This window comes from Roseibium sp. MMSF_3544 (genome assembly GCF_030732845.1).
In the GTDB taxonomy this organism is placed as follows: domain Bacteria; phylum Pseudomonadota; class Alphaproteobacteria; order Rhizobiales; family Stappiaceae; genus Roseibium.
Genome location: NZ_JASHKA010000030.1, coordinates 1 through 56,317, shown reverse-complemented (window position 1 = coordinate 56,317; position 56,317 = coordinate 1). Strand labels below are relative to the sequence as shown.

The 56,317-nt window shown below is 58.1% G+C and carries 54 protein-coding genes and 1 riboswitch; of the genes, 26 read left to right on the top strand and 28 right to left on the bottom strand.

Going from position 1 to position 56,317, the window contains the following annotated elements:
• Positions 1–177: 177 nt before the first annotated feature.
• Together RBB47_RS27615 and RBB47_RS27610 are read right to left on the bottom strand one after the other, a co-directional pair.
• The gene (locus RBB47_RS27615; protein ID WP_305989145.1) at positions 178–585 is read right to left on the bottom strand and encodes a hypothetical protein; all 408 of its coding nucleotides are present in this window, start codon (positions 583–585) and stop codon (positions 178–180) included.
• Positions 586–752: 167 nt separating this feature from the next.
• The gene (locus RBB47_RS27610; RefSeq protein WP_305989144.1) at positions 753–1,253 is read right to left on the bottom strand and encodes a GNAT family N-acetyltransferase; all 501 of its coding nucleotides are present in this window, start codon (positions 1,251–1,253) and stop codon (positions 753–755) included.
• A gap of 474 nt (positions 1,254–1,727) precedes the next feature.
• Between RBB47_RS27610 and RBB47_RS27605 the strand changes: the two genes are divergently transcribed.
• Together RBB47_RS27605 and RBB47_RS27600 are read left to right on the top strand one after the other, a co-directional pair.
• Positions 1,728–2,084, top strand: a complete 357-nt coding sequence (locus RBB47_RS27605; protein ID WP_305989143.1) for a cupin domain-containing protein — start codon at positions 1,728–1,730, stop codon at positions 2,082–2,084.
• 183 nt (positions 2,085–2,267) lie between these two features.
• Positions 2,268–4,064: an HTTM domain-containing protein gene (locus RBB47_RS27600; RefSeq protein ID WP_305989142.1), complete on the top strand. Its 1,797-nt coding sequence runs from the start codon at positions 2,268–2,270 to the stop codon at positions 4,062–4,064.
• Positions 4,065–4,097: 33 nt separating this feature from the next.
• Here RBB47_RS27600 and RBB47_RS27595 read toward each other — a convergent pair whose 3' ends face one another.
• A complete protein-coding gene (locus tag RBB47_RS27595) occupies positions 4,098–4,802 on the bottom strand; it encodes a glutathione binding-like protein (protein ID WP_305989141.1) in 705 nt (234 codons plus the stop codon).
• A 164-nt stretch (positions 4,803–4,966) separates the two neighbouring features.
• On the opposite strand from RBB47_RS27595, the gene RBB47_RS27590 reads away from it, so the two are divergent.
• From RBB47_RS27590 to RBB47_RS27570, 5 genes are all read left to right on the top strand, one after another.
• Complete coding sequence (locus RBB47_RS27590; protein WP_305989140.1) at positions 4,967–5,179, top strand: SlyX family protein; 213 nt, start codon at positions 4,967–4,969, stop codon at positions 5,177–5,179.
• A 98-nt stretch (positions 5,180–5,277) separates the two neighbouring features.
• Positions 5,278–6,291, top strand: a complete 1,014-nt coding sequence (locus tag RBB47_RS27585) for an efflux RND transporter periplasmic adaptor subunit (RefSeq protein WP_305989139.1) — start codon at positions 5,278–5,280, stop codon at positions 6,289–6,291.
• Entirely contained in the window at positions 6,288–7,526 is a 1,239-nt protein-coding gene (locus tag RBB47_RS27580) for an ABC transporter permease (RefSeq protein ID WP_305989138.1), read from the top strand. Before RBB47_RS27585 ends, RBB47_RS27580 begins: the two co-directional genes overlap by 4 nt.
• A complete protein-coding gene (locus RBB47_RS27575) occupies positions 7,523–8,242 on the top strand; it encodes an ABC transporter ATP-binding protein (protein ID WP_305989137.1) in 720 nt (239 codons plus the stop codon). The genes RBB47_RS27580 and RBB47_RS27575 overlap by 4 nt, the downstream gene beginning before the upstream one ends.
• Positions 8,243–8,302: 60 nt before the next feature.
• A riboswitch (SAM-I-IV-variant riboswitch) is annotated at positions 8,303–8,426 on the top strand.
• Between the two features lie 41 nt (positions 8,427–8,467).
• Complete coding sequence (locus RBB47_RS27570) at positions 8,468–8,758, top strand: hypothetical protein (protein WP_305989136.1); 291 nt, start codon at positions 8,468–8,470, stop codon at positions 8,756–8,758.
• A gap of 12 nt (positions 8,759–8,770) precedes the next feature.
• Here RBB47_RS27570 and RBB47_RS27565 read toward each other — a convergent pair whose 3' ends face one another.
• From RBB47_RS27565 to RBB47_RS27555, 3 genes are all read right to left on the bottom strand, one after another.
• On the bottom strand, positions 8,771–9,109 hold the full coding sequence (locus tag RBB47_RS27565) for an acyl-CoA thioesterase (RefSeq protein WP_305989151.1): 339 nt from the start codon (positions 9,107–9,109) through the stop codon (positions 8,771–8,773).
• A 234-nt stretch (positions 9,110–9,343) separates the two neighbouring features.
• Positions 9,344–9,565 (bottom strand): hypothetical protein, encoded by a 222-nt coding sequence (locus tag RBB47_RS27560; RefSeq protein ID WP_305989135.1) that lies wholly within the window; start codon positions 9,563–9,565, stop codon positions 9,344–9,346.
• Positions 9,556–10,059, bottom strand: coding sequence for a group III truncated hemoglobin (locus tag RBB47_RS27555; protein WP_305989134.1), 504 nt, complete (start codon positions 10,057–10,059; stop codon positions 9,556–9,558). The genes RBB47_RS27560 and RBB47_RS27555 overlap by 10 nt, the downstream gene beginning before the upstream one ends.
• Positions 10,060–10,156: 97 nt before the next feature.
• Here RBB47_RS27555 and RBB47_RS27550 point away from each other — a divergent pair, with 97 nt between their 5' ends.
• Positions 10,157–10,597, top strand: coding sequence for an Rrf2 family transcriptional regulator (locus RBB47_RS27550; RefSeq protein WP_305989133.1), 441 nt, complete (start codon positions 10,157–10,159; stop codon positions 10,595–10,597).
• Between the two features lie 235 nt (positions 10,598–10,832).
• Here RBB47_RS27550 and RBB47_RS27545 read toward each other — a convergent pair whose 3' ends face one another.
• From RBB47_RS27545 to RBB47_RS27530, 4 genes are all read right to left on the bottom strand, one after another.
• Positions 10,833–11,522, bottom strand: coding sequence for a Crp/Fnr family transcriptional regulator (locus tag RBB47_RS27545; protein ID WP_305989132.1), 690 nt, complete (start codon positions 11,520–11,522; stop codon positions 10,833–10,835).
• 219 nt (positions 11,523–11,741) lie between these two features.
• Positions 11,742–12,539: a ChbG/HpnK family deacetylase gene (locus tag RBB47_RS27540; protein WP_305989131.1), complete on the bottom strand. Its 798-nt coding sequence runs from the start codon at positions 12,537–12,539 to the stop codon at positions 11,742–11,744.
• A 106-nt stretch (positions 12,540–12,645) separates the two neighbouring features.
• Positions 12,646–14,136 (bottom strand): glycosyltransferase family 39 protein, encoded by a 1,491-nt coding sequence (locus RBB47_RS27535; protein ID WP_305989130.1) that lies wholly within the window; start codon positions 14,134–14,136, stop codon positions 12,646–12,648.
• Positions 14,137–14,155: 19 nt separating this feature from the next.
• Positions 14,156–15,253 (bottom strand): glycosyltransferase family 2 protein, encoded by a 1,098-nt coding sequence (locus tag RBB47_RS27530; protein ID WP_305989150.1) that lies wholly within the window; start codon positions 15,251–15,253, stop codon positions 14,156–14,158.
• Positions 15,254–15,692: 439 nt separating this feature from the next.
• On the opposite strand from RBB47_RS27530, the gene hisS reads away from it, so the two are divergent.
• From hisS to RBB47_RS27510, 4 genes are all read left to right on the top strand, one after another.
• Positions 15,693–17,159: a histidine--tRNA ligase gene (gene hisS / locus RBB47_RS27525; RefSeq protein WP_305989129.1), complete on the top strand. Its 1,467-nt coding sequence runs from the start codon at positions 15,693–15,695 to the stop codon at positions 17,157–17,159.
• 3 nt (positions 17,160–17,162) lie between these two features.
• Positions 17,163–18,317 (top strand): ATP phosphoribosyltransferase regulatory subunit, encoded by a 1,155-nt coding sequence (locus RBB47_RS27520; protein WP_305989128.1) that lies wholly within the window; start codon positions 17,163–17,165, stop codon positions 18,315–18,317.
• 8 nt (positions 18,318–18,325) lie between these two features.
• On the top strand, positions 18,326–19,294 hold the full coding sequence (gene hisG, locus RBB47_RS27515; RefSeq protein ID WP_305989127.1) for an ATP phosphoribosyltransferase: 969 nt from the start codon (positions 18,326–18,328) through the stop codon (positions 19,292–19,294).
• A gap of 115 nt (positions 19,295–19,409) precedes the next feature.
• Positions 19,410–20,384 carry an NADPH:quinone reductase gene (locus tag RBB47_RS27510; protein ID WP_305989126.1) on the top strand — a complete coding sequence of 325 codons (975 nt, stop codon included), beginning with the start codon at positions 19,410–19,412 and terminating at the stop codon, positions 20,382–20,384.
• Between the two features lie 156 nt (positions 20,385–20,540).
• Here RBB47_RS27510 and RBB47_RS27505 read toward each other — a convergent pair whose 3' ends face one another.
• Positions 20,541–21,065 (bottom strand): flavodoxin domain-containing protein, encoded by a 525-nt coding sequence (locus RBB47_RS27505; protein ID WP_305989125.1) that lies wholly within the window; start codon positions 21,063–21,065, stop codon positions 20,541–20,543.
• Positions 21,066–21,352: 287 nt separating this feature from the next.
• On the opposite strand from RBB47_RS27505, the gene RBB47_RS27500 reads away from it, so the two are divergent.
• Positions 21,353–23,383: a hypothetical protein gene (locus tag RBB47_RS27500; protein WP_305989124.1), complete on the top strand. Its 2,031-nt coding sequence runs from the start codon at positions 21,353–21,355 to the stop codon at positions 23,381–23,383.
• Positions 23,384–23,448: 65 nt separating this feature from the next.
• Here the strand turns inward: RBB47_RS27500 and RBB47_RS27495 are convergent, their stop codons facing one another.
• The 3 genes from RBB47_RS27495 to RBB47_RS27485 form a co-directional block, all read right to left on the bottom strand.
• Positions 23,449–23,814 carry a VOC family protein gene (locus RBB47_RS27495; protein WP_305989123.1) on the bottom strand — a complete coding sequence of 122 codons (366 nt, stop codon included), beginning with the start codon at positions 23,812–23,814 and terminating at the stop codon, positions 23,449–23,451.
• A 147-nt stretch (positions 23,815–23,961) separates the two neighbouring features.
• A complete protein-coding gene (locus RBB47_RS27490; protein WP_305989122.1) occupies positions 23,962–24,642 on the bottom strand; it encodes a DNA-3-methyladenine glycosylase I in 681 nt (226 codons plus the stop codon).
• A 113-nt stretch (positions 24,643–24,755) separates the two neighbouring features.
• The gene (locus RBB47_RS27485) at positions 24,756–25,508 is read right to left on the bottom strand and encodes a protein phosphatase CheZ (RefSeq protein WP_305989121.1); all 753 of its coding nucleotides are present in this window, start codon (positions 25,506–25,508) and stop codon (positions 24,756–24,758) included.
• 390 nt (positions 25,509–25,898) lie between these two features.
• Between RBB47_RS27485 and RBB47_RS27480 the strand changes: the two genes are divergently transcribed.
• The 3 genes from RBB47_RS27480 to clcA all read left to right on the top strand — a co-directional run bounded on the left by RBB47_RS27480 (position 25,899) and on the right by clcA (position 29,027).
• Positions 25,899–26,519 (top strand): DUF2927 domain-containing protein, encoded by a 621-nt coding sequence (locus RBB47_RS27480; protein WP_305989120.1) that lies wholly within the window; start codon positions 25,899–25,901, stop codon positions 26,517–26,519.
• 302 nt (positions 26,520–26,821) lie between these two features.
• A complete protein-coding gene (locus RBB47_RS27475; RefSeq protein ID WP_305989149.1) occupies positions 26,822–27,508 on the top strand; it encodes a L,D-transpeptidase in 687 nt (228 codons plus the stop codon).
• A 163-nt stretch (positions 27,509–27,671) separates the two neighbouring features.
• Complete coding sequence (gene clcA / locus RBB47_RS27470; RefSeq protein WP_305989119.1) at positions 27,672–29,027, top strand: H(+)/Cl(-) exchange transporter ClcA; 1,356 nt, start codon at positions 27,672–27,674, stop codon at positions 29,025–29,027.
• 111 nt (positions 29,028–29,138) lie between these two features.
• Here the strand turns inward: clcA and RBB47_RS27465 are convergent, their stop codons facing one another.
• Complete coding sequence (locus tag RBB47_RS27465) at positions 29,139–29,498, bottom strand: DUF4870 domain-containing protein (RefSeq protein WP_305989118.1); 360 nt, start codon at positions 29,496–29,498, stop codon at positions 29,139–29,141.
• Between the two features lie 335 nt (positions 29,499–29,833).
• Here RBB47_RS27465 and RBB47_RS27460 point away from each other — a divergent pair, with 335 nt between their 5' ends.
• Entirely contained in the window at positions 29,834–30,778 is a 945-nt protein-coding gene (locus tag RBB47_RS27460) for a LysR family transcriptional regulator (protein ID WP_305989117.1), read from the top strand.
• A gap of 139 nt (positions 30,779–30,917) precedes the next feature.
• The gene (locus RBB47_RS27455; RefSeq protein WP_305989116.1) at positions 30,918–31,313 is read left to right on the top strand and encodes a cytochrome c family protein; all 396 of its coding nucleotides are present in this window, start codon (positions 30,918–30,920) and stop codon (positions 31,311–31,313) included.
• Positions 31,314–31,419: 106 nt separating this feature from the next.
• Here RBB47_RS27455 and RBB47_RS27450 read toward each other — a convergent pair whose 3' ends face one another.
• Positions 31,420–32,664, bottom strand: a complete 1,245-nt coding sequence (locus RBB47_RS27450; protein WP_371932867.1) for a DUF3422 family protein — start codon at positions 32,662–32,664, stop codon at positions 31,420–31,422.
• Between the two features lie 257 nt (positions 32,665–32,921).
• Between RBB47_RS27450 and RBB47_RS27445 the strand changes: the two genes are divergently transcribed.
• Both RBB47_RS27445 and RBB47_RS27440 read left to right on the top strand, forming a co-directional pair.
• Positions 32,922–33,698, top strand: a complete 777-nt coding sequence (locus tag RBB47_RS27445) for a FadR/GntR family transcriptional regulator (RefSeq protein WP_305989114.1) — start codon at positions 32,922–32,924, stop codon at positions 33,696–33,698.
• A gap of 19 nt (positions 33,699–33,717) precedes the next feature.
• Positions 33,718–34,854, top strand: a complete 1,137-nt coding sequence (locus tag RBB47_RS27440; protein ID WP_305989113.1) for an alpha-hydroxy acid oxidase — start codon at positions 33,718–33,720, stop codon at positions 34,852–34,854.
• Between the two features lie 24 nt (positions 34,855–34,878).
• Here the strand turns inward: RBB47_RS27440 and RBB47_RS27435 are convergent, their stop codons facing one another.
• A complete protein-coding gene (locus RBB47_RS27435) occupies positions 34,879–35,577 on the bottom strand; it encodes a type 1 glutamine amidotransferase (RefSeq protein ID WP_305989112.1) in 699 nt (232 codons plus the stop codon).
• A 176-nt stretch (positions 35,578–35,753) separates the two neighbouring features.
• Here RBB47_RS27435 and RBB47_RS27430 point away from each other — a divergent pair, with 176 nt between their 5' ends.
• Positions 35,754–36,671 carry a DMT family transporter gene (locus tag RBB47_RS27430; protein ID WP_305989111.1) on the top strand — a complete coding sequence of 306 codons (918 nt, stop codon included), beginning with the start codon at positions 35,754–35,756 and terminating at the stop codon, positions 36,669–36,671.
• Between the two features lie 11 nt (positions 36,672–36,682).
• On the opposite strand, the gene RBB47_RS27425 is transcribed toward RBB47_RS27430, so the two are convergent.
• Together RBB47_RS27425 and RBB47_RS27420 are read right to left on the bottom strand one after the other, a co-directional pair.
• Complete coding sequence (locus tag RBB47_RS27425; protein WP_305989110.1) at positions 36,683–37,573, bottom strand: LysR substrate-binding domain-containing protein; 891 nt, start codon at positions 37,571–37,573, stop codon at positions 36,683–36,685.
• 169 nt (positions 37,574–37,742) lie between these two features.
• Positions 37,743–38,618: a LysR substrate-binding domain-containing protein gene (locus RBB47_RS27420; RefSeq protein WP_305989109.1), complete on the bottom strand. Its 876-nt coding sequence runs from the start codon at positions 38,616–38,618 to the stop codon at positions 37,743–37,745.
• A gap of 265 nt (positions 38,619–38,883) precedes the next feature.
• Between RBB47_RS27420 and RBB47_RS27415 the strand changes: the two genes are divergently transcribed.
• Positions 38,884–39,204 (top strand): DUF1127 domain-containing protein, encoded by a 321-nt coding sequence (locus tag RBB47_RS27415; RefSeq protein ID WP_305989108.1) that lies wholly within the window; start codon positions 38,884–38,886, stop codon positions 39,202–39,204.
• 79 nt (positions 39,205–39,283) lie between these two features.
• Here the strand turns inward: RBB47_RS27415 and RBB47_RS27410 are convergent, their stop codons facing one another.
• The 4 genes from RBB47_RS27410 to RBB47_RS27395 form a co-directional block, all read right to left on the bottom strand.
• A complete protein-coding gene (locus RBB47_RS27410; RefSeq protein WP_305989107.1) occupies positions 39,284–40,036 on the bottom strand; it encodes a hypothetical protein in 753 nt (250 codons plus the stop codon).
• Between the two features lie 101 nt (positions 40,037–40,137).
• Positions 40,138–41,511 carry a glutamate--cysteine ligase gene (locus tag RBB47_RS27405; RefSeq protein ID WP_305989106.1) on the bottom strand — a complete coding sequence of 458 codons (1,374 nt, stop codon included), beginning with the start codon at positions 41,509–41,511 and terminating at the stop codon, positions 40,138–40,140.
• Between the two features lie 158 nt (positions 41,512–41,669).
• Positions 41,670–43,430, bottom strand: coding sequence for an adenylate/guanylate cyclase domain-containing protein (locus RBB47_RS27400; RefSeq protein WP_305989105.1), 1,761 nt, complete (start codon positions 43,428–43,430; stop codon positions 41,670–41,672).
• Between the two features lie 4 nt (positions 43,431–43,434).
• On the bottom strand, positions 43,435–44,193 hold the full coding sequence (locus RBB47_RS27395) for a 16S rRNA (uracil(1498)-N(3))-methyltransferase (RefSeq protein ID WP_305989148.1): 759 nt from the start codon (positions 44,191–44,193) through the stop codon (positions 43,435–43,437).
• 206 nt (positions 44,194–44,399) lie between these two features.
• Here RBB47_RS27395 and RBB47_RS27390 point away from each other — a divergent pair, with 206 nt between their 5' ends.
• The 3 genes from RBB47_RS27390 (at position 44,400) to RBB47_RS27380 (ending at position 48,516) form a co-directional block, all read left to right on the top strand.
• Positions 44,400–46,103, top strand: a complete 1,704-nt coding sequence (locus RBB47_RS27390; protein ID WP_305989104.1) for a SulP family inorganic anion transporter — start codon at positions 44,400–44,402, stop codon at positions 46,101–46,103.
• Positions 46,104–46,153: 50 nt separating this feature from the next.
• Positions 46,154–47,722: an exodeoxyribonuclease VII large subunit gene (xseA, locus tag RBB47_RS27385; protein ID WP_305989103.1), complete on the top strand. Its 1,569-nt coding sequence runs from the start codon at positions 46,154–46,156 to the stop codon at positions 47,720–47,722.
• A 179-nt stretch (positions 47,723–47,901) separates the two neighbouring features.
• The gene (locus tag RBB47_RS27380; RefSeq protein WP_305989102.1) at positions 47,902–48,516 is read left to right on the top strand and encodes a DUF805 domain-containing protein; all 615 of its coding nucleotides are present in this window, start codon (positions 47,902–47,904) and stop codon (positions 48,514–48,516) included.
• Between the two features lie 76 nt (positions 48,517–48,592).
• Here RBB47_RS27380 and RBB47_RS27375 read toward each other — a convergent pair whose 3' ends face one another.
• The 5 genes from RBB47_RS27375 to RBB47_RS27355 form a co-directional block, all read right to left on the bottom strand.
• Positions 48,593–49,963 (bottom strand): TRAP transporter large permease, encoded by a 1,371-nt coding sequence (locus RBB47_RS27375; protein WP_305989101.1) that lies wholly within the window; start codon positions 49,961–49,963, stop codon positions 48,593–48,595.
• Positions 49,960–50,604 (bottom strand): TRAP transporter small permease subunit, encoded by a 645-nt coding sequence (locus tag RBB47_RS27370; RefSeq protein ID WP_305989100.1) that lies wholly within the window; start codon positions 50,602–50,604, stop codon positions 49,960–49,962. Before RBB47_RS27370 ends, RBB47_RS27375 begins: the two co-directional genes overlap by 4 nt.
• 80 nt (positions 50,605–50,684) lie before the next feature.
• Positions 50,685–51,701 carry a C4-dicarboxylate TRAP transporter substrate-binding protein gene (locus RBB47_RS27365; RefSeq protein WP_305989099.1) on the bottom strand — a complete coding sequence of 339 codons (1,017 nt, stop codon included), beginning with the start codon at positions 51,699–51,701 and terminating at the stop codon, positions 50,685–50,687.
• A 246-nt stretch (positions 51,702–51,947) separates the two neighbouring features.
• The gene (locus tag RBB47_RS27360; protein ID WP_305989098.1) at positions 51,948–53,345 is read right to left on the bottom strand and encodes a sigma-54 dependent transcriptional regulator; all 1,398 of its coding nucleotides are present in this window, start codon (positions 53,343–53,345) and stop codon (positions 51,948–51,950) included.
• On the bottom strand, positions 53,342–55,129 hold the full coding sequence (locus RBB47_RS27355; protein WP_305989097.1) for an ATP-binding protein: 1,788 nt from the start codon (positions 55,127–55,129) through the stop codon (positions 53,342–53,344). The genes RBB47_RS27360 and RBB47_RS27355 overlap by 4 nt, the downstream gene beginning before the upstream one ends.
• Before the next feature lie 200 nt (positions 55,130–55,329).
• Here RBB47_RS27355 and RBB47_RS27350 point away from each other — a divergent pair, with 200 nt between their 5' ends.
• Positions 55,330–56,163 (top strand): universal stress protein, encoded by an 834-nt coding sequence (locus RBB47_RS27350; protein WP_305989096.1) that lies wholly within the window; start codon positions 55,330–55,332, stop codon positions 56,161–56,163.
• The last annotated feature ends 154 nt before the right edge of the window (positions 56,164–56,317 follow it).

The window sequence follows — 56,317 nt, the reverse complement described above, 5'->3', positions numbered from 1 at the left end:
GCGAAAAAAAAATTTTGGGGCCACGTCGTTTTCGCGCTCACGACACGAGTGCGGCGGCCTGGTAACCGTCGTGCGTCACCGACACTTGGCGTCTGCTGCAGAGGCAGCAGAGCTAATCCACACGCCCTGCTTTCAAGAAACTGGTTGATCGGATATCGGCGCGACCCACGAAATCGCTCAAGCCCAGTCGAAACGCGCGCCTCCGAGATAGAGAACCGCCATGCTGACAGCCGTCGCCAGGACCCCTGTGCTTGCAGCTTCAAGCCATTCTCCATTTGAGGGAATAGCCTTTTTGAGCGCGCCCCCGCGAACCGAAACGGGACTTTCAATCAATGGTTCATTTGACCAGCCATCTTCCTGGAGACTGGTTGAAACAATAGCGGCAGCCGGCTCATCAAGACGCAGCCGTTGCTGAACAAACGAGACGTCACGCTTGGTCAGATTTTCGTAGTAGAATTTGCCAGCATACACGGGCTTGAACGTCCCCTCATGAACGCTGTATCCGGAAAAAAGAAAAACCAGGACCACAATCAATGCGGAAACCTTTTTTCCAATGCCGCCCAACCCTACCGTCCAGATGTACATGCTGTTACCCTGCCTAAAACCTCGTTGAGACACAGTTCAGAAGGGCCGCGGCGCCGATACCCTTTCGCGGAAGGTCGCTATGCGAGGAGCGTTATTCAAGGTTGCGCCTGGTTGTTTCGGTTGTCTGATTGCCAACACTGCTTGCAAGACCAAGCTGAAGATTTTTTCTACGCGGCAATCCGCAGCGTCATGAAGTAGTCATTGTGCGAGTGGCCATCGATGCGCACACTATCGATGAACCTGGCTGCCTGCTGAAAACCGAAGCGCTGATAGAACCGGATCGCCCTGGTGTTTTCGGTATCGACAAACAGTTCCAGCTGCTCAACGCCCGCTGCCCGCGCTTCCTCGATGACCCCCGACATCAGGACACTGGCAGCGCCGCGTCCCTGAAAGCGCGCCGTGACGAAAAAGGGGCCGAGTTCAGCGCGATGACGCAGGCGCTCGAGCTGCGAGCGGCGGAACCCGCAAAACCCGGCAAGGATCTCATCTGTGAAAACGCCGCGCGTTGAATCGGCAGCGAGAATGTCGGCCGCGCGCTCAAGGCTGGTCGTCGCAGCCTCCTTCGCCGTCACCATAAACCCCACCGGAAAATCGCGAACGCCTTCAAGGCGCAGGCTTTGCCACTGTTCCGCATGCTCCCGCGTCAAGGCGGCATAGCGAAAGTCCATTTTCCCCACCCTTGTCAAGCGTCAGCGCGCACGTGTTAGACGAGCCGCATGGTTCCCGTGCGCTTTCTTCATCGGCTCTAGGGTGACAATAGAGCAAAAGAATGGTGTCCGGTGACCCGCAGTGCTGCACTGTCAGCGACATCCTGCAAGGCCTCAACGATCTGTTGTTTGGGCTTCTAAGAAATCCAAGTTCATTCGCTTTGGGGACAAGGTGGCACTCGGGCCGCTCTTTATTACGTTCGGTGCCATGTTTAAAACGGCGCCGGCACGAACCGATTTCACAAACGAGTGTGCGATCAGCTGTTCACGCGACAACTTGTCGTCGGATCGACTGCAACAGTTGATCAGGCTGAGCACCTCCCCTAGCGTGCACGCTGGCGAAAACGGTGACTGACGACGCGGTGAATAGACCGTCACCGTTTAAGCGACGACCAATAGTTCTTTTTGGCAGATACGGGCAACAGGACGGACCCAATGAAATCCATCAGCCTTAGCGACAAACTTGCGCAATTTTCCAGCCATTGGGACCCGCACGTCGTGTCCGACTACAACGACAATGACGTCATGGTGGTGAAGTTCAAAGGCGAGTTTCCGTTTCACAAACACGATGATACGGACGATTTTTTCCTCGTGCTCGAGGGTGAAATGTTCATGGACATCGAAAATGAACCATCCCAGATCGTGAAGGCCGGAGAACTCTTCGTTGTTCCGAAAGGCGTCGTCCATCGGCCACGCTCGGAAGAAGAGGTCAAGGTTCTGCTGATCGAGCCGAAAGGTGAGCCGAACACAGGCGACTCAGGCGTTACTCCCGCTCCGAAACCCCGGATCTGACACCTTTTCCTGGATCATTGCCTCGAAATCCTCGGCGCTGGCGTTACCGGATTGAGCTTCGGCGCGCTGTTCGCTGCTCGCTGAACTCACTGGTGTCATCGAGGGTCGCCTATTTTTTAACCCTCAGCTGGCATTCTTTACCCACCTCAATGCTGGATCGGGTCAAGAGGCGCTTAGGCAGCGGTGACTTTTTTTGCGACAAGACTGACGCCCTTCAGGACGATCTTCGGTGTCGACCTGCGGACACTTGCGCTGTTCAGGATCCTGCTGGCGATCTGGGTACTGATTGATCTTGCAATGCGTGCCCGTGATCTGGTGGCGCACTACACCGATTTCGGTGTCATGCCCCGATCCGTTCAGCTCGAACATCTCTACACGACCACCTGGTCGCTTCACCTGGCGAACGGATCCGCCTGGTTTCAGGCAACCCTGTTTGTCGTGGCAGGGCTGGCAGCTTTGGGACTTCTCGTCGGCTGGCGCACGCGTCTGATGACGATCCTTTCGTGGGCGTTGCTTCTTTCGCTTCAAAATAGGAACACGTTCATTCTGTCCGGCGAGGACAACCTTGCCCTGCTCTTGTTGTTCTGGGCCATGTTTCTACCGCTTGGCGCCCGCTATTCGCTTGACGCCGCGCTTTCCCGGCACCCGCATCAAACCGGTAACGACTATTTCTCGGTGGCAACACTTGCCCTGCTGCTTCAGGGGATGTCCATGTATTTCTTCAGCGCCTTGCTGAAGACACATCCGATATGGGTCGCCGATGGCACCGCGGTCTATTTCGCGCTTCAACTGGATTACCTGGTCACGCCTTTTGCGCTTTGGTTCCGACAGTTTCACGGACTGATGACCGGGCTGACCTACTACGTCTACGTGTTGGAGCTGGTCGGGCCGATCCTCATCTTTTCGCCGATCTTCCATCGAACACTGCGGACGGTCTTCATGCTGGCCTTCATGACCATGCACATGGCCTTTGCCGTCTTTCTGGAAATCGGCTTTTTCCCGTTCATCTCGATCATCATGAACCTGACTTTCATGCCGGGCTGGATGTGGGACAAGCTTGCGTCCTGGTTGCCCTTTCGCTCCCGCGAGCCCGTTCAGCTCTGGTTCGATCAGGGCTGCGATTTTTGCGAAAAGACGTGCCGGATACTGACGACATTTTTGTTCATGAGAAAAATCCCGGTCGCGCCGGCGCAAACTGTTCCGGATATCGGAGCTGAACTGGAAGCCCGCAACTCGTGGGTCCTGACGATCGGCGAGGAACGTTTTTTCAAGTTCCAAGCGCTGGCGAGGCTGATCACCGTATCACCGGTTTTCTACCCGCTGGGATGGATGCTGAACCGTTCCCTGTTTCTGAAACCGGGTTACGTGTTTTATGACTGGGTCGGGCGCAATAGATCGTTCTTCTCGCGTTTCACGGCGACCTGTCTGCCTTGGCGCGAGACGCAGCCCCGCTTCGGAACGTTTACCCAGATCGGCGCGGCACTCTGCCTCGTCTTCATCACGATCCAGAATGTTTCCACGCTTTCCTGGAGCGGCGTGTCGCTTCCAGGCCAGTTTGTCGGTGTGCGCCAGGCGTTGGGTCTTTATCAGAACTGGACCATGTTCGCGCCATATCCGGAAATGAACAGCCCTTGGCCGGTTATCGAGGGTGAGCTGACCGATGGCACGATCGCCGATGTTTACAAGGGCAGAGCCGGGCTTGCCGACTTCGAAAAACCGGATGTCGTATCGCAAACCTTCGCCAACTATCGCTGGCGAAAGTTCCTGTCCAACCTGGAGGATCAGTCCTACGAAAATGTTCCCCAGGTGCTGTCGTTGAACTACGCTCGCTTCCTGTGCCGAAACTGGACCGGCGAGCACCCTGATGAGGCCTCACTCGCGAACTTCGTCATCTTCTTTCAAGTCGAGAACACACCTCCTCCGGGGTCTCCGAAAGAGGTTCAGACGCGCCAGGTCTGGAGCCATAGCTGTTTCGGCTGACCGGGACAAAGCGTTACGGGCGGTGCAGCCCGATCAATCCCTTGCCGGAATGTTGACTGCCTTCTGGCTGGCGGGACGCGCTGCACAGGTTTCTACCCAGCGCACCACGTTCTCAAAGTCGTGGTATCCGACCACATCGGCAGCCTCGTAGAACCCATTGATGTTGCGTGCCCAGGGCCACGACGTGATATCGGCGATGGAATATTCGTCGCCCATGATGAACTCCCTGCCCTCAAGCTGCGCGTTCAGCACCTTCAGCAAGCGTTTGACTTCATCCCGGTACCGCTCGAAGGGGCGGCGGTCCTCATACTCCTTGCCAGCGAACTTGTGGAAGAAACCGAGCTGGCCCGTCATCGGACCGAAGCCGCCCATCTGCCACATCACCCATTGGATGGCCTGATATTTCTCGCCCGGGTCTTCAGGCAAGAATTTTCCCGTTTTTTCCGCGAGATAAATCAGGATTGCCCCCGATTCCCAAAGGGCGAGCGGCTTGCCGCCCGGCCCGTCTGGATCGATGATAGCCGGGATCTTGTTGTTCGGGTTGAGAGACAAAAACTCCGGTGAGGTCTGGTCGCTGGTCGCAAAGTCCACCTTGTGGGGCTCATAGGCCAGTCCGGTTTCCTCCAGCATTGCCGAAACCTTGATTCCATTCGGCGTCGGCAGCGAATAAAGCTGAAGCCTGTCCGGGTACTGGGCGGGCCATTTTTTGGTAATCGGAAAGTCGGACAAGGCGGTCATGGAGTGCTCTCTTTTGGGTTGCCCGGCAGCAGCCGCCGGGTTCGAAAGCACATATAACACCGGCCTGCGCTTTTTAAACCCATCGTCTTGCTACGATGATTGGATTTGTTCTTTGGATCTTTTACGCCTATATCAACGCCGCCGACACGAGGGGACAGCCGATCATGACACAAGATCAAGAAGCGCGGATTGAGCAGCTGGAAATCGACCTGGCGCACGCCAACCGGACGATCGAAGACCTCAACGGTATGGTTGTCGAGCAGGGGAAACAGATCGACCGGCTAAACCGTCTGCTTTCCAAGATGACCGATCAGGTCGAAGAACTCGCAGACCACGTTTTACCCGCTCACCAGATCGACAAACCGCCGCACTACTAAGCCTCGGAACGCGGCTTCAATTCCGATGTTTTGATCCACCGCAAGGATTGCGCCCCGGGAGAGCTTATAGCTGGTAACGTCAACGTAAGGTTTGAGCCATGCGCCTGTTGCGTTTTCCAGTTCTGCTGATCGGTCTGCTCGCGGTTATCGCCGGACTTTACTGGTGGTCGACACGCCCGCCCGAAGTGCAGGTCGTCCAGCCCTACAAGGGTCGGGCGGCAGAGGTCGTCTATGCCACGGCCGTCGTCGAACCGGTCCGGTGGGCAAAGGTTACAACGATCATCCGCGAGCGGATCATAACGCTGTGCGGCTGCGAGGGAATGGTTGTCACCCAGGGCGATCAACTCGCTGAACTGGATAGCGGCGATGCGCGGGCAACGCTCGCGGAGCTCGAGGCCCGGCGCGAGTTGGCGAAGTCGGATCGTGAACGTGCCCTGCAACTCCTGGAACGGCGCGTCGTCAGTCAGCAGGTCTATGACAAGGCACAAAACGAGCTGATCCGTATCGATGCGATGATCGCGGCGCAAAAAGAGCGCTTGAGAGATTACCTGATTACTGCGCCGATGGACGGTGTCGTCCTGCGCCAGGACGGGTCAGTCGGCGAAGTTGCAGAACCTGGCGAGATTCTTTTCTGGATCGGTCAGCCATTGCCGCTTCAACTCGTTGCCGAAGTCAACGAGGAAGATATTCCAAAAGTCATGAAGGGGCACAAAGCCCTTATCCGTTCAGATGCATTTCCGGGCGCGGACCTTGCGGCGACTGTCTCGCGCATCACGCCGAAAGGTGATCCCGTCCTGAAGAACTATCGCGTCTATCTCGATCTTCCGGAAGACACGCCCCTGCGCATCGGCATGACGACGGAGATCAATATCGTCACAAACGAAAAAGATGACGCGCTCCTGTTGCCACTGGCCGCATTCGACGGACCGTCCGTGCAGGCGGTTGATGAAAAGGGCCGTATTGCCCTTGTGAAGGTGGATACGGGCATCCGCGGAACCAGGGCCGTTGAGATCCTCGATGGCATCGGGGAAGACCACCTGATCGTTTTCCCCTTCCAGGCTGAGCTGTCGGAGGGGGACCAAGTCGCGCCGCTGACCGGAGATCTCCGGTGATGCTTCTTTTGAGGATCGCAACGACACATGTGCGCAACCGTATGCGGCAAACGGTGGTGTCGACCTTGGGCGTCGCCCTCGGTGTCGGATTTTCCGTTGCGATGGCAAGCCTCATGGAGGGCTCTCAGCGCGATTTCATGACAACGCTAATCGAGGCGATTCCACATGTCGAAATCGTTGACGAAAAACGGGTACCGGCCGAACAACCGGCAACGGCAGTCTATGATGCGGTCGCCTTTCACGGCCTGAGACCGCTTGAAGACCTGCGCGGCATACGCAATCCGACCGAAGCGATCGCTTCGTTGCGCGACTGGGTCCATGGCGACATTGCGCAGCGGCTGAGCGGTCAGGCAGTGCTGCGCTACAGCGGGCAGGATCTTGGCATCACCTTGTCCGGGATTGTTCCGAGACGGGAACTGGCGGTCTCCAAGATCGAGGAAGACATGCGACAGGGCTCGATCGAAGCCCTGGACACGACTGCGAACGGCCTCGTTATCGGAAGCAAGGCAGCGACGCGGCTCGGCGCGGACCTCGGCGATACCGTGACCCTTACCTCGGCAAACGGGATTGCGAAACGGTTCAAGATAGTCGGCCTTTTCCATACCGGCATCACCGCCAGCGACGAGGGTTTCGCCTATGCACCGCTCAAGGCTGTGCAGATCCTTTTTGAAAAACCCGATATCATCAACAGCATTTCCGTCCGTCTTTCTGACATCAACCAAGCGAGCGACGTCGCTGCGCGGGCTGAGCAGCAGCTTGGTTACAAGGCGGTCTCGTGGGAAGAAGCCAATGAAGGTCTGATGGAAGCCTTCGTGGTGCGCAACGCGATCATGTACACCGTTGTCGGCGCAATCCTGGTGGTTGCCGGGTTCGGCATCTTCAACATTGTCTCCACGATCGTTCATGAAAAAGCACGCGACATAGCCATCCTGAAATCGCTCGGATTTCCGGAAAGCGATATTCAGCAGGTTTTCGTGTTAGAGGGCCTTGTGATCGGTGTCCTGGGCGCAATTGCCGGCTGTCTTCTGGGTTTCGGTCTGTCGAGCTATCTGGCAACGGTCAAATTCGAGGTCACGACCGACGTCGAAATGACCCGGTTGCCCATCCATTTCTCTTATCTCCACTACGTCCTGGCCTGCCTGCTGGCCCTTTTTTCATCCGCCGTCGCAGGGTTCATTCCCGCGAGAAAGGCGGCGAAACTCAATCCGGTGGACATCATCAGGGGGGCAACGTGACCGGGGCGGCAGACCAGCCTGCGAACGGCAGCGGGTCTCTGCTCGAAGCCCGTAACCTGACCCGTATCCTGCCTGCGGTCGTACCTGTCACACTTGTCCGTGACGTCGATTTCAAGATCGGGGAAGCGGAGTTCGTCGCAATCACGGGGCCATCCGGTTCGGGAAAGTCCTCGTTGCTCTATTTGCTCGGTCTGCTCGACAGACCGACGGCCGGAGAAGTCCTGATCGAAGGCAACAAAACGGCCGATCTTTCCTCTGCCGACATGGCGCAGATCCGTCTTGAGAAAATCGGATTTGTGTTTCAGTTCCATTTTCTGCTGCCGGAATTCACGGCGCTGGAAAACATCATGATCCCAATGCAAAAACTCGGCAGGCTCAATGCCAGGGATCAGCTGGAGCACGCCACCAGGCTCCTGTCGGATTTGGGCCTTGAAGACTTTCTTCACCGGAGGCCGGCCCAGTTGTCAGGCGGGCAGCGCCAGAGGGTCGCCGTCGCGAGGGCTCTTGCCAACGCGCCGGATCTGATCCTCGCAGACGAACCGACGGGAAGCCTGGATTCCGCGGCGACCGAGCAGGTCTTCGAGAGCCTTCAAACCATTGTCGAGACACAAAAAACGACTGTCATCGCCGTGACCCACGACATGGACCTGGCCGCCCGCATGCCGCGCCGGATCCATCTCGTGGACGGCCGGATCGACTATGATCGAGCTCAATAAACGCTCTGAAACAACTTTTCGGGATCTGCTTGCCAAGCTTCCAGAGTCATGTCATAAGCGCGCCATCATCAAGAGAAGGGCTGGCGCCCTCGCCAACCTGCCAAACCGGGCAAGGTGGTTTCCGCAACAGGGATGCGGCTGGAGGGAACCTCAAAGAGGCTTTCCGGCAACAAAGCGGTTTGATTGCATGCGCCAGTCCTCCTCGGGCAACCGATGGAGGATTTTTTGTCTCAAGAGCCTTTTGCCGGACGCGCGGCAAACCTGATCGAGGACCACCTGGCAGCACATGCCGAAATCGCCGACCCGGCGGTCTGGCAGCGGGCTGCCGAAGACTGCGTGCTGACGCGGATCAAGACAATGCGCGTCTTTGGCGGCCTGCCACGTCACAAGGCTCCGCTTGCCGAAGAGGTGCGCGTCAAACGTCTTCAGGATCTGCTTCACCTTTGGGCAAACGGCTGCACCTGCGCGGTCGACGAAGATCTGTTTGCCGACCTGCTCAACAGGCACCGGACCTGAAAAACGATCGGATCACTTTGGAACGGGACGCGGGCGCCCGCCATCATCAACCGAGACAAAGGTGAAGTGAGCCTCGGTCACCATTTCACGATTGCCGTAGCGATGGCGCAGCGCCCAGGCTTCCAGCCTGATTTCCATCGACGAGGTGCCCACGCGCACGACGTCCGTGTAGACACACAGCACATCGCCAACGTGCACGGGCTGAATGAACTTCATCCTGTCGACGGCGATTGTGACCACGCGCCCTTCCGCCCGCTGACCCGCAGCGATCCCGCCGGCCAAGTCCATCTGTGACAGCACCCAGCCGCCGAAAATATCTCCGGCGGCGTTTGTGTCCGCAGGCATTGCCATGGTGCGCAGTGTCAATTCACCACGCGGCTGCTGCTGCTCGTCGGTCAATCTGAGCCCCTCCTTTTCTTTTCAGGAAAAGACTAACCGCACGCAGGCAGATCACAAGCTTTTCCTGTCAGATCAAGAGCATCAGGATCGCCATGATCCACAATGGCAACGGCGCCGCGATCCAGATCAGGAGGATCGGCAGGCTTCGGGGCAAGAATTTGGATGTCAGCAATTCGGTTTACTCCCTCAGCCAATCACAGGCATTTCAAAGACAGTCAGAACTGCAAGTGCCACCATGCCTGTGAAGAAGGCGAGTTTCGCGCTGCCGATCAGCGTGCGGCCGGCAGTATCCAGTTTCGGCATCGGAAGCTGCCGGGAATCCAGATACATGGACACCAGCATGAGCGTGAACACGGTGAACCAGACAACCACCAGGGCTTCGGCGACAAGAACGATTGCTACCAGCATGATCCGCTCCATTCAGACTGTTGAGACGACAATTCAGCAGGTGGTGCTGACCCGGCATGGCCGAAGGTCGCGAGCCACAGGCTCTGGGCGATCCGCTCGGCAACGGCGATGATCTCGTCTGCCAGGTCCGGCACAAACAGTTCACGTACAACGGGGCGAAACACAGACAACCACTCGCCGTAGTCCGAACTGACGACTTCTTTCAGCCTCAGATGTGCCGGAACGGGTTTTCCCTTGTAGGCTCCGTTTTTCAGTAGAACCGATTGCCAGAAGGCTTCCATCTTCGGCAGGTGCTCGTCCCATTTGCCGTCCAGCCGGGCATTGAAGATGTTGCCGAGCCTCGGGTGCTCGCGGATACAGCCGTAAAACGTGTGCACCATGGTCTGGATCGACTGCGCGTCCACCGTTTCGTAGCGGCGCAGGCGATCCCCGTCTTTTGGCTCCGAACGGACTTGAAGCCTGTATCTGTGAGACGTGGATCTTTGGCTTTCCACATTTGCCTCCATAACATTCATTTAAAATGCATCTTTTAAATGCCACATATCAATACTAAAATCAACATCTCAGATGAATGTTTTATGGGACCCTGTTATGCGCCTCAGTCAAGCCAGCGATTTTGCACTGAGAATTCTAATGGCAATCGGCCAGAAGGAGGCCCCGCAAACGGTGGATGGCCTGAGCAAGGAACTCGGCCTGGCCAAGTCGCATGTCATGAAAATCGTGGCGCAGCTGGCGCGAGCCGGTTTTCTGGAAACAACCCGTGGCCGCGGTGGCGGGATCCGGCTCGGACAGTCCCCGCACGATATCCGGCTCGGGGATGTCGTCAGGCTGATAGAACCGGATCTGGGCGTTGTCGCCTGCCTCAAGCCCGAACCAGCCGTGTGCGCCTTCTTGCCGCGTTGCGCGCTCAAAGGCGCAATGGCCCGCGCCGCAGAAGCGTTTCTGGACAGTCTGAATACCGACACCCTGGCATCCATCATCACAGGAACGCAGATGGCCCAATTGCCGGACGAGGTAAGGACCCATAGATGAAGCCGATTTGGTGCGAGTGGATCCCCGATCAAGTCGGGGAGAACCGTCAGCTTCGTCTCGAAGGATGCACGACAGAAACCGGAGCTAGCGGCCATCCTTCGAGACAGGCCTTTGGCCTTCCTCAGGATGAGGCAGTGGTATTGAGCGTTGTTCAGGTGGAATGTGCAGCTTCGATTGTCATCAGTTCAATGAATTGACGACACTGCATAAATCTCCGGGTTTTCGAGACGTCCACCTAAAGCGTTGCGGCCTGCTCCAGGAATTCAAGCTCTTCGAGGCAGTAATAGCCGGAAATCCGGCTGATCGTGCCCGAGCGTTTCCAGTCGTTGAGGACGCGGCTGACATTCTCGCGCGCCGCGCCGGCCATGTTGGCGATATCCGCCTGACTGAGCTTGTAGTGAATCAGGATCCGGCCATCGTCCAAAGGCTTGCCGAAAGTTTCCGACAATTGCAGCAGGGTCTGTGCAACCCTGCCCGGCAGAGGCAGGAAGGATCGGGCCGCCAGGACGTCGTTGGCATGGCGCAGGCGTTTGCCGACGATCGAGAGCATATGCCGGTAGACGGCGGGATGTTCATCGGAAAACCTTTGAAACGCTGCCTTGTCGATGAAGGCCAGTTGAGCCTCCTTCAAGGCGCTGACGGTCGCCGACCGCGGCCGTCCGTCAAGCAGCGCCAGTTCACCGACCAGATCGCCCGGTCCCAGCACCGCAAGAAGCTGCTCGTCCCCTTCCACCGAGAGAAGCGAGACCTTCAAGGACCCCTCCAAAACCGCGTAACAGCCGTTCCCGGGATCACCGTTTTCAAACAGAATTGTTCCGGCGGCGATTTTCATCGGCCGTGCGAGGCGGGACAGCCCGACGGTCAGATCCGGCTCAAGCCCTTCCAAAGAAAAGCTGTTTTTCAGGAAATCTTTTATTTCAGCCACACCTACCCCCTGCCAAAGGACTATCACGACAAAAATTTCAGGCCACACGCAATCCTGTGATGTCCGTCACGTGCGTTCAAGAAAAAAATGCCTATATCAATGGTCATGGAAGCGGGGCCGCCCCTCCCCACTTCTTGACCTCCACGAAAAACGGCTCTGTTCCCCGCAGGGCCGTTTTTTCGTTTCACTCATCAAAATTCCGCGAAGACAGTGCTTCGCTCAGTTCAAAAACACGTTTTTGCGGTCGAGCGTGTGAAAAAACCGGTTGCTCGAAAGAACCTCGTACTGACATTCCCGGACGGCAATCTTCTTGCGTGGCTCTTCGCGCATCAGCCGATCGTCCGACCGCCCTGGAATGGAGGCGACGAAACTCCGGTCACTCATACCGTCGAAATGGTTATACAGCAGCTTGTGCAACTCTTCGACATCGGCGGTCGGCGGAAGCGGTTCCCCCTTGGGCAACATCTTGAGGCCGTGCGCTTTTGCGAGCCGCGCCAGTCTGAGCGTCTTGAGCCCCGAACGAAGTGGTGAAATCACCAGGGGCGGTTGAGCGAAATCGGCACGCTCCACGGCTTTGAAGACGATTTTTGCCAGAGATGTACGGGTCAGAAGGTTTTCGCGCACCGCCACAAAATCAGGCTGGCGCTGCATCAGCACGCTGTAGCGTGCCAGTTGCGCCAAAGCTTCGTCGAACAGGACCTCGTCTGGCAACAGCCTGAAAAATGCGCGTCTCTCAAGCCCCTGGCGTGTGAACATGCGGTCGCCGTAGATTTCCTGCATGCGCGTGCTCACAGGCGAAACCCTGTCGCCGCTAAAGGCAAGCGTGATACCGAACAATACGTTTTTGCCGACTTTTTCCGCTGTTTCCTGAAGCGGTCTGAATTCACGCGGCCAGAGTTCCGTCGTGACGAGCGCGCCAACGGCGCTCAAGCGTCCGGCTTCGGCAAGTTCGCGCAAGGCCCGGTCAACGCCGAAGGCGAGGCCATAGTCGAGTGCTCCGAGAGTGATTCGCTTCATGAATTCAGACAGAAGGGCCGGATAATCTGGGTTCCACCCCTCTCCCTGCGTTATTCCGGATGGGTTTGCAAGCCTCTTTCAAACCTTATCCGACAAGTTGCGGTGGTCACCTGTAGCTAATCGGCTCGAAAACCGGACCCACCGGCCCCTGAACCCGGTAGACGGCGATTTCTTCGAGTGGAACACCCTTCACCCGGCGCTCCAGAACGCCAAGCTCCTCGACCGTCGAAAAGCTCTTTTGAAGATCACCCGACTTGTCGCGGCGTTTTTCAGTGATGTAAAGCCCCGGCGCTTCGAAGAGCTCAGTCGTCGGCTGAGGCGACATGATGTAGCGAATGCGCTCCGTAAGCTGGATCACCGGCAGGTCGCCTCTCATCAGGAAGTCGATCTGGCCGTTGAGACCGTAGCTCGTCGTGACGACATAGGCGGCACCTTCCGCTTTTGCCAGCTCATCCAGCTGTGCGCCAATCTCGTCCCAACCGCGCAACTGGAATGTCGGATCCTTTCGGGCGAACTGCCCTGTAAACGGTGTGACGGCGTGAAGTTGAACCAGGATCGCCACTCCGACGCCGATGCCTACGCCGGCCGCGGCGATCCTGCGCCAAAAATGCTGTTCGCGCGCCAAGTTCGCCACGTAAACTGCAGCCATCAGCGCCAGTGCCGGAAAGAGCGGCGCTGGCCAGTTCGCCTGAACGCGCGCATGCAGCGAATGGTAGGTGAGATAAATCAGAAACGGCAATGAGGTCAGCAGAACCAGGGATGCTGCGCTGTCCCTTGCCCGCAAGGCCTTAAAAAGGGTCGCCGCGCCGAAGAGCGCCAGAACAGCGATCAGCGGGTTCAATAGCCCGATCAGCGCGCCGAGAAACTCAAAGGTGTATTTCGCCGTGAAACCGCCGCCACCGGCCCGGCCGAACTGCTTGTAGAAGCTCGCCCACTCATGAAGGTGGTTCCAGTAAAGCACCGGGGAGAAACACAGCAGCGCGACCAGGCCGCCCGCCCAGAGCTGCCAGGCGCTCCACCAGCGGCGCGCCTCCGGCACCCACAAAAGCCACAGCACGATACCGGCTCCCAGGAACAGTACGGAGTATTTGGACAGGAGCCCGCAGCCGGCCATCAGGCCGACAACCAGCCACCAGTTGGCATTTCCGGAGCGCGATAATTCGGCAAGCGCCCAGAACGTGAGCCCCCAGAACACGACAGATGGGGCATCGGGTGTCGCCAGAATGCCGCCAATGCCAACCAACAGACTGGCATTCAGGAACAGGACGGCCCACCCAGCGGTGCGCTGATCGAACAAGATCGCGGCTGTGCGCCAAAGTGCAAGAGAACCCACCAGTCCAGAGAAGACAACGAGCGCACGCACGGCGAAAATCGTATCGCCGAAAACGGCCTGTCCTGCCGAGATCCACCAGCCGATCATGGGTGGATGGTCGTAATAGCTGAGCGCAGGAAAAAGCCCCCAGATGCGGTAATAGGCTTCATCCTCGACCAGATGCGCATTGGCGGCGGCGAACATCTTGAGCGCTGTCAGCAATCCGACGATCAGGACCAACCCGGCCGGTCGCAGGAGAAACGGCAGATCTTCAGCCTTTGCCAATGTCTTCAAATTCCGTCGTTTACGACTTCCGCCAGGTCAGTGCAGAGCTGGCCGCGTAGTTCCAGACTGCGCCCATGATCGCACCAGCCGTGCCGGCAAACCACCAGTAGGACGGGCCGGCATAGATCAGGTTGGCAACGCCGACATTTGCAAGCACACCGACCGAACAGACGGCGTAGAAGGTCAGAAGGCCGATGAGGGCCTTGAAGCCGCGCAAGCGCCGGTCCCGGTAGGTGAGCTGGTTGTTCAGGAAGAAGTTGGAGGTCATGGCAACAAAGGATGCCGCTGTCTGCGCCAGGTTGAACTCCATGCCGCCAAGCAGAAAAATGCGCAGGGCGACGAGGTGAACCACGAGCCCGCTCAGCCCGACAAGCCCAAACATCAGAAAGCGAACGGAGACGATGTCGCCAAAATACTTGGCAAGCAAGAGGCCGAAATAGTCGAGTGTGACCAGCGTATCCAGCTTGCTCTCGCCGTGCTGGCGCTCACGGAACGTGAAGGGCAGCTCCTTGATCTTGAGCGTACCGCCCGCGCTGGACACAAGATCCAGCAGGACCTTGAAACCCATCGGTGACAGCTTCGGCGCGATTTCTTCAGCTTTTTCCCGGCGGACCATGAAAAAGCCGCTCATCGGGTCACTCAAGGTGACGTTGAGAAGTTTCTGGGCGAGGCCGTTGGCAATATTGGAGCCCCAGGCGCGCACGGCCGACAGACCCTCGCCGACCGTTCCGCCTTCAACCTTGCGGCTGGCAACGACAAGATCCGTGTCGTCCTGCCTGATTGCCGCCAGCATTTTCGGAAGCAGTGTTTCGTCATGCTGCAGGTCGGCGTCCATTACGGCGACGAATGGTGCGGATGACGACAGGATGCCCTCGATACAGGCGCCCGAAAGGCTGCGACGGCCAATCCTGCGGATCACGCGGACACGCGGATCGCTTTGCGCAATGGATCGGGCAACTTCGGTCGTGCCATCAGGCGAATTGTCGTCAACAACGATTGCTTCCCACGCGACACCGGCAAGGGCCTTGTCAAGAAGCTCGATCAGGATGGGAATGTTCTTGGCTTCGTTGAAGCTCGGAAGCACGACACTGAGTTCTGCGACATGCGCGTCAGACATCTGCCGGCGCTCGTCCAAGCTCTGTTCCGCAGTGCCTTGTGCAATGCTCGCTGCGCTTTCCATTTTCCAACCTTGTCCGCCAAAAATTCCGAGGTGACCGGATGCCGGGCCCATTTCCTCTTAAAGAAATTTGCGCGGACCATAGCCTGCCAGAGGTTAAATACAAGCAAAGACGCGACAGTTTCCCGTTCGAGCACGTCTTTCCACTGCCCGCTTGCGTATCAGGTCCCCTTTTACCTGCAAGTGTGATGCAAACAAGGCAGCGGCACGCTCACTCCCGCGGGCTGTCGCAACAGATGACGGCCGTATCGATGACCGACGCGGTCAACCTTGCCCTCATCTGCCGTTTCGTCTAGGACAACCGCAATTGAAATGAGGACCGGTCGCCGCTCGCATTTGACGGCCACCGGCAAGGTACTCGCCGGGATCTGACGACTTCATGGCCAAAAAATCGAACAAACTGAAGGCCCGCCTGCCGCGGGGCTTTGCCGACCGCTCTGCCGGGGACATCCGCGCAACGGATGAAATGCTCGCCCAAATCCGTGCGGTCTACGAGCATTACGGCTTCGATCCCGTCGAAACCCCGGCCTTCGAATATACCGACTGCCTCGGAAAATTCCTGCCCGATACCGATCGCCCGAACGCTGGCGTCTTCTCGGTTCAGGATGAAGACGAGCAATGGATGAGCCTGCGCTATGATCTGACCGCACCGCTCGCCCGCCATGTCTCGGAAAACATCAACGACATCCAGCTTCCCTACCGGACCTATCGTGCCGGCTGGGTGTTCCGGAACGAAAAGCCTGGACCCGGCCGGTTCCGCCAGTTCATGCAGTTCGACGCCGACACGGTCGGCGCGCCCGGCGTTCAGGCGGACGCAGAGATGTGCATGATGATGGCGGACACGATGGAAGCCCTCGGAATTGAGCGCGGTCAATATGTCATCCGGGTCAACAACCGGAAGGTCCTGGACGGCGTTCTTGAGTCCATCGGGCTTGGGGGCGAAGCACATGAAGAACGCCGCCTGACAGTTCTAAGAGCCATCGACAAACTGGACAAGTTCGGCATTGAAGGCGTGCGCCTCTTGCTCGGGGATGGCCGCAAGGACGAAAGTGGTGACTTCACAAACGGAGCAGGTCTTGAGACCACCGCCATCGACACCATCATCGCCTTTGTGTCCGGCACCGGCGCGCTTGAAAACGAAGGCATCAGCGAGCTGAACACCATGGCGGCAATGTTCAAGGCTTGCGGGTATGAAGTCGACCGGATCAAGATTGATCCTTCGGTCGTGCGCGGCTTGGAATACTATACGGGCCCCGTTTACGAGGCCGAGTTGCTCTTCGACGTGACCAACGAAAAGGGCGAAGTCGTTCAATTCGGCTCTGTTGGCGGTGGCGGCCGATATGACGGACTGGTCAAGCGATTTACGGGGCGGGATGTTCCGGCGACCGGCTTTTCCATGGGTGTCTCGCGGTTGATGACCGCCCTGAAAAACCTGGGCAAGCTGGATACATCCGACGTCGTCGCACCGGTGCTTATCACGGTCATGGACGGCGATATCGAGGCGCTCGGGCGTTACCAGAAAATGGTGCAGGACTTGCGTGCTGCCGGTATCCGCGCGGAAATGTACCAAGGCAACTGGAAGAAATTCGGCAACCAGCTCAAATATGCCGACCGGCGCGGTTGTCCGGTGGCCATCATTCAGGGCTCTGACGAACGGGACGCCGGGGAGCTTCAGATCAAGGACCTGATCGAGGGCAAACGTCTGTCGGAAGAAATCACCGACAACATCACCTGGCGCGAGAGCCGCCCGGCGCAGGTCACCGTCAAGGAGACGGATCTGGTCTCGGCGGTGAAAGACATTCTCGACGGGCAGGCGGACGACCGCAAACGTCAGAACGAGGTGTGAGGCATGGCAGCGGCGGAGAAGACAGACGGACTTGATCCGGCACAGATCGAAGCGGTTCTGACCTTGCTCAAGGATGCAGGCCACGCACTGGTCAATCCGCCCATCCTGCAACCGGCGGACGTCTTTCTGGATCTCACCGGTGAGGATATCCGCAGGCGGCTTTACCTGACCCAGGGCAGCGGCGGTACCGACCTGTGTCTGCGTCCGGATTTCACGATACCGGTCGGCCGCCACCACGTTGCCTCGGGTAACGCCGGGCTGCCGGCAGCCTATTGCTATCATGGGCCGGTCTTTCGGCAGCGCGCCGAAGGTCTCGGCGAGATCCCCCAGCTCGGCGCCGAAAGCCTTGGCCGGACGGATATTGCTGAAGCCGACGCCGATCTGCTGGCGCTTTCGGTAAGTGCACTCAACGCATTCGGCGCAACATCACACACCATCCGCATCGGCGACGAAACGCTGTTTGCGGCCGTTCTTGCAAGCCTCGATCTTCCGGTCGTGTGGCGGCGGCGGTTGCGTGACCTGTTCGGCGAAACCGACAAGCTGTCGGCGGCGATCGATCGCATGGCCGGCGGTGACTCCTCAGACGATGACAGCCGGGATGTTCGCCTCGGCTTCCTGTCCGCACTTGAAGGAGCCGACCCGACCGCAGCCCATGCCGTCGTTGAGGATCTCCTGTCGATCGCCGGCATATCTGCTGTCGGTGGACGCACGCCAAGTGAAATCGCCGAAAGGTTCCTGGAACAGGCCGCTCTTGCCAGCGCGGGACGCGGTCACGACAAGGCAGCGGAGACGTTGAGAGACTATCTCGCGCTGAAGGCCGATGGCAGCAACGCCGTCGACGCTCTACGCGCGTTCGGCAACAGGTCCGGCCTCGATCTGGACGCCCCGATTGCGGCCTTCGAGCAACGTCTCCTGGCACTGGATGCGAAAGGCATCGCCCCTTCCACCTTGACCTTTGCGGCAGAGTTCGGCCGCCGGCTCGATTACTATTCCGGTTTCGTGTTCGAGATCCATGCGGCTTCGGGTGACGTCATCGGACCGCTTGTCGGTGGCGGCCGTTACGACAAGCTGCTGACACTTCTCGGGGCCGGTGAAAACGTGCCAGCGATCGGCTTTTCGATGTGGCTGGACCGGATCGCCGATAGCATTGGGAAATGACCTGAACCATGAGCAACCTGATCATCGCCATTCCTTCCAAGGGCCGCCTGCAGGAAAACACCCATGCCTTCTTCGGACGCGCGGGGCTGAAAGTCCTGCAACCGGGCGGCGCGCGCAACTATCGCGGCGCGATCAAGGGCTTGCACAATGTGGAGATCGCCTTTCTGTCGGCGTCTGAAATTGCGCGGGCGCTCTCAGATGGTGCGGTTCATTTCGGTGTCACAGGCCTTGATCTCGTCGAGGAGAACATTTCCGATCCTGCAAACACGGTTCACATCGTCACACCGCTCGGTTTCGGGCCGGCCGATGTCGTTGTTGCCGTTCCCAAAGCGTGGATCGACGTGGAGACCATGGCGGATCTGAGCGATGTTGCGTCCGACTTTCGCAGCCGGCACAGCCGCCGCTTGCGCGTTGCGACCAAATACGTCCACCTCACCCGTGCCTATTTCGCGCAGCACGGCATTGCCGATTACCGGATCGTGGAAAGCGCCGGGGCCACGGAAGGTGCTCCGGCTGCAGGATCGGCAGAGCTTATTGTCGACATCACCACAACGGGCTCGACGCTGCATGCCAACAACCTGAAGATCCTGGCCGATGGCGTGATCCTGAAAAGCCAGGCCAATCTGGTGGCGTCGATGAATGCGGAGTGGTCCGCGACAGCCCTTGCGGGTGCGCGTGCGATCCTCGACCGCGTCGCCGCCGAAGAAGCTGCGCGCAATGTCAGGCTGGTTAAGGCCGTTGTTGATGACAGAACCCAGGCCCTTCGCGCCGTCAGCAGGGTCGGCGCCATCCAGCGCTTTTCTGAAAGCAATGACCTCAGCCGCGTCAATGTGCTTTGCCCGAAGGACGCCGTCGCCGACTGCGCCCAGCTCCTGATCGAGGAAGGCGCGGACACAGTGACGGTGGAGACCCTCGACTATGTTTTCTCGAGGGAAAACCCACTCTTTGCGCCGTTGAAAGAGAAGGTCGGCGGCTAAGCCGGGCTGCCGGTGGGCTAGATCAGGCAGCAGTTATTGTTTAACGATTGGCTTGTTTAGAAAACAAGATTGAATGCAGGTCGTTGCGTGGGCCAAGCAAAGTTGGTTGGGGATTATGAAAGCCGTTCAGTTTCATAGCTTTGGTGGGCCGGAAGTACTCCGGCTGGACGACGTGCCGGATCCGGTGCCGGGTCCGGACGACGTGATCATTCAGGTGAAAGCGGCCGGTGTGAATCCCGCCGATACCTATATGCGCAACGGCACCTACCGCATTCAACCGCCCCTGCCCTGTATCCCGGGCGGCGATGCGGCCGGTGATGTTCTTGCGGTTGGTGAAAATGTCTCCGGACTGGCTGTTGGTGATCGCGTGTTTGCAGGTGTCGCGATGGGGCTCGATTTCACCGGCTGCTACGCGGAACTGGCCAAACGTCCCGCAACACACGTCCTGCCCATTCCCGACGGCATCAGCTATGCAGAAGCGGTGGCATTCGGCGTCTCCTATCCTACCGCCCATTACGCGCTTTTCGCGCGTGGTGGCGCAAGGAGCGGAGAAACGGTGTTCATCCACGGTGCGAGCGGCTCGGTCGGCACCTCGGCGATCCAGCTCGCGAAACGGGCCGGTCTTAAAGTCATCGGCAGCGCCGGCTCAAAAGAGGGACTGCAGCTGGTTCTGGACGAAGGCGCGGACCACGCGGTCAATCATTCCGAGCCCGGATATCTCGACACCGTCAAGCAGGTCTGCGGCGGCGGCGGTCCCGATCTCATCCTGGAAATGCTGGCAAATGTAAATCTTGCCGCGGACCTTGAACTTGCCGCGCTACACGGCCGGATAATCATCATCGGCAATCGGGGGGAGATCGAAATCAACCCGCGCATGGCCATGATGAAAGAACTCGATATTCGTGGTGTCATGCTTTGGAATGTATCGGAGGCGCTGCTGACCGACATCATGGCGGATATCCTTGCAGCGGCGGCAGAAGGAACCATCAAACCTAAAGTCGGACGAGAGTTCCCCTTGGCCGACGCTGCCAAAGCCCATGAGCTTGTGGTTCAGACCGGGAATGCGGGAAAACTGGTGCTCATTCCATAGATGGTCTTGCGAACTGAGCGAGACATCCGGCATCAGCCCGTCTCTGGTGATCCCGATTGCAAGGCCCGCCGGAACATACAGGTGCTCACCGGGACCAGCCGACCACCACTGATCCCGAACTTTTGCCCTGAGTAGTCTGCTCGGTACCGGTCCGGCTCAGCGCGCTGCGAAATTGGCGACAAGCCCTGTCAGGCCATCCCAATCGGTGAATTCGCGCGTGTCGGTCAGCTCCTTGTTGGCGTGATCGGCCAGATCGCCCTCCAGCAAGGCTGATTTTTGAAACCAGTCGTATGAACCGGGCTTTGCGGCACCCGCGACCAGTGCGGTCTCTGTCGGTTTCCAGTTTGTGGCTTGCAGAAACGTGTCGACGTATCCCCGGGCCTCTTCCATCGTGTCCGCGAAGGCGGCGGCAAGGCTGACGGACATGAACAGGGATGGCATCTCGTTGAGCCGATCCCGGTTTGCAAAAACAAACAGTTCCAGATCTCCCTGGTGTTTGCCCGAATGCACGGAACCGGCAACGATCGCCTTGTCGAAATCCTGGACGGAGAGCCCGCCGGACAGTCCGCTTACGTTGTGATATCGAACGTCGTGACTGGTGTCCGACAACGCCTCCCCGATGAACTTTGAGATCTTCTCGGTCTGTCCTTCGGTGGTTGCGTAGGCGATCAGAAATTTCAAGACGGCCCCCATGCGCTTTTGGTCGACCCGAGCACGCTAGCGTATGCGCCCATCTCCGTCGCTCCGCATCATCACGTATTTTTGGCCTCGAAATCGCGGCAAATTGTCCGTCATTTCTGCGAATGCCTGAAAACTCCCACTTTTGAATACACGAGGTTTGAGATGCACATTCGATTTGGCGCATTGGCTGGCTTGCGACTGCTGCCTCAAGCTTCCCCTTCTGGTTGCCAAATGTTTTGATGTGATGGCAAACTTGCAAAGGCGATAAATCGGAAACTCACCAACCAATGGGTCACTCGAACAACATCGCAAATGCCGTCCGGCTGCTGGTTGCCATGGGCGGAATGGCTTCAGCGCCCGGACTGAGATCCGGTCTTGGCGTTTATGATGCCATTCGCAAGGTCGCTGCGCGCCCGCCGAAGTCGATTGCCTCCATGGCAAATGACCTGACACAGGCGGCCCAAAACGTCTTCAGCGGTTTTCGTGACGCGCCCACGGACGCAGATGTGCGTTTTGTACAAATGGTCGAGACCGGCCTGTTGGATCCGGACGAGGTCACAGCTGCGGGTATGGATCCAGATACCTGCGCCGGCGCGATGCTTGAAAAAATCACAGACGAAAGTGACCCGACCGGAGAATTGCGCAACGCCGAGATGAAGCGCCTTTTCCTTGCGATCGTAAGCCCGACGCTGGCGCCTTTGCTGCGCACGAAGGAATATGCAGCCGATCTGACACCCGCGTATATGGCGCAGATGCTTCAGACAGCGCAGCGCATGGAAAACAAGATCGACAGCGTCTCAGAACGGCTCGACAATCTGGAAGCGCAGACGCGCGATACACTCGACGCGCTTGCCCTGAGGTTCGGAGAGCCTGCACCGGAGGACATGTCGCTGCCGGAGCTGCGGGGTTTCCTGCACGGAAAGGCACGCGACTACCGCGCCCTCAAGGCAGAGGTCAAAGCACTTCGCGGAACCAGTCAGCGCATCGACAATGTTCTTGCAGCTGTCGACGACGCGATTGCCAGACTGGACCTTGAGGAAGCCGATCGCCTTTTGAGTTCCATCCGCGAGACAACGAGTGACACCTTGCGCAAACCACTGGAGGACAATGCCAGGGTCATGGAAGCGCAGGCGCGCGTTGCCTTTCTGCGCGGTGATCCCGGCGCGGCGAAGCTGCTGCTGGTCACTGCTGCGAACAGCCTTGCGGTCGTGGATGTTGCTGAAAGCCATCGTAAGAAATTCGACGCAGCCATGCAGGTGCACGCTTATGGGTGCACCTATGGCGGCACCGCCATTTCCGAAGCGATCGACCTTGCCGAAAGCACAATACCCGAGGCAATGGGAACCTTGGCGGTAGGCGAGCTGGTCGCAATGAATCACGACTATGCGTCCATGCTCGACACCCAGGGGCGCATGCTGGCAGGTCAAGCCGCAACAGATTGTTTTGACCGGGCCATGGAGATTCACGGCTTCCTGCTGAAGACGCTCGAGATCGACGGTGGCAACGAGCCGACCCGTGCCGCCGTTCTGACAAGCCTTGCCGGCGTTCTGAACGAAAAGGCCCGGCGCGATCTCGGCGGATCCGCCGCCGCATTCCTGAAGGACGCGGAGCGGTACCAGGAAGAAGCGATTTCGATCCTCGATGCGGAAAAGGACCGCGGGAACTGGATCGCCGCAAAATCAGGGCTCGCGTCAACCCTGAAGTTCCTGGCTGGGACCGAACCGCAGATGGCAGTCACTTATCTGAGCCGCGCTGCCGATGCGCTGGAGGACGTCGACAACCACATTTCGCGGGATGAGTCTCCGCTTGATTGGCGGATCAATCGCTTCAATCAGGCAAATATTCTGTCGCGCATGGCCATATGTGTTGAAGACGAGCCGAGATGGGCCTTTCTTCAAACGGCGTTCCGCTACTATACCGAGGCGCTCGAGCTGATGTCGCCCGAGGAAAATCCGATTGACTGGTCCTCGACACTTTTTGGCCGTGCGCTCTGTCTTTCCTTTATGGGTACGGCAGGCGGCGAAGACGGGGTGAACGCGATGCGCGCGGCTGTCGGTGATCTGCTGCAAGTTTACGCGATCCAAAAAGAAGTCGAATCGTCCTATCAGGCCGCCCAAACCCTCGTGTCGATCGCAGCCGTTCAGGAAAGCATGGCGGATATGGAAGCGTGCGCAGAGCCGGCGGCAGAGCTTGAAAAAGCCGAGCAGTTCCTGGAAATGGCAATCGGCACCTTCCGCGATGCAAACGCCGATGCGGATGTCGAAGATGCAAGTCTCACGCTGGAGAGAGTGCGGACCAAACGGGCGGCGATCGACTGAACCAGTCAAGACGCCGCTACCCCAGCCAGCCCTGATGGCTGCCGGACACGACCGGGTCGTTTCGTTTATCCGCCCATGTGCTGGCCGAAGCGAATGTTGTAGCCATTGAGGTCGATCGCATTGAACTCGCGCATACCCCAGGGATAAGTTTCCGGCTCACGGGTAATTTTGACCAAGTTTTGTTGGGCACGCCGGTACATGGCTTCCAAATTGTCGATGTCGAAATAAAGCCAGTTCTCGTTCAGTTGTGGTGAGCCTTTCCAAAAATGGACACATGCGTCACCCAGCAGAACAGCGCCATGCGTCGGCGGGTCACCCCACATAAACCTGATTTTGAATCCGAGTTTATCCACGTACCAGTGACAGGTCTCTTCAATGTCGGGTGCAGCAAGCGTTGGATAGACCGCTGCAGATTTTACCGTTTCAGACATTCAAACACTTTTTTCCCGAGAGCACCCACAGACATCACAGACACCTCAGCGCTGGACAGAATGACTTGTTTCAGCTGCGCACCCGAACAGCATCGCATCTCAAAGGCCTTTTGCGCACTCTCGTTGAATTCCTGACCAGCCACCGTGCTATTTGCTTTTCGGCCGCACAAACTCTGCCCGTGCTTTTTCGACCAGCTCCCTGCAGAAGCAACCTTCAAGATGGTCGTTGACCATGCCCATGGCCTGCATGAATGCATAGACTGTCGTCGGACCGACAAAACTCCAGCCGCGTTTCTTCAGATCCTTTGACAGCGCCGTGCTTTCCGCCGTTTTGCCAAGCGTCCTTGCGGTTTCGAAGTCCAGCCTTGCCGGACGATTTTCCGGCTTCGGTTCAAAAGACCAGAAATAAGCGGCGAGAGAGCCGAATTCGTCTCTTAGTTCCAGAGCTCTTCCGGCATTGTTGATGGTCGATTCGATTTTCTTGCGATGGCGCACAATACCGGCATCCTGCAGGCATCTTTCGACATCTTCATCGGTGAATTCTGCAACTTTTTCGAAGTCGAAATTGGCAAAAGCTGCCCTGAAAGCTTCCCGTTTTCTGAGGATCGTCAGCCAGGAAAGGCCTGACTGAAAGCCCTCGAGGCAGATTTTCTCAAAGAGCCGCTGATCGTCAGCAACCGGCCAGCCCCATTCCGTGTCGTGATATGCCTGATAGTCATCCAGACCGCCGTACCACCAGCACCGGTCCTTGCCGTCCGGTCCCTTGATCAGACCGGTCACCGGATCACGTACGGGTTTTGCGTCTTTTTCGGTTGTCTGCTCGGTCATGACTCGCCTGATATTCACTTTTTGTTCTCATTTCTTAATCTGCGCACGGCTTTGGAGCAAGACAAAAAAGCCCGGCTGACAACCGGGCTTTCACGCAGAGAGAATGAGAAGGATCAGGCGAAGAGCGCGTCGATATCGTCCTGTGTTGCAACATCAACGTCGCTTTCGAGCGCCGGACCGTTGAGAAGGGCCGCGTCGCCTTCCTTGTACTCGCGCTGTTCGACTTCAATGTCCTTGAAGGTCTCGATGCCGCCCCAGATATCCATCATCTGCATGATACGGTCTTCAACGAAACGCAGTGTTGCAACGACCTTGGTGATGCGCTGCCCGGTCAGATCCTGGAAGTTGCACGCTTCGAAGATCTTGACGACCCTGTCCTGAATGTCACCGGCAAGTTCCGCATCTTCCTTGCCCAGACGAGCCGACAAGGTGTTGGCGGTTTCGTCAATATATTCGGCCGATGCCAGAATTGTTTCGGTCGCGCCCTCGGTACCAAGAACCACTGCATCCAGTTCGTTGGTCACCCGGGTCATTTCCTCACCCTTGGATCCCGTCGTGTGGTGCAGGGTCGCGATTTCGCGTTTCGTTTGTGCAATCGCCTCGTAGATTGCGTCGAGTTCGACTTTCAGTTTCGCAGCCTCGGAAAGTTCCTTGCGAAACTCCGCCATGAACTTTTCGCTCATGGCTTGTGGGTCAACAGCGTTTTGCTGTGATCCCGCGCCACTTCCGATCATGGATTTCAGGCTGGAGATTTCCGCGAGCACTTCCTGATGCCGGCGTTCTTCTGCAAAGGCAGGATCGCTGCTGGCCTCGGAATTCATGCGTATCAAGCTTTCCGCTCGAAAGGATCTTCTCACCGCGGCCATGCCTTCTCCCGTCCCCTTGCCCCTGCAGGCGCATTTCAATAGCGATTGGCCAATTGGTATCAGGGGAAGCTTAAAGAATTGTTTTTGCTCATATTGCAGGAATTGACAAAGCCGACCGGTATTTAGCGCGCACGCCGCGGTTTTCATGCGCTAAAGGTTTCGTTATCTTTTTTGACAGCATTTTTGAAACAGCCGATGTGTCCATTCGTCGAATTTTGAGTGCGTGGACTGGCGTGTGAATAGAATGTGGCTGCATAAGGCGTACCGACATACATGACGAGTAAGCGTTCTTTTTCCCTCTCTGCTTCCGTATTCGGGGTTGCCCTTACGGCACTGTTGGCAATCTCTCCGGCACGTGCTGCCAGTGATTCGTTTTCTACCGAGGAAATTTTGAGGGGGTTCGAGAAGACCGTATTCGGCCTGGAGTATCGCAGCTGGAGCTGGCGTCCCTACCTTGTGAAGAAATTTACGCAGCCGGTTCGGTTCTACGTTCACAACCTGTCCAGACGTGACCGCAAGGCGGTCGTGCATCGTTTCGTAAGGGAAATCGACCGGCGAATCGGCGGGTTGAAGACCAGCATCACCAACGACCCCGCCGCAGCAAATTTTGAAGTCTATGTGGTCGACCGGTCCCAATACGTTTCAGTTGTGCAAAGAGACATTTACAAGAACGATCGTGCAAAGGTTCCGGGCAGATGCCTCGTCCGCGTCGTGTCGGGACGAGACGGTATCAAACGGTCTTCGGCAGTCATTGTTTCCGACGAAGGCGAGTTCTTGTTCAAACGCTGCCTCGTGGAAGAGATCCTGCAGGGCCTCGGCCCCATGAACGACGACAAGGCGCTGACCCATTCCGTGTTTAACGATGCTTCTCGCCACAGCCGGTTCACCGTGTTTGACCAGATCATTTTGAACATGCTGTACGATCCGCGCATCAGGCCTGGTATGTCCATGAAACAGACCAAGCCGATCTTGCCCCTGGTGGCCCGAGATGCGCGCCGGCGGGTGCGTTAACCAACGAATATCCGAAAACGCAAAGATTTCAATTATCGAAAATCAGGTAAGTTTCGTGATCTTTCGATCGAAGGAAACTGTTAATCCTGTTTTTCAAGACTCGAATAACCATAATAAAGATTTACCGGAAATCTCTTCTTCCGATTCACTTTTGGCTGAGACCGCGCACTTATCATCCTTGCCAGTCCGTTAACCGGTGTCTTAAAATTGCCGGTGAATGTGGTCGATGATGAGTAAAGAGTACTGCCATGTTCTTTTTGAAGAGACGTTTTGCAAAAGTGCTGACAATTACCGGTGCCGCGATGATCGGTGCTGCTTTTTCAGCAGAACCGGCTTCCGCCGGCCAAGTTGCTCCACCTCCCTTGGTGCTGAGCCCAAATCTGACTGAACCGTGGATGCTCCAGTTGCAGCCGCGCAATACCAGGCGCGCAACCGCGCCGACGCAACGGCGCCAGGTGCAGCAACCGCGGGTCCAGCGCGCGAACTGGTGGTCGCGTCGCACCCAGCCGGCGCCGCAACAACCCAAACGGCAGACGCGCCAGATTGCGCCGCAATTCCTGCCGACCGTTGTTGACTATGACGGCCCCTACAAGGCCGGCACGATCGTTATCGACACCAATGCGCGTTTTCTCTACCTCGTGCAGAGCGACGGAACAGCGCGCCGCTACGGTGTCGGCGTCGGCAAGCCGGGATTTGAATGGGCGGGAACCCACCGGGTAACGCGTAAGGCCGAGTGGCCGGACTGGCGTCCACCTGCAGCCATGCGCAAACGCCGTCCGGAGTTGCCGGCATTCATGGCCGGTGGACCTGAAAATCCGCTTGGCGCCCGCGCGCTTTATCTCGGATCGACACTTTACCGCATCCACGGCTCCAACCAGCCCTGGACGATCGGTCATGCCGTGTCGTCCGGCTGCATCCGCATGCGCAATGAAGACGTCATGGATCTTTATGAGCGGGTCCGCGTGGGCACCAAGGTGCACGTCATCTGAGTCCTCTCAATATCGGACACCAATTGAAAGAAACGCACGGCCTGGCCGTGCGTTTCATCGGACCGGCAGGCCCGGCTTGCGCGCTCCCTGTTTTCTTTGCAGTTTGTTTAGTTGAAATCGCGAAGCCACCTTCTTTTTTCTCCGGCTCAAGACATCGCAGAGCATGACGCAACGCTCCACCATTTTCTCGGCCGGTTCGGATTCGGCCTATTTCGTGAAGGCAGCCTTGGTTGGTCTGCTCGTGGGAGCACTTGCAACCGGATTTCACGCTGGCCTTGAGTTTCTTTTCGCGCAGTATGCAGCGCTCAGAAGCGCCGTCGGCGGCGGCGTTGTTCCCTACCTTGTGTCGATTGTCATCTCTTCGGTGTGTGTTGCGGCCGCCTTCCTGTTGGTTCAAAGGGTTGCGCCGGAAGCAGCCGGCAGTGGCATCCAGGAAATCGAGGGGGCCATGGAGGACAAGCGGCCAATTCATTGGCCGCAAGTACTGGTGGCCAAGTTCTTCGGCGGATTGCTTGCCCTGGGGTCCGGGCTTGTGCTCGGGCGCGAAGGCCCCACCATTCACATGGGCGCTATGACAGCGGAAGCTCTGGCAAGGTCGCACGAGATCTCTTCTGCAGATCACAAAGGCCTGCTTGCAGCGGGGGCTGCTGCAGGACTGGCCGCCGCCTTCAATGCGCCACTTGCCGCCATCTTGTTCATTGTCGAAGAAACCAGACGCCAGTTTCCCTTCGGCTACCGCACCTATATGGCCGTGATCATTGCCTCAATCCTGAGTGCAGCGGTCAACGAACAACTGACACAGACCGGCCCGCTCCTTGTCATCGAGGTGCATTATCTGCCGGTGTGGAGCTATATTCTGCTTGCGGTACTCGGCATCGTGCTCGGCGTGCTTGGCGTCTTCTTCAACAAGGCGTTGATCACGGTGATGGACCTGTTCCTGAAGATCCCGAAAGGATTGCGCTGGCTCCCTGCCCTGGCCATCGGAGCCGTGACCGGCATCCTTCTGAACGCCTTCCCCGATGCGACCGGCGGTGGGGAAGACCTGATCCATGACCTCATCAGCAGCCACTATGGGGTGCTTGCATTGTTGCTGCTGACCCTCCTGCGGTTCGGCGGCGTCCTGTTTTCCTACGCATCCGGAGTTCCCGGCGGCATCTTCGCACCGATGCTCTCCATTGCGACCTGCGCAGGGCTTGCCTTTGGTGTCGCCGCAGTCGGAACGTTGCCGGTGGACGAGGATTTCCGCGCTGCTTGCGCGGTCGCGGCCATGGGCGGGTTCTTTGCCGCGTCAGTGCGCGCGCCGCTTGTCGGCGTGGTTCTCGTCATGGAACTGACCGGAGCCTATGCGCTGATCATGCCGGTGCTGGTCACCTGCACGACAGCGTCCTTGACCGCGCATACTCTCGGCGGCCGGCCGATCTACGAGCAGCTCCTGGAGCGCACGCTGCGTCTTTCAGGCGAACCGCCGGATTCTGAACCGGACAAGACCCCTGTTCAACTCGGGACGCGCAATAGCTGACTTTCGCCGTCGGCTGCACACCCGCGAACGCACCGAATTGAAGCCGGGATCCCTGAACTCCCGTGCCCGCCGCGATCTATCGCACAGGCACGGGGTTGTCATTCGCTTGGATCAGAACAACCAGGTCTGAGGATTGGAAACGCCTTCGTTGCGTCCAGCCAACTGCAAACCCTTGATGCAGCGAATGATGTACCAGACCAGCGTCGCGATCAGGACGAGGATGCCGATGAAGACAAATGTCAGCACGAATCCGATGACACCGTAAAGCAGCCCGATCCAGAATGTCCGGATTTGGTAGGTGTAATGGCTTTCAATCCACTCTGCCGCCTGACCCTTGTTCAGATAGGCAAAGACAACGCCGACGATAGAAGTGATTCCGACAATAATGCTCAAAAGATAGAGAATATAGATGAGAGTGACGTTCTTTCCGCCCGGCTCCATGTAACCTGCGACATCGGCTTGATCGTTCATAAAAGCTCTCCGCTGAAAATAATAACCCCGACACAGAGCAAAATAGCCCGTTTCCATTTAAGCGCAGTCAGTTGGAACTGGCTAGGTCATAAAGCAGACGAGGCACAGGCCAGTGTGCGAAACAACCTCTGACGCGCTGTTCTGGCATGCAAGACTTCAAGGACAAGGAAGGGCCTGTTTTCCGTCGAAGAGCCATTCTTCCGATCGAGATGATCTACTTGGCGCGGTCCGTCGTACCAAAAGCTGGTGGTGCGACGAATTCCGTTAACAGTGATCCGTTTTGCCGTCTTTGGAAATGCGCCATGAACTGACGTTGTCTTGCTGAGAGATTGAATATGAGCAATCTGACTGACATGGAAATCTTTGCCCGCGTCGTGAGCGCAGGCAGCATGTCGGCGGCCGGCCGGGAAATGAGCCTGTCACCTGCGGTGGTTTCAAAACGGATCCGCCGGCTGGAGGAAAAACTCGGGACACGCCTGCTGCAACGAACAACCCGTCAGATTGCAATGACCGAAGCCGGACAGGGATTTTATGAAAGGGTGGTCGCAATTCTGGCTTCCGTTGAAGAGGCAGAATCATTCGTTTCGCGCGGCTCGGCCAAAGCGAGGGGTATGCTGAGGGTGGCGGTGCCAACGTCTTTCGGCCGTATGCATATCGCGCCGCATCTCAGCCGGTTTCTTTCCGAAAACCCGGATCTTTCAGTGAACCTGGACCTGTCCGACGATTTTGTCGACATCGTCGGCGATGGTTATGACCTTGCGATCCGGATTGCCGAATTGTCCGATTCCAGCCTGGTTGCACGCCGCCTCGCTCCCGTCCATCGGATACTGTGTGCGAGCCCGGACTATATCCAGAAATACGGCGTGCCTGCGAGCATCGAGGATCTTGCAAACAATCACGTGACGATCGCCGCAACAAATCAGGACCCGTGGCGGCTTGCTGGTCCCAACGGAATTGAGACCGTGCGCACGCAAGCGCCGCTGAAGACGAATTCAAACGAGGTCGTGCGCGAATGCCTGCTTGAAGGCGTCGGCATCGCGCTTCGTTCAACCTGGGACATCGGCCCAGAATTGCGCGAGGGCAGGCTCCAGATCCTCTTGCCGCAATACCGGGCCTCGAAAGATGTCGGACTTTATGCCGTTTACCCAAGCCGACAATTCCTGCCGGCGAAAGTGCGCGTTTACATCGACTTCCTGGCAAGGCTCTATGGCTCATCGCCCTACTGGGACGCGGGTCTTGATGACTGGCTTCGACTTCCGAGCAGTGCCAAGGCCGGATGATCACTCGATTTTGAGGCTTGGTGCCTTTAGGTCACATTAGTATCTATGCTGATGCGACTGCACGTCACTTGATTCAGACTTTGGCTTGATGTTTTTTTGTATCGGGGTGCTGTCGGTACCCAAACTGAGGGAGAGTTATATGCAGCGATTGCTGATGATCGCCGGAAGCGCACTTCTGGCGTTGACCGTCCAGGCTAGCGCCGAGGGCGACGCTACCAAAGGCGAAAAAGTCTTCAAGAAATGCGCGGCATGCCACGCCGTTGGCGAAGGCGCCAAAAACAAAGTCGGACCTCAACTGAATGGTATCGTCGGTGCGCCCTGGGGCCGCATCGAAGGCTACAAATACTCTGCCAACCTTGTCGAATTGTCTGACGGCAAAGTTTGGGACGAAGAGAGCCTGGCCGTTTACCTGACCAAGCCGAAGGACCTCATTCCGAAGGGTAAGATGGCGTTTGCCGGGCTTCGCAAAGAAGAAGATCGCGCCAACGTAATCGCGTATCTTTCGCAGTATGCCGACGACGGCACGACCCAATAAGGACGGTTCGCGTCACTGCAGATCAAAGGCCGGATTACCGGCCTTTTTTCGTTTTGGCGACTGTTCCTGAACAGCTCTTGGGGTCACGCCGGCAAGCGCCGCGTTTTTACTCTTCGCTATGATGCTTGCGGATGCGGCGCACGGTCCACCAGATGAGCAGAACAACAACCGGAACGGACAGCCCGGTGGTGATGCTCGCACTCGGTACGGGCAATCCGGCTTCCTTGGCAGCCTTTGCAAGATACGAGAACAATCCGACGACATAGTAGCTGACAGCAGCGACGGAAAGTCCCTCGACTGTCTGTTGCAGTCTCAATTGCAAACGTGCCCTGCGGTTCATTGATTGCAACAGGCTGCGGTTTTGATGTTCGAGTTCAACATCCACTTGCGTTCGCAACAAAGTCGTTGCGCGCGCCAGTTTTCGGGACAGCATTGCCTGACGGTCTTCGATCGCCTGGCACGTGCGCATCGCCGGGGCAAGGCGCCTGCCCAGAAACGATGACATCGACAATTCGCCGGGAGCTGCTTCTTCCTTCAACGTGCCAAATCTGGCTTTTACGATCTGGTCATATGCCCGGCTCGCACCAAAGCGAAAGGTGCTGGCTGTTGCACCGGATTCCAGAGCTGCAGCCAGGGCAATGAGTTTGTCCAGCAAATCCTGGCTGGCGCCACGGGCGGATGCATCTTTCATCTGTCCGGTCAGATCCGCGAGTTCATTTTCAAACCGCCGGATTTCGGGTTGAAGCCTGCTCGCCTCGAACAGCCCCAGCATGGCAAGGGTGCGATAGGTCTCGATTTCGAGCAAACGCTGAACAACGGCCCCGGATTGCACGTCGCTCAGGGACCGGTTCAAGACGAGCATCCGCGTCAGGCCATCTCCATCTTGGCGAAAATCGGTCGCGACCAGCGCCGCTCCGTCGTCCAGGTCGGAGACTGTCAGACTGCCTTCGTCAAAGTGGCTGCGCCAATCTTCGGTTCCATCCGGTCCGCGTAACTCGAGGCGAACGGCGACCAACAGGTCTCCGGGAGCCCGAAAGGCAGCCCCAAAGGGATGCTTTGCGGGCAGCTGTCCAAAAACCTGTTGGGGGTTAGCTGCACCATCCCAGGTATATGTGGTGAATTCAGCGTGCTGCTCCCAGCTCAGGGTTCCCCCGCCAAAGGTCAGGGTATGGTGCCGTGTCCCTGGTGCCGGACCATGACCGCCGCGCGAAATGCAGAGTTCAGAGAGCCAGGCATGGTCTTCGGCAGCCTCATCGCTATTCGTCAAAAAGGCATAGTGCAGGATTGTCCGCGGACTGGTCAGCGGACGAAAGGGACGCGCGTGAACCTCTCCCAGGACCCTTTCGCGCAACGGCGATGTCCGGAATGACGGCAAAGATGATCCGTTTTCTGACCCCTGACCCAAGATGTTCACCCATGTTGTAAATTTTGCGGGGCTCACTTTGCTCACAAGCGACGCCTTAGACCAAGGTCTAATATTGTCACAGGCGATATTTGCTTCTCGTGTGCGATAATGGCGCATCAAAAATTGGATAAAAAAATTGACCAATTTGAATCTTGGCGTTAGATTGCCCGGAAATTAGAGCCCTTTTGCATGATATGTGACCCATGTTTCAGCCCGTCGATCATCAGAAAACGGCCGATGCCGTTGTTGAACAGATTGAAAACCTGATCCTGAAAGGCATCCTGCATTCGGGCGACCGATTGCCGCCGGAGCGGGAGCTGGCGGATCAGCTAAAGGTCTCCCGGCCCGTCCTGAGGGATGCTCTCAAAATCCTGGAGCAACGCAAGCTTATCGAAGCGCGCCGCGGTGGTGGCACGTTCGTGTGCGACCTGATCGGCTCGATTTTTTCGGAGGCCGTGGTCCAACTGATCGCCAGGCACCCGTCAGCGATCAATGACTATTTCGAGTTTCGGCGCGGGATTGAAGGTCAGGCCGCTGCCCAGGCGGCGATGCGCGCGGCGCCATCCGACATAGAGCGGCTGGACGATATCATCCGGCAGATGCAAGCGGCGCACGAGGCAGAAGATGTCACCGCAGAAGCGCTGCTTGATGTCGAATTGCACCATGCTGTCGGTGAAGCCGCCCATAACGTGGTGATGCTGCACACGCTGCGGTCCTGTTACCGGCTGCTCGAGAACGGCGTCTTCTACAACCGGGGGCGCCTTTATCACCATCCGACGGCCCGGCACGAGTTGCTGCAGCAACACCAGGCAATCGCAGAGGCGATCCGCGAAAGCGATCCGGCCGGGGCCAGACGCGCCTCGGAAGAACATATCGACTATGTGCGGGGCACGCTCGCTGATGCCGAACTTCTCGACCAACGCGAGCAGCTTGCAGGGCTGCGCCGCACCAAATCCGCCAAACACGCCGCTCGATCCTGAGCGTCTGGGAGGACACACCATGACGACTGTCACCGATGTTGCCGACATGAAGGCCCTGGCAAAGCGCCGGGTTCCGAAGATGTTTTACGACTATGCCGATACCGGGTCCTGGACGCAGAGCACCTATCACGCCAACGAAACGGCGCTCCAGCGCCAGAAGCTGCGCCAGAGGGTTGCCCGAAACATCGACAACCGGTCCGTCAAGACGACAATGATCGGCGAGGATGTCTCAATGCCGGTCGGGCTCGCTCCGGTCGGGCTCACCGGCATGCAGCACGCCGACGGTGAAATTCTCGCGGCCCAGGCGGCAGAGGAATTCGGCGTACCCTTCACCTTGTCGACGATGAGCGTCTGTTCGATCGAAGACGTCGCGGAAAACACCAAGTCGCCGTTCTGGTTCCAGCTTTACGTCATGCGGGATCGGGGCTTTTCGGAAAGCCTGATGCAAAGAGCGCTGACTGCAGGTTGCTCTGCGCTTGTCCTGACACTTGACCTTCAGGTGCTCGGTCAGCGCCACCAGGACATCAAGAATGGCCTGAGCACGCCCCCCAAACCGAAGCCGCACGTTTTGATCGATCTTGCGTTCAAACCCCGCTGGTGCTGGAACATGCTGCAGACCAAACGGCGGGATTTCGGCAACATCAACGGACACGTTACCGGCGTCGACGACATGAGTTCGCTTGCCGAATGGACAGCCAGCCAGTTCGACCCGACGCTTGACTGGTCGTCTGTGGAGTGGGTCAAGAAACACTGGGACCGGAAACTGATCCTGAAGGGCATCAACGACTTGGATGACGCGAAGGTCGCCGCGGAACTCGGAGCAGATGCGATCGTGGTTTCCAACCACGGCGGGCGGCAGCTGGATGGTGCACTGGCCTCTTATGAGGTGCTCGGCGAGATCGTTGACGCTGTCGGGGACAAGGTTGAAGTCCATTTTGACGGCGGTATCCGCTCCGGCCAGGACGTGTTCCGCGCCGTCGCAATGGGGGCCCACAGCACCTATATCGGACGCGCATTCGTCTATGGGCTCGGTGCAATGGGCAAGGCCGGTGTCACCAAGGTTCTGGAGATGATCCACAAGGAACTGGACGTGACCATGGGACTTTGCGGGGAAACCGACATTGCCAAGGTTGGCCGGCACAATCTGGTGCTCTAACCCGCGGCCCAGGGGTCCTGCGCTCTAGGTCAGGGCCAACCAGGCTTCGGCGAGACTTTTTCCAATTGCGTCGGCGTGCGCGGCATGGCGTGCAGCTTCAGCATCAAGACGTTCCGGCCAATCGGGCGTGTGCGGCTGAATCTCGTTCGCGAGATGGTGTGACCAGACCCGCACGTCTTCAAGCGCTGCTTCGAAATGGAACTGAATTGCGTAGGTCGCCCGGCCGACCCGGAAAGCCTGGATCGGCGTCATGGCACTTTCGGCCAAATGCACAGCACCAACGGGCAGCGTCACGGTATCGGTGTGCCAGTGAAACAACGGGCCTCCGGGTCCAAGGTGCTTGATGACAGGGTCCGAGTGCCCCTCACCGGTAGGCGTAACCCGGTGCCAACCGAATTCGATGGGCTTGTTCAGGACGTTGCCGCCGCCGAGTGCACGCGCAATGAGCTGGCAGCCAAGGCAGATGCCGAGAACCGGACGATCAGCCTCGTGAAACTTTCTGATCAAATCGCAAACGGCAGGCAAATGAGGATACTGCTCATCGGCAAGCGCATTCTGCCCGCCGCCCAGAACGATCAGGCCACTGAATGCGCCGGTCTCCTGCGGCAAGTCCTCACCCGCATATGCGCGCACCACCTTCCAGGAATACCCCAGCCGGGCTGCGATCCTGCCGAAAGCTGCCAACTCCGCTTTAGGATAGTTCTCGATCACGAGCAGGGTCATTTTTCTCCCCAAATCATGCCCTCACAAAATGGGCTGCGCTGGCGAAAGGCTTGCCGCCTCCATGTCTGATATCTACCCATCTAAACTCGTGATGGAAACATCAAAAACAATCATTTGCGCTTAAGTGAAAGCAGCACCAGATTCACGCCCACGACTTTCCGCACTTGGTGGGTTTCATGAGCGTCGCCTCCCCCGCGATCCGCAACGGTTCAAGCAATTTCACTGCTACGGATTACGGCCTTTATGCCGTGACCGTGCTCGCCTGGGGTGTGAGCTGGATCGCAATGAAGAGCCAGGTTGCGACGGTCGCGCCCGAAGTGTCAGTGTTCTGGCGCTTTATGCTTGCCGCGGCGATCATGATGGCCTGGGCGAAAATCAGCGGCCAGACCATGCGCTTCCAGCTCCGCGATCATCTGCGGTTTGCAGGTCTCGGCGCTTTTCTGTTTTCGACCAATTTCACCCTCTTCTACTACGGCGCAATGCAAATTCCGTCCGGGTTGCTCGCGGTGATCTTCTCCACGGCCTCGATTTTCAATCTGTTTCTGGGACTGATCCTGTTCGGACAGCGTCCCAATCTGTTGGCACTGATCGCCGGGATAACGGGCTTTGCAGGCATTGCGCTGATGTTCCTGCCGAAATTCGCCGGGGCGGAATTCAACACGCAGGCCGCAATCGGCCTTGCCATGTGCATTGCCGGAACGCTGTCATTCTGCTTCGGCAACATGCTGTCGGCAGATACGCAGCGCCGCGGTATCGCGGTGGTTCCGGCGACTGCCTGGGGCATGTTCTATGGCATGGTCTTTTTGGGGCTGTTTTCGGCAATACGCGGCGAAAGCTTCGCCGTTGAATGGTCTGTTTCCTATTTCAGCGGCCTGGTCTATCTGGCGGTCGTTGCCTCTGTAATTGCCTTTGCGTCCTATCTGACCCTGCTGGGCAGAATTGGATCTGCACGCGCCGGTTATGCAACCGTGATGTTTCCGGTCGTTGCCCTGACGCTGTCGACGATCTTCGAGGGTTACCAGTGGACGCCAGTCGCGGCGCTCGGGCTGGGCTGCGTGCTTGCCGGAAATCTCATGATGTTGCGGGCGCGCTGAAGACTGAAGCGCTATTCGGCCGCCAGCTGTGCGGCACCACCGCCGACATTGCCGATCGCAGCAACCAGGTGATTGCACAGCGTATCGTGCATCGCTTCGCGGGCTGAATCGGACCGCAGGAGCGCAATGTCACAGGATGGCAGCACCGGAAAGCCGTCACGTTCGTCAAGAATACGCATGCCATCGCGGATTGCGCTTTCCGGGAAAACGGTGATCGCCAATCCGGCCTGAACCGCACCGACAAGCGCAGCCGCGCTGGAACTCGTATACGACACCTTGTAGCGTTGACCTGCCCTGTCCAGCGCATCCATCGACATGCGCCGCCAGCCGCAGGACGAAGGTCCAAGCGCAAGGCGGATGACGTCCTGTGTGTGCGCGCAATGCTGCGTGGACGTTACCCAGTAAAGTGGCTCCCGGCGAATGATCTCGCCCCTCAGATCCATCGTGTCGCTCGATGTGGTGATCGCCACATCCAGCGTTCCCTCGCGGATCGCCTCGGTCAGCTTGCTGCTTCCCGAGCATTCGACTTCCACCTCGATGGACGGGTTCAGCCGGTTGAAGGCGGCAAGGACCTGGGGCAGAAGCCGGTCGGCATAGTCATCGGGAACCCCGAGCTTCACATGGCCGACTTCCTTTTGACCGTTGAATGCAGAAAGCGTTTCGTCGTTCAGCAAGATCATCCGGCGGGCATATTCCACCAGCCGCAATCCGTCTTCGGTCAGTCGTGACTGGCGCCCGTCCTTGATGAAAATCGGTTGTCCGACACGTTCTTCCAGACGCCGCATCTGCATGGACACGGCGGATTGGGTCTTGTGCACGGCCTCGCCGGCTTTTGTGAAGCTGCCCAGCTCGGCAATAGCCAAAAAAGTACGGAGCTGATCAATGTCCAACGCGTGATTCATGAGAAACTCCGCGGCTCGGCCACTTGTTATGCGGTTGATCTGAGATTCGAATTAATCAGACAACAATACATCACAGTTTCTTACATTACAAACAAAAATTCAACAGAAGCAGATTGGTTCTTTCTTCCTAACTAGCTGAGATTAAAACAAAAACTTCAGAAACCGAAGCTTATTGCGCAGCCTGCGGTACGGAAAGGTTATCCAGCGAAGAAACAATATGCTCGACCAGCGCGTCGGTCACACGCGAACTGTTGTGCCAAGACCGCATGATCCCGATTTCGCAATTGGGAAGTCTTGGAAAGCCATCTGCTTCGGTAAGGACGCGCATGCCGGAACGAAGAGCCGACTCAGGCAAGACGGAAATGGCCAGCCCTGCCAACACGGCAGCGCCAACCGCCGTTGAATTCCAGCTCGAATACAAGAGCCGGTGCTCGCGCATCTGATCGCCCAAGGCGCTTACCGCGGCCTTTCGCCAGTCGCAGGTCGCGCGTCCGAGTGCAAGCGGAAGCGGCGACTCGTTTTCGGTGGCATGACGTGCCGAGGCGACCCAAAGAAGCGGTTCACGCCGTACAAGTTCGACGTGCTTGCGTCCCTTCTTGTGCACATGGGTGATAATGGCGACGTCAAGCTCCCCTTCGGCAATCATGTCGGCAAGATTGGGCGTCGGCGCACAAACGACGCTGACCTCTGCTTTCGGGTTGGATCTTGAAAACCGGGCAAGAATTTCAGGAAGAAACCGGTCGGCATAATCGTCCGGTGTTCCAAGTCGAACGAGACCGGCGAGTTCGGAATCGTCAAAGGCAGCTAGGGTCTCGTCGTTTAGCTGGACAAGCCGGCGCGCATAGTGGAGCAGCCGCTCGCCGTGTTCGGTCAGACGGGACTGCCGGCCGACGCGGACAAAGAGCGGTTTGCCGATGCGCTCTTCCAGTCGCCGCATCTGCATGGAGACTGCTGACTGTGTCTTGTTTACATTGTCGGCAGCCTTCGTGAAGCTCCCGCTTTCGGCAATCGAGACGAATGTCCGCAACTGATCAAGGTCGAGCATCTAAGGTCCAATTATTATTCACACACATGTTTTTCACGACATTCATTCAAGCGACAAATGCTTTATCCGGACACTCCCGCGCCAACATGAATCCGGGGCTGATCCGGATTACATCACACATTCTGATATTTTACATCACAAACATTCGTTGGAATTATGTTTCCAGAACGTGCATCTAGAGGATGTTCCACTAACAAGGACCGCCGCCACAGGCACGGAACAAGCTGCCGAAACTCCCTTCGGCCGCTCACAGGAGAATTATGCCATGACACATATTGCAAGCATCCCCTTCATCGCTGTCTTCGGGCAGATGGCTGCCCGTGCATGGTCCGTTTTTAAAAACCGGCGCCATGTCACCGAGCTCAAGGATTGGTCCGACGAGCAACTGAAGGACATCGGTCTGACACGGAGCGACGTTCGACGCGCACTGGCTGTACCGTTCTATCGAGACCCGACGGCTCTTTTGAAGGGCGACCCGTTGCTGCGCCGGCCCGTTTCCCTCAATCCGGCAAACGCCGCTCGCTCCGCGCCATCGCTGACGGTTGTTGACGGATGCGATCAGAAGTCGGGGTCGCTGGCTGCCTGACCCTTTGACGTCCCCTTTTGCAGCCCCTGTCGGCAAAGCCTTGCTGACATTAACTGACCCGCCTCACGGCGGGTCTTTTTTAGTTGTCCTTGTGGTCCCGGGCCGCCTTTTCGAAGAAACTGTCGAAGGCCTTGAACTGGCTTGACTGAAAATCGCGTCCGGCGGCCATCCAGCTCGACACCATTTCATCGAACTCAGACGCTTCTTCTTCGACCGTCTCTTCTTCCAGTTCTTCTTCTTCCGGCTCTGGTTCCGCTTCGACTTCGGATCTCTCGGTCACGAGGCTCGCGGGCTGGAGAAATGATCCCCAAAAGGCCTGCATCGCTTCGGCATACCCTTGCATATAGTCGACCGGCGTCGGCTGCGGTTTGGGGCGGCCTCTTGCAAAACCGCGCAGATAAGCGTCCAGGAGATTGCGGGCCTCGCCGTGCAGGAAGGGTCGGGCCACCTGTCCCATTGCAAGGGTCGCGGCCACTGGCATCATTTCCTGAATGGCATCGCTTTGAAGTCCCGTCAGCCCGGAGATCTGCGCGGCTAGTGCCTGCTGCACCGCTTCCGGCCCGAAAAACGGCGTCAGCGCCGCATCCGATGCATTCTGCATGAACCCTGCGAAGGGCTGCTGGGTTGCTGTCTCGAATGAAGACGGCAGACCCGGAAAATCCGAGAACCCGGGCACGGCGCTGCCGAAGTATCGAAAACCGTTGAGAGCAGCTGGCAACAGTTGTTCCATTACCCGGCTCAGATCCTCGTTGGACCAGCCGAACCTCTCTCTGACATCTTCTGCCAACGAGAAAACATCAAAAGGAGGCGCACCTTTATCGCTGCCTGTCATCGCACTGCTCCGGTCGAACTCCAGCAAGGCCTTGAGAAAAAAGGCCATCCGACAGAAGAGTGGACCTTTGCAGGCGTCAGGTCAATTCGCGACCGCTTCCCCTAATAGGCGTATTCCCTGAAAACCTGTGTGATATCGCCGTTCCAGGAACCGTTGTAGCGCTGCAACAGAATGTCCGCCGGGCACATGCCTGCAGCCAGTCCTTCTTCGAGCGGTGCCAGGTGAACACGCTCGTCCAGATCGCCGTCGCTCAGGCGGTTCCGGCGTTTCAGTCCTTCCTGCGCAAGCGCGAGAACATCCTTGGCAACATCAAGCACAGTGCCTTGACGGAACGGCGTTTGAAGCGCGGTTTTGGGGACCCCGCTGCGCAGGGCTGCTCGTTCTTCCTGGCTCCAGTCCTTGACCAGTTCCCAGGCCTGGTCGAGAACGCCGGTGTCATACATCAAACCAACCCAGAGGGCGGGAAGCGCACAGATCCGGCGCCAGGGGCCGCCGTCTGCGCCGCGCATTTCAATGTATTTTTTCAAACGCACATCCGGGAACAGCGTGGACAGGTGATTGTTCCAGTCACCCAGGCTCGGCGTTGCGTCCGGAACCCGGCCTTCAAGCGCCCCCTTCATGAACTGGCGGAAAGTTGTGTCCGTCACGTCGTAGTAGGTTGTTCCGCGTTTGACGAAATACATCGGAACGTCAAGCGCCCAGTCGACATAACGTTCAAATCCGAACCCCTCGTCGAAGGCAAACGGCATGTCGCCGGTCCGGTCAGCGTCGGTATCGGTCCAGATCTGGGCGCGGAACGATTTGTACCCGTTGGGCTTGCCGTCCGTGAACGGCGAATTCGCGAACATCGCGGTCGCCACCGGCTGCAGCGCCAGACCGATCCGCATTTTGCGGACCATGTCCGCTTCCGAAGCAAAATCCAGGTTCACCTGGATTGTCGACGTCCTGTACATCATGTCGAGGCCGAGCGATCCGACCTTCGGCATGTAGTTCGTCATGATTTCATAGCGGGATTTCGGCATCTGCGGGACCTGGGCACGTGTCCAGGTCGGTGTCATGCCAATGCCTAGAAACCCGACCCCCATGGGCTCGGCGATCTGACGGACATGCGCCAGATGCTGATTGGCTTCGCGGCAGGTCTGATGGAGGTTTTCGAGCGGCGCACCGGAGAGTTCGAATTGACCGCCCGGTTCAATGGAGATCGCACCACCGCCGTCATTGTCGGCAAGGCCGATGATCTTGCCGGCATCTTCAATGCGTTCCCAGCCGAGGAGCTTTTCCATCCCCTCCAGGACAGCCTCGACACCATTTGCGCCCTCATAAGGGATCGGCGTTAGTTGCTTCAGGCAGAAACCGAACTTCTCGTGCTCGGTGCCAATCCTGAAATCGTCCTCGGGCTTGCACCCCGCCTCAAGTGTTGCAGCCAGTTCGGCAACAGTTTCAATCGGTGTGGTATCGACCGTATCGCGGGCCATGGGAACGTCCTAAGTCTGTGCGGCCCCTCGGCAAGGACAAATCACGCCCCTTCCAAACCGCGGTGTTCCGGCGCTCTTCAAGCAAAACGCTCTAGAGCCTGCGTGATTTAGGAGTCTTGAAAGAAGAATGCAAGCAATGAAAAAGCGAATGCGTTCGCTCACGCAATTCTGAACACGGACAAGGGTGCCTCGCGGCCGCGCAGCTGCACCGGACCAAGGCTCGTCGCGCTGAAACCTTCAGGCAACTGCGCCATGGTCTCGGCGCTCGCCAACACGATCACCTTCGCTGCGGGATCCACCAGCTTGCCATGTTCCTGCAACCGCGCGGCAACATTCACCGCATCGCCGATCACGGTGTAATTCATTCGCGCGCTTGTTCCAATGTCGCCGACCACCACCTTGCCTGTATGCACGCCGATCCGAACACGCATGTCGATATCCCCGGATTGCCCGATCCGCTCCGCCAGAGCCGTGACAGCATGAATGGCCAACGCCGCATGGTCCGGCTGGTCGGCCGGCGCGCCCCAAAACGCCATGACACCGTCGCCGAGAAACTTGTCGATTGTTCCCTCACCCTCTGCGATCACCTGCGAGACCGTCTCGAAATAGCCGTTGAGATAGCTCGCAGTCTCTTCGGCGGAGAGATTGGAGGCAATGCCGGTAAACCCGGCCAGATCCGCGAATACGATTGTCATCTCGCGCAATTCGATATTGCGCGCGCTCGTCATGCCTTCCTCGATCAGCCGGGAGACCAGTTGACGCGGGACATATTTTGCAAAAGCGTTCAACGCACCAAGGGATCCATTGAAGGCCTGGTTGACGTCATCGAGCTCGACCAGCGGCGAACGGGGCAACGGTTCTGCAGCACCGAAGTTGAGGTGCCGCAACTCACCGGCCGCCGCAGCCAGCCGCGACAAAGGCCGTCCCAGCATGCGCCCGACCATGAAAGACAGGACAGCGCCGACGGCCAAAACGGCCAGCGCTGCATAAAGAACGGTCCAGGTCTGGTCGAGCGTTGCACCGAATTCATCGGCACGATAGAGCGTCCCGACAATCCAGCCTTCTGCCGGCCCTTCGTCGATCTCGGCGTAGATCGCCGCGAACATGCCCCGGTCTGCGGGGAACAAACGCCCTTCAACTGACCCGCCCATGACGCGGTGGTCGCCCGTATCTTGCCAAATCGCGTGCAGCGGTGTCGCGGTCAGTCCGGCCAGATCGGGAAGCGGATCCTCTGAACTGGCCGCAAAATCGTTCTCAGGGACACCATTGACTGCAATCGCCTTTTGCCGCCCTGCCAACAGAAAATTCCGTTGCCTGTCGTCCCATGCCATCGCATCCGCAAGCCTGGCAAAGACGGTTTGCGGATAGTAGCCGACAAGAAGCTGACCGTTGCCCAGATCGATTTCAGCTTTCTTGACCGCAGTGGAAAAGCCGTCCTTGTACTGAAACGGGGACCAGGAAACACGCGGCAGACCGCCGGCAGACGCCTCACCGGGCTGGGTGGCTTCGAGCTCAAGCCTCACTCCTTTGGGCAGGATGTTGTAAGAGGGCTTCAAGTCGGCTTCGCTCAGCGCCTTCCCGGACGGGGACGCATGACCGGCGACCGACTGGAAAAGCTGTTCCTGCCGATGGAAGAACTCTTCAAGGACAGTCTCGTTTCCCCTCAAGATCGCCTGTGCCTGCTCGTCCAGCAAACGCATGGCGATCCCGCGATCAGCAGCCGCGATATAGGCAATGATGATACCGCTGATGACGACCAGAAGCAGCGAAAAGACCAGTCCCAGCGCAACGCCGACCGGCAGCCGGATCTTTCGCGGTGTAGCCGGCTTTTCGAATGCGCTCGTGATATCCTGGCCGGTGTTCTGGGGGTGGTTCGTCGACCCCTTTCCACCTTCCCGCCGCAGGATATCCTGCCCCATTCGCCTATCTCCAATCGCCGACCGTTGCCTGGATGACGGTCAAGGCAGCGACAGCTGCCGTATCCGCCCTCAGTATACGGGGCCCGAGCGGAATTGCAGTGACGAATTCCAGATCGCGCAACTGGGCGCGTTCCTCTTCGGAGAACCCACCTTCTGGGCCGATCAGAACCGCAAGGGGTTGCGGTCCGGCCTCTTTCATCTGGGCAAGGGTCAAAAGCGGATTGTGTGAACCTTCCGCCTCATCGCAGAACAGAAGGCGTCTGCCTGGGTGCAAACCCGGCCATTCGGTGAGCACGTCTTTCAGCGACTGGGGACCGAGCACTTCGGGAATGGAGAGGACGCCGCATTGCTCCGCAGCCTCGATCACGTTGGCTTCCATGCGCTCCAGGTTGACGCGGCTCGATTGCGTGTGCTGGGTCATAACAGGCTGCAGGCTGCCGACCCCCATCTCGACCGCCTTTTGCACCATGTAGTCGAGCCTTGCATGCTTGAGCGGTGCAAACAGGTAGATGAGATCGTTGCGTTCGGTCTGTTCCCGGGTGCATTCCATAATCTGCAGCGCGCAGTCACGGCGGCTGCTGCTGGCTATCTTTGCCAACCACTCGCCGTCATTTCCGTTGAAGACCAGAAGGTAGTCTCCGTCTTTCATGCGCAGCACATTCATAAGGTAATTTGCCTGGCTCCGATCAGCTTCGATCCGGGCGCCTTCGGCGAGAATATGCCGCAAGAAAAGTCGCTGCATTTTGAACTCGTATTTTCCCATGCGTCGTACGTAGGCGCTCGAATGTGTGTGTTTCAAGGCGGATAGTCCGGCCTGGATCGAACTGCACACATTTCGACGCGCTGCAGCTGGATGTGCCTCTATCGTATCGTCACACCTCCTTGACCGCGATGCGACCACCTGCGCTACTCTCAGCATTCAATACGAGATGGGCCTTGCCATTCAGTCTCACTGACCGGGTATTCAATTTGACGGATTTCAAGCTGAGAAACTGGTGTCTTTCCGGCATTCTTCCCTTGGACAGGTCGCGGATTTTTCCGGAGATTCTGGCAGGACTGACACTCGCGGCCATCGCGATCCCGGAAGTGATGGGCTACACGAAAATCGCCGGAACACCGGTGATTACGGGGCTCTACACACTACTGTTGCCGATGGCGCTGTTTTCGCTGTTTGGCTCCTCGCGTCATCTCGTCGTCGGAGCCGATTCGGCAACGGCGGCAATCCTTGCAACGGCAATTGCCGGCATGGCAGCCGTCGACAGTGCGCATTATCTCGCACTTGCCGGATTGCTGGCGCTGATGGTCGGCGTCCTCCTGATCACGGCCAGTGTCGCGCGTCTCGGCTTCATGGCCGATTTTCTGTCGCGCACCGTTCTGACCGGCTTCCTGACGGGTGTCGGTATCCAGGTCGCACTTCATTCGCTCACGGGCATGGGCGAGATAAAGCTGCCGGAAGTAAGCGGCCTTGCCATCTTACGCGACCTGCCTTCGCTGCTTGCAACAATCAACGTGTTCGCCGTTTCGGTATCGGTTGGCGTGCTCGTCATCATTTTCGGGTCGAGGCTGATCTTCAAATCGCTTCCCGGAGCAATTGTGGCGCTCGCGCTTGCCACATTCGCGAGCTGGTATTTCGACCTGAAGTCGCACATTGCCGTCGTTGGCAGCGTTCCGAGCGGTCTGCCCGAGTTTGCCATCCCCGACACCGACTGGTCATTGGGACTGATCCTGCAGCTCGGTCCGACCGCGCTTGCCATGCTTGTCGTCATTCTCGCCCAGAGCGCCGCAACCGCACGCGCGTATGCAAACAAATTCAACGAGCATTTGGTGGAAAGCGCAGACCTCCGGGCGCTCGGCCTTGCAAATCTTGGTGCCGGCCTGACCGGCACCTTCGTGGTGAATGGTAGCCCCACAAAAAGCAAGATGGTGGAAAGCGCAGGGGGCAGGTCTCAACTTGCAATGCTGGTCACCGTCCTTGTCGTCCTGCTTGTTCTCCTGTTTTTCACCGGATTGCTCAGCTTTCTACCGCAAGCCGCGCTTTCGGCAATTGTCTTCAAGATCGGTGTGGATCTCATCGACCTGAAGGGGATGCGGCAGATTTACCGGGAGCGGCGGCCTGAATTCTGGGTGAGCCTGGCGACCATCCTCGTCGTCGTCTTCGCAGGTGTCGGGCCTGGCATCGTGCTCGCCATCGTGCTGTCGCTGATCCTGCACACACGGCACGGCTATCGTCCGGTCAATGTCCTGCTGACGAGGGAGACACCGAAAAGCTGGGCTGCGCGCCCGCTCAAGACCCGGGCCCTCGCCGCGCCGGATATGATGATCTACCGCTTCACCCACGGCATGTATTATGCGAATGCAGACCGGCTCGCGAGCGAAGTCAGATGGCTGACGGCATCGGACGTTTCCGGTCTCAGGCATTTCTGCATCGACACGTCCTGCGTGGATGATATCGACTTCACGGCCCTTGAAATGCTCAAGACGCTCAAGTCGGAGCTTGAGAAAAAGAACATCGAACTTCTCTTTGCCCATATGCTGGATGACCCAAATGCCCACAGCCGCCTTCAACTGATTGCGGCATTCGGCGACAAGACGGTGTTCGGAACGCTCAACGAACTGCTCGCGTATACGGGGGCATCCCCAGCCGGATCGTCCGCTGGTTCGAAGGCGACTTGACCCTCAATCTGCGAGCAGCCACCTTCGGGTGAAGAAAAGGAATCACCTGCGTGAGCGAAACGCCGTCCAACGTCGCCGAATTTTCCGTTTCCGAGATTTCGTTTTCCATCAAGCGAACGATGGAAGACACCTTTGGCTATGTCCGGGTGCGCGGTGAACTCGGGCGGATCTCGCGGCCGGGGTCAGGCCATATCTATCTGGACCTTAAGGACGACCGGGCGGTGCTGTCCGGCGTCATCTGGCGTGGTGTTGCCTCGAAGCTGAAAATCCAGCCCGAACAGGGTCTGGAGGTGATTGCGACCGGCAAGATCACGACCTTTCCCGGCCAATCCAAATATCAGATGGTGATCGACGCGCTCGAGCCCGCGGGTGCAGGCGCACTGATGGCGCTTCTGGAGGAGCGCAAGAAGAAACTGACGGCAGAGGGTCTCTTTGCCGAAGAGCGCAAGAAACCGCTGCCGCCGTTGCCGAACGTCATCGGTGTGGTGACGTCGCCCACAGGCGCGGTGATCCGGGACATTCTCCATCGCATCGCCGACCGGTTTCCGTTGCATGTGCTGGTCTGGCCTGTCCGCGTTCAGGGTGAAACCTCGGGGGCGGAGGTTGCCAACGGCATTCGTGGTTTCAACGCTCTTGAAGCGGGCGGTGCAATCCCGCGCCCGGACCTTTTGATCGTTGCGCGCGGCGGCGGCAGCATCGAAGACCTTTGGGGTTTCAATGAAGAAGCCGTGGTGCGTGCGGCGGCCGACAGTCAAATTCCGCTCATCTCTGCAGTCGGCCACGAAACCGACTGGACACTGATCGATCTTGCCGCTGACCGGCGTGCCCCAACCCCCACGGGTGCTGCCGAAATTGCCGTGCCTGTGAAGGCTGAGCTGATGGCCATGGTCGACGACCGGTCACGTCGGCTCAATTCGGGCCTGGTCCGCTTTGTGACCGGCCGAAGGACGGAGCTGAGGGCAGCCAGCGCCGCTCTGCCTGCGCCGCAGGACCTTCTGGCCTTGCCACGCCAGAAATTCGATACGCTTGCCAACAGCCTGGAACGCGCGCTGATCGTCAGCACAAAGAGCCACCGGGCGAACCTTCAAAATCTCGCAGGCAGACTGTCGCCTCTCCTGCTCTCGCGGTTGAGCTCGAAAGCGCGGCAGGACCTCCAGCAGATCGGGGAACGGCAACAACGCGCGCTGTCGGTTTCGGTTCAGCAAAAGCGTCAGGCCTATGCCGGAGTGGCTGCGCGCCTCACTCCCGCGCGCCTCGTTCAGCAGACATCTCTCGGCCAGGAGCGTGTGTCCGGTCTTTCTGAGCGGCTTGACCGAGCCTTTCTTGCGCGTGTCACGCAGGAAAAGAGTAAGCTGGAAGGCTTGCAAAAGCTGCTCAAGTCCCTGTCCTACAAGGATGTTCTGGCAAGGGGGTATGCCGTTGTCCGCGATGAGGCCGGCCACCCGGTCAGGTCGGCGGCCGCAATTGATCCGGGGGCTGCCCTGTCCATCGAGCTTGCCGATGGCAACATTGATGCCGTTGCCATGAGCGAAAGCGCTGCTCCGAAACCCCGAAAGACCAAGGCCAGACGGTCCGAGCGGCCCAAAGAACAGCCCAAGGATCAGGGCGATCTTTTTTAGCAAGGAGCAGACTAGGTTCTTCTCAAGAACTCATTGTGTTTTCGGCAAAATGTTCTTTCAGCTATTATTTTTCTTTAGTTGAATTAGGACAGATTTAACCACGTCCTTTTTCCCTAAATTAAGCTATCTCCCCTAGCGTAAGCGCCAATACTGACAAATCCTAAGGGGTAGTTAGGACAATGCAGCGCAAACAATTCGGTAAACGCGGCGTCGAGCAATCCGTCCCGCAATTTGGCAACAGACATGCCAGTCATGCAGGTGCAGCAATGCCCGCCTATGCAGCAGCCGGCGGCATGCCGACATACGGGGACGACGACAGCTTCTCCATAGGCAAGGCGCTTGGCCACGGGCTTGGCATGTTCTTCAGCTTCCAGGGCCGCATTGGCCGCATGGAATATTGGACGATCGGCCTGATCCGCTGGGTGCTGTCGATGGCACTTCTGGTCGCACTGGTGATGGGTGCCGCCCCGGAAATGGAAATGCTTGCAGCACAACAGCAGCAGGGCCTTTCCGACGATCAGGCGGTGTTGGCGTTCTACTCGGCCATCTTTAGTTCGACGTCCGGCATCATCTACTCCAGCCTTCTGCTGGTTCTTTTCGTCTGCTACTGGTCGCTGGAAGTCCGTCGCAGCCATGACCGCGGCGCCTCAGGGTTCTTCCTGCTGATCATGCTGATCCCGATCGTCGGCGCTTTTTACGCGATCTGGATTTTCATCGCGAACGGCTTCTTCGCAGGCACGCCGGGCCCGAACGAGTATGACAGCGTTCGCAGCCAGGCGCACGTCTTCGACTGATCTCATCCAAAGATCACAAAAAAAGCCGCTGGAACCTGGTTCCGGCGGCTTTTTTTGTTGATTAGGCAACCCGCGCTTACCCCATCAAGGATGGCAGCAACGTGATGATGGAGGGAAACGCGAGCAGTCCGGCGATAGTCAACACGTCCGCAACGAAGAACGGAATGCAGCCGCGGAAGACTTCCTGAACCGGAATGTCCGGCCTGACCCCCGAAACAACGAAACAGTTCAACCCTATTGGCGGCGTTATCAGACAGAGCTCCGCCATCTTGACCACCAGGATCCCGAACCAGATCGCGCAGGCTTCTCCCGACATGCCAAAGGCACTGTCGGCCGCCGACACGCTCTCGCCGCCGTTAAGGGCAATGACAGCGGGATAAACCACGGGCAATGTCAGGATCAGCATGCCAATCGCGTCCATGAACATGCCAAGGACCGCATAGGCCAAGAGGATACAGATCATGACGAGCCAGGGCGAAAACTCCAGTCCGACAATGAAATCCCGGAAGGCGTCGGGCAACCCCGCAAAGCCCAGGAAGCGCACGTAAACGAGAACGCCCCAGATCAGCGTGAAGATCATCACCGTAAGCTTGGCGGTTTCGTGCAGCGCCTGCCCGAGCTGCTTGGCCTTCATGCCCTTTGCGAAGGCAACAACCAGCACGACGAAGGCACCGAGTGAGCCCGCTTCCGTCGGCGTAGCCAATCCGAAGAAAAAGGAACAGAAGATGATGGCGATCACTGCGATGATCGGCAACGTGCCGGGCACGCTTTCAAGGCGCTCACCCCAGGTGAAACCCTTTACCGGCGGCGCATCGCCACGCCATGCTGAGACGGCCACAATGATCCCCACATAGACCAGGGCGGAAAAGACACCCGGCAAAAAGCCGGCAATCAAAAGCTTGCCGACGGACTGTTCCACGAGGATGGCGTAGATCACGAGAATGGCGGAGGGCGGGATCAGCGACGCCAGCGTACCACCGGCGGCAACAACGGCTGCAGACAAGCGCTTGGAGTAGCCGGCGGCCAGCATTTCGGGGATCGCGACGCGGGCAAAGACCGCTGCCGTCGCCACAGAGGCGCCCGAAACGGCGGCAAAGCCGGCGGTTGAAAAGACGGTGCCGACCGCCATGCCGCCGGGCAACCAGCCGAGCCAGCGTTTCGCGGCTTCGAACAACTGCTTGGTGAAGCCGGCGTAAAAGGCAAGAAACCCAATCAGAATGAATGTGGGGAGCACCGACAGGGCGTAGGTGACGGATTTGGAATGCGGAATGGTGCCGGCCATTTGCAAGGCAACGAAGAAGCCCCGCTCGAACCCCATTTTCAAAGAGAAATGAATGATCAGGCCGACAAGACCGGTGAAGGCGGCGGCAAAGGCAACGCGTACGCCAAATATGACCAGGACCAGCAACACGCCGGTCATCATGAGGCCGACTTCAAACGGGGTCATCTGGAGCCCTCCTCATCTGTATCTTCGCCGAAGGCTTCCTCGATTTCGTGTTGTGCGACTTCCTCGACTTTCTCGATCACTGGAACAGCGACCGGCTCGCGGGCTGGATTGGCAATCAGACGGGCATAGCCGTAGATCTGAAGAAGCAAGCGCAGGAAGAGCAGGCTGAGCGCGACCGGAACCACCAGTTTCGACGGCCAGGTGGGCAGGCGAATATCCATGGTGCTGTCGCCGATGTTCCAGGAACGGTCGAAGTGATAAAGCGATCCCCATACGAGCAGAGCGACTGTGAATGCGATCAAAATGACACCCAGCATCTCGCAGATGTAGAGCGTGCGGCCGCGCAGCTGCCCGAGCACGATCTCCATCCGGATGTGCCCGCCGACACGCTGGCAATAAGCGACACCTGCAAATGCGAAGATCGCCATTGCCTGTTCGGTGATGTCGATGAAACCGGGGATCGGCGTGTTGAACAGAAGACGGCCAAACACTTGCGCCACTGCGAGCAGGATCAGTGCCAGAATGGAGAATGCCGCAGCAAGGTTAAATCCGTTTTCAATATGGGCGAGGAAGCCGCTGAAGCGGATATAGGTGGTCGGGCGCTCCTCACCGGAACGTCCCGCGGGATCGATTGTCATCATGAAATTCAGCCCCAGGCAGGGCTTTCCGGCACCTTAGGCGCGATGCCGGAAAGCAAATGGGTCAAGCCAGCTGTGCGGGCTTATTCGGCAATGGTTTTCTTGACCATGTCGAGCAGTTCCTGTGCCGGCAGCCCGGCCTGGGTCTGCTCTTCGATCCAGGCGTCGTGAATTGGGCCTGCCTTTTCGGCAAAGGACGTCAGTTCCTCATCCGTGAACTCGACCTGCACAATGCCGCGGTTTTCCAGTTCCGGCCACCATTTGTCGTAAACCTTGGCGTAGGTTTCGAGATAGTGTGCAAGCGCCGGATCGACCGACTCGTCGAGGGCCGCCTTGAAGTCGTCAGGCAGAGCGTTGTAGGCGTCAACGTTCACAACGACGGGACAATGGACCGTGCCCGGATTGAGGTTCTTGGTCCACCAGTCGGCAACTTCCACCACCTTGAAGGAAAGATGCGCATGCGGCGCAAAGCCGGCCGCCTGGACCGTGCCGGAATCGATCGCCTGATAGGTCTCAGAAGCCGTCACCGATGTCGGAACAGCACCGACCGCATCCATCAGTTTGCCAAGTCCGCCGAGTGCCCGGACACGCATGCCGTCAAAGTCGGAAATCGACTCCGGCACTTCTCCTTTGCCCGCAAAATTATACTGCGGCATCGGCGAAGGCATCAGCAGTTTCGCGTTCCAGCGGCCAAGATCCTCCTGCACCGCAGGATGATCGTAAAGCGCCTTGGAAACCTTTACTTCCGTCTCAAGGTCGTTCACGCCCAGGAACGGCAATTCCAGAACAGTCAGGGTCGGGTTCTTATCGGCATGGTATGACGCGCAGAATTGCGCCATTTCAAATGCGCCGAAGGAGATACCGTCGAGGTTCTCGCGCGACTTCGAAAGCGCACCGCCGTAATGCAGCTTAATCTCGAACTTGCCGCCCGTCTTGTCCGCAACCTCTTGTGCGAGCTTTTCGACGTGTTCGGTAAAGGCCCGGCGTTTGCCCCACAAGGACACGTTCCAGGTTACGTCCGCAGCAAAGGTTTCGGTGGCAAAAATAGCAGACAGCGCAACCGCGGACACAGCGGTTGCGGACTTCAGTGAAAAGAGCATGAAATCCTCCCAGACAAAGTGCTCATTTCCTTGACCGCTCGCACCCGGGCGTTCCACCCGCGTGCCGTGCCAAGTCGAAAAGATCATTGCACGGTGCGTGCCAGTTGGGAGAAAAAACTTAACTCATTGTAAAGACTGACTGTTCAATTGATCGCGATGCGTTCGCGGCGCTGAAGTCGGCGGATTTCCGCCGATGACAACCGCATATCGGCAAGTTTCCGCCTACCCAGGTTCTTTCGGCACAGCCTAACTCTGCGGCGCATCCACAGCGCCAACCAGATCCCGGGACAGGCCGTGGCGCACCATTTTTTCGTTCAAGGTTCTGCGTGGAATATTGAGCTCCTGCATGACATCCGCCACGCGGCCATTGTGCCTGCGAAGGGCATTCTCGATCAGGCTGCGCTCGTAAGTATCCATGAGATCCTTCAAGCCGCCCGATGTTGTCGGGCGCGCGTCGCCCTTTTGCCCGGTTACCAAGGCTTCCAGTGGCTGTGGACTGACACCGGCATTCAACACGAAGCGTTCAGCCGCATTGCGCAGTTCTCGAACATTGCCCGGCCAGGCATAGGTCTGCAGGAAAGTCTCGTCGTGCGCGGACAGCCCAGGGGCTGTGAGACCATACTGCACAGAGAGCCGGTTCATGAATGTGTCGAACAGGAGAAGGCAATCCTGGCCGCGTTCGCGCAGAGGCGGAACAGAAAGTTCGATCGTGTTCAGCCGGAACAGCAGATCTTCGCGCAACCTGCCCGAACGCACGGCTTCCCTCGGATCGAGATTCGACGCACTGACCAGCCTTATGTTCACGTTGACGGACTGTGTGCTGCCGATCCGGTCAACCTTGTTCTCTTGCAGTACTCTCAAAAGCTTGGGCTGAAGAGAAAGCGGCATGGAGACAATTTCATCGAGAAAAAGCACACCATTGTTTGCCGCCTCGATCCGGCCGGTGCGGAGGCGGTCGGCTCCGGTGAAGGCTCCGGCCTCATGTCCGAAAAGTTCCGCTTCCACCATTGTTTCCGGAAGTGCGGCAGCATTGATCGCAACGAACGGGCCTTCGCTTCGAAAACTGAAATCGTGAAGCGCCTGTGCAATCACTTCCTTGCCTGTGCCGGTCTCGCCGGTGATCAAAACCGCAGCGTCCGTCTTGGCGAAATGCAGGATTTGCTGGCGGAGCGTCTGGATCGCCGGACTGTTTCCGATCAAACGGCTTTCAAGACCCGCTCCGTCGGCAAGCTGTTTTTTCAGCGCCCGGTTTTCCATGATCAGCGCCCGTTTGTCGGACGCTCGCCGCACCACGTCTGCAATATGATCCGGATCGAAGGGTTTTTCGATGAAGTCATAGGCTCCGGCCCGCATGGCTTCGACCGCCATGGGCACATCGCCATGTCCGGTGATGAGCACCACCGGCAGGTTCGCGTCAAGCGCGTTGATGCGCCTCAGCAAGGACAGGCCGTCCTCTCCTTCCAACTTAACGTCGGAAACAACGCAGCCTTCGAAACCCGAGGAGAGCTTCGAAAGAGCCTGGTCTGCGGTTTCCACTTCCAGCGTCGCAAAACCGGCAAGACGGATCCATTGCCGCAGCGCGGCCCGCATGGACGGGTCGTCGTCAACGATCAGGACTTTTCGATTATCCGGTTGTCCGGTCATTCTGCGGCTTCGCTGTCCATATCAAGAGGCGGTCCGGTTCGTTCGGCCTCGCTGTCGATAGCGGGCAAATTCAGTTCAAACATGGCCCCCTTGGGCAGGTTCGCCTTCACAGACAAGCTGCCACCGAGATCTTCGGCAAGACGCATGGATATCGCCAGTCCCAGTCCCATTCCGCCTGAACTGGTTTTGGTTGAGAAAAAGGGATCGAATATCCGCTCGCGAAGATCTTCCGGGATGCCTGGTCCATTGTCTGAGATCTGCAAATGGACCTCGCCGCCGGTCTGGCTGGCTTTCAGCAAGACGCGGCCTTCGCCTTCGCTGGCAGCCGCATCAGCCCCGTTGCGGAGCAGGTTGACGAGGATCTGTTCCACCCGCAGAGGAGCCGTCTCGACCTCCAGCATCGTATCCGGCAGATCCAGTGTCAGGCCGACGCCCGTTTCTTCAAAGCGCGGACGGACGATCTTTTCCGCCGTGCGTATGCTCTCCCTCAAATCTATTTTCTCGATCCGGCTTTCGCCCGGGCGTGCGAACCGCTTCAATTCCTGCGTGAGACTTGCCATGCGCAGCTGAATGGAATCGATTTCGTTGAGGTTCTCGACGGCGGTGCCCGTATCGCCCTTGTCCAGGAACTTGCGCGTACCCGCCACAAACATGCGCAGCGCCGACAACGGCTGGCTCAGTTCGTGAACGACGGCAGCCGACATTTCGCCGACAGCGGCCAGCCTGTTGGAGCGGGCCAGTCCGCGTTGCGCTTCCAGTAATTCCCGCTCGATGCGGCGGCGTTCCTGGATTTCGCCGACAAGACGCGTGTTGAGTTCTTTCAAATCCGCCGATTCCTGCCGCAGTAGAACCGACGCCTTGCGCAGACGGCGACCACGCAGCACGAGAACAATGACCACGTAGACAAGGCTAAGCGTGATGGCCCCTGCCCAGATGGGCAGTACGCTCTTGCGTGTTTCTTCCACCGGCACCAGGAAATGCAAGGTCCAGCCCAGCAAGCCGACATCGGCCGAATTATGCCGGAACGCATTGCCGTCGATGGTCACCAACTCGCTGGAAACAATCGGCTGGTTGCTTACCGGTTCGAGGCTCTGCGCTGCGTATTGCCGTGTCACGCTGATTGTCTCGCGGACATCAGACGGTAGTTCCGAAAGCGTGCGATAACGCCATTCGGGGCGGCTTGAGAGGAAGATCACACCATTCTCGTCGGAGGCGAAAACGGTCTCGCCGCCTTCGGCCCAGGCTGCTTCCAGTGGGCGCATGTCGACCTTGACCACCGCTGCACCGATCGGTTGACCTGCCACCGGTGTAGGCCGCGCAAGGAAAAGGCCAGGCTCACCAAGCGTTGCACCGATGGCAAAAAACTGTCCCTCCTCTCCTTGAATTGCGGATTTGAAATAGGGACGGAAGCCGTAGTTCCGCCCGACCAGCGACAGATCGTCCTGCCAGTTACTGGCCGCAAGGGTCGTGCCGTCCTCGTTCATGACATAGAGCAGGTCAGCGCCGGAATTCTCGGCCATTTCCTCAAGAAACCGGTTCGCGCTCTCGAGCGGTTGGCCGGCCTGAAGAGCCAGTGTCGCACGCGGGTCGCGTGCGATCATGTAAGGCAGATAACGGTACTTCTGGTACTCGCCCAAGATGGTCTGACGATACAGCGTCAAACGCTCCGCGGCCTTGCGGTCGCTGCTGTCCTCGTCAAGGTCCATGAAAAACTGGACGAGGACGAAAGCTGCGACCACGAGCAGGAGCGGCGGTATTGCCAGATAGAGCCAGCGTTTCGTCATTCCCTGTTATCGCGTATTTTTTTGACCGGCGCCAGAATTCTGAATTTTAATGACAAAATCAATTGATGCGCGTCAACGACGGAAGGTCACACCCTCATAATATGGGTTGCAGCAGCATACGGATGCGACCTAGTCATATGAAGCCCAAAGGTATTCAATATGCTGGCGCCGAGCCACCCATCCGGCCAAAGGAGGTATAAATGCCCATCAAAGATATTTTGACCATTCTGGACCTTGCGGGCGAACAACCCGCCGCAAAATACGCTCTGGAATTTGGCCGGATCTACGACGCGCACGTAACCGGACTTGCCGTCTCATTCGAACCTGTCGTTCCTGCCTTTGCTGCAGCTCCGATGCCGGTCGACTACATGCAGGCCGCGCATGAGCAGGCGATCGCCGCGGCGACCGAAGCCAAGAAGGAATTTGACGAATTCGCCCGCCTTGCCGCCGTCAAGAGCGAAAGCCGCATGGCCGAGATCCTGACCGGCGGGCCGCTGGAAAACGTCCTTGTTCATTGCCGCCCGACAGACATGGTGGTTCTCGGCCAGGCCAATCCTGATCGGCCGGAACCGATGCGCGAGCTGCTGATCGAAACGGTCCTGTTTGAAAGCGGCGTGCCCGTCATGCTCATTCCCTATATCGGCAGCACGGCATTCCAGCCGAAAAACGTGCTGGTCGGATGGGACGGCAGTTCGACCGCGACACGTGCCATTCATGCGGCTCTCCCGGTTCTTGAAAAGGCGGAGAACATCACGGTTCTTGTCGTCGAGAAGAAGGCGTCGGCCAGCGAAGGCCAACCGGGAGCCGATGTTGCGAACTACCTCGCGCGCCACAACATGAACGTCACGGTCGAAGTTGTCACCAATCCGCAAACCGGGATCGCCGACACAGTGCTCAACTACGTGGCAGACAATGGCAACGACCTGGTCGTGATGGGCGGGTACGGCCACAGCCGCATGCGCGAATTTCTCTTCGGCGGCGCGACCCGCGAAATCCTGGAAGCCATGACCGTTCCAGTGCTGATGGCGCACTAGGGTACGGACACATAAATGAAGCCGATTTGGCGGCATAAATGGCGAAATCACGCAAGGAAGCGTGTGAAGAGCGGGCATTATGCCCGGTCAAGCGCGTTGACGCTGCGAGGTGAAGCCATTTTGCCGTCCTTCGGATTTGGCCGTTTAAGAGCCC

Bases quoted from the DNA above. Each gene is read 5' to 3' on its own strand.
- RBB47_RS27615 (WP_305989145.1), bottom strand. From the start codon at position 585: ATGTACATCTGGACGGTAGGGTTGGGCGGCATTGGAAAAAAGGTTTCC.
- RBB47_RS27610 (WP_305989144.1), bottom strand. From the start codon at position 1,253: ATGGACTTTCGCTATGCCGCCTTGACGCGGGAGCATGCGGAACAGTGG.
- RBB47_RS27605 (WP_305989143.1), top strand. From the start codon at position 1,728: ATGAAATCCATCAGCCTTAGCGACAAACTTGCGCAATTTTCCAGCCAT.
- RBB47_RS27595 (WP_305989141.1), bottom strand. From the start codon at position 4,802: ATGACCGCCTTGTCCGACTTTCCGATTACCAAAAAATGGCCCGCCCAG.
- RBB47_RS27590 (WP_305989140.1), top strand. From the start codon at position 4,967: ATGACACAAGATCAAGAAGCGCGGATTGAGCAGCTGGAAATCGACCTG.
- RBB47_RS27585 (WP_305989139.1), top strand. From the start codon at position 5,278: ATGCGCCTGTTGCGTTTTCCAGTTCTGCTGATCGGTCTGCTCGCGGTT.
- RBB47_RS27565 (WP_305989151.1), bottom strand. From the start codon at position 9,109: ATGGCAATGCCTGCGGACACAAACGCCGCCGGAGATATTTTCGGCGGC.
- RBB47_RS27560 (WP_305989135.1), bottom strand. From the start codon at position 9,565: ATGCTGGTAGCAATCGTTCTTGTCGCCGAAGCCCTGGTGGTTGTCTGG.
- RBB47_RS27550 (WP_305989133.1), top strand. From the start codon at position 10,157: ATGCGCCTCAGTCAAGCCAGCGATTTTGCACTGAGAATTCTAATGGCA.
- RBB47_RS27540 (WP_305989131.1), bottom strand. From the start codon at position 12,539: ATGAAGCGAATCACTCTCGGAGCACTCGACTATGGCCTCGCCTTCGGC.
- RBB47_RS27530 (WP_305989150.1), bottom strand. From the start codon at position 15,253: ATGTCTGACGCGCATGTCGCAGAACTCAGTGTCGTGCTTCCGAGCTTC.
- hisS (WP_305989129.1), top strand. From the start codon at position 15,693: ATGGCCAAAAAATCGAACAAACTGAAGGCCCGCCTGCCGCGGGGCTTT.
- RBB47_RS27520 (WP_305989128.1), top strand. From the start codon at position 17,163: ATGGCAGCGGCGGAGAAGACAGACGGACTTGATCCGGCACAGATCGAA.
- hisG (WP_305989127.1), top strand. From the start codon at position 18,326: ATGAGCAACCTGATCATCGCCATTCCTTCCAAGGGCCGCCTGCAGGAA.
- RBB47_RS27510 (WP_305989126.1), top strand. From the start codon at position 19,410: ATGAAAGCCGTTCAGTTTCATAGCTTTGGTGGGCCGGAAGTACTCCGG.
- RBB47_RS27500 (WP_305989124.1), top strand. From the start codon at position 21,353: ATGGGTCACTCGAACAACATCGCAAATGCCGTCCGGCTGCTGGTTGCC.
- RBB47_RS27495 (WP_305989123.1), bottom strand. From the start codon at position 23,814: ATGTCTGAAACGGTAAAATCTGCAGCGGTCTATCCAACGCTTGCTGCA.
- RBB47_RS27490 (WP_305989122.1), bottom strand. From the start codon at position 24,642: ATGACCGAGCAGACAACCGAAAAAGACGCAAAACCCGTACGTGATCCG.
- RBB47_RS27485 (WP_305989121.1), bottom strand. From the start codon at position 25,508: ATGGCCGCGGTGAGAAGATCCTTTCGAGCGGAAAGCTTGATACGCATG.
- RBB47_RS27475 (WP_305989149.1), top strand. From the start codon at position 26,822: ATGATCGGTGCTGCTTTTTCAGCAGAACCGGCTTCCGCCGGCCAAGTT.
- clcA (WP_305989119.1), top strand. From the start codon at position 27,672: ATGACGCAACGCTCCACCATTTTCTCGGCCGGTTCGGATTCGGCCTAT.
- RBB47_RS27465 (WP_305989118.1), bottom strand. From the start codon at position 29,498: ATGAACGATCAAGCCGATGTCGCAGGTTACATGGAGCCGGGCGGAAAG.
- RBB47_RS27460 (WP_305989117.1), top strand. From the start codon at position 29,834: ATGAGCAATCTGACTGACATGGAAATCTTTGCCCGCGTCGTGAGCGCA.
- RBB47_RS27455 (WP_305989116.1), top strand. From the start codon at position 30,918: ATGCAGCGATTGCTGATGATCGCCGGAAGCGCACTTCTGGCGTTGACC.
- RBB47_RS27445 (WP_305989114.1), top strand. From the start codon at position 32,922: ATGTTTCAGCCCGTCGATCATCAGAAAACGGCCGATGCCGTTGTTGAA.
- RBB47_RS27440 (WP_305989113.1), top strand. From the start codon at position 33,718: ATGACGACTGTCACCGATGTTGCCGACATGAAGGCCCTGGCAAAGCGC.
- RBB47_RS27435 (WP_305989112.1), bottom strand. From the start codon at position 35,577: ATGACCCTGCTCGTGATCGAGAACTATCCTAAAGCGGAGTTGGCAGCT.
- RBB47_RS27430 (WP_305989111.1), top strand. From the start codon at position 35,754: ATGAGCGTCGCCTCCCCCGCGATCCGCAACGGTTCAAGCAATTTCACT.
- RBB47_RS27425 (WP_305989110.1), bottom strand. From the start codon at position 37,573: ATGAATCACGCGTTGGACATTGATCAGCTCCGTACTTTTTTGGCTATT.
- RBB47_RS27420 (WP_305989109.1), bottom strand. From the start codon at position 38,618: ATGCTCGACCTTGATCAGTTGCGGACATTCGTCTCGATTGCCGAAAGC.
- RBB47_RS27415 (WP_305989108.1), top strand. From the start codon at position 38,884: ATGACACATATTGCAAGCATCCCCTTCATCGCTGTCTTCGGGCAGATG.
- RBB47_RS27410 (WP_305989107.1), bottom strand. From the start codon at position 40,036: ATGACAGGCAGCGATAAAGGTGCGCCTCCTTTTGATGTTTTCTCGTTG.
- RBB47_RS27405 (WP_305989106.1), bottom strand. From the start codon at position 41,511: ATGGCCCGCGATACGGTCGATACCACACCGATTGAAACTGTTGCCGAA.
- RBB47_RS27400 (WP_305989105.1), bottom strand. From the start codon at position 43,430: ATGGGGCAGGATATCCTGCGGCGGGAAGGTGGAAAGGGGTCGACGAAC.
- RBB47_RS27395 (WP_305989148.1), bottom strand. From the start codon at position 44,193: ATGGGAAAATACGAGTTCAAAATGCAGCGACTTTTCTTGCGGCATATT.
- RBB47_RS27380 (WP_305989102.1), top strand. From the start codon at position 47,902: ATGCAGCGCAAACAATTCGGTAAACGCGGCGTCGAGCAATCCGTCCCG.
- RBB47_RS27375 (WP_305989101.1), bottom strand. From the start codon at position 49,963: ATGACCCCGTTTGAAGTCGGCCTCATGATGACCGGCGTGTTGCTGGTC.
- RBB47_RS27370 (WP_305989100.1), bottom strand. From the start codon at position 50,604: ATGATGACAATCGATCCCGCGGGACGTTCCGGTGAGGAGCGCCCGACC.
- RBB47_RS27365 (WP_305989099.1), bottom strand. From the start codon at position 51,701: ATGCTCTTTTCACTGAAGTCCGCAACCGCTGTGTCCGCGGTTGCGCTG.
- RBB47_RS27360 (WP_305989098.1), bottom strand. From the start codon at position 53,345: ATGACCGGACAACCGGATAATCGAAAAGTCCTGATCGTTGACGACGAC.
- RBB47_RS27355 (WP_305989097.1), bottom strand. From the start codon at position 55,129: ATGACGAAACGCTGGCTCTATCTGGCAATACCGCCGCTCCTGCTCGTG.
- RBB47_RS27350 (WP_305989096.1), top strand. From the start codon at position 55,330: ATGCCCATCAAAGATATTTTGACCATTCTGGACCTTGCGGGCGAACAA.